This is a genomic window from Flavobacterium piscinae, assembly GCF_004122145.1.
Taxonomy (GTDB): domain Bacteria; phylum Bacteroidota; class Bacteroidia; order Flavobacteriales; family Flavobacteriaceae; genus Flavobacterium; species Flavobacterium piscinae.
In genome coordinates this window covers 57,672-115,342 of record NZ_SBKQ01000008.1, presented here as the reverse complement: position 1 = coordinate 115,342, position 57,671 = coordinate 57,672, and the positions used below count along the sequence as shown (strand labels likewise).

Genomic DNA, 57,671 nt, shown 5'->3' with positions numbered 1-57,671 from the left:
AAATGGTTACTTGATTTCTATTGTAGAAGAAACATTAGGCGGTTTAAAAGTCGTGAAAAGTTACAATGCTGAACGCACATTTACTGCAAAATTTAATGATTCTATTCAACGGCTTTACAGAATTACAAACAGCATAGGAAAAAAGAATAACTTATCATCTCCCCTGAGTGAATTCATGGGGATTTTAGTAATTGCCATTTTACTTTGGTACGGTGGAAATATGGTTTTAGTTGACAAATTAGCTGACGGAACTCCCTTATTGGAAGGGTCTAAGTTCTTGGCATACATGGGTTTAGCCTATAACATTTTAACTCCTGCCAAAGCGATTTCAAAAGCTTCCTACCAAGTTAAAACCGGCTTAGCGGCTGCAGAACGGGTTTTTGATGTTTTAGAGGTAGAAAACACAATAACTGATCAATCTAATGCAATTCAAAAATCTTCTTTCGATGATAGCATTTCTATTGAAAATATTAGCTTTAAATATGAAGATGAAATTGTACTTAAAAATTTCTCTTTACAAATTCCTAAAGGAAAAACGGTCGCTTTAGTGGGTCAATCCGGTAGTGGAAAAAGCACGATTGCCAATTTATTGACTCGTTTTTATGATGTGAATGAGGGTTCAATTAAAATTGACAACACAGACATCAAAGACTTATCGATGAATTCTTTACGCAGTCTAATGGGATTGGTAACTCAAGATTCCATTTTATTTAACGATACCATCAAAAACAATATTCTATTAGGAAAGCAAAATGCGACCGACGAGGAAATCATTGCAGCGTTAAAAGTTGCCAATGCGTATGAATTTGTGAAAGATTTACCCAACGGAATCGATACAAACATCGGTGATTCGGGTGGAAAACTATCCGGTGGACAAAAACAACGTCTTTCAATTGCACGTGCTGTTTTGAAAAACCCTCCGATTATGATTTTGGATGAAGCCACTTCTGCGTTGGATACCGAAAGTGAAAAATTTGTACAAATTGCATTGGAAAACATGATGCAAAACAGAACATCCATTGTCATTGCTCACCGCCTTTCTACCATTCAAAAAGCAGATGTGATTGTAGTAATGCAAAAAGGTGAAATTGTAGAACAAGGAACACACGAAGAATTATTAGCCAAAAACGGAATGTATTCTAAATTGGTGATGATGCAGTCGTTTGAATAAATAGTACTGAATTAAATCATTCAAAAATGACAAGATCTACTTTTACAATTCTATTTATGATTACAGCTTTTGTTTTCCTCTATGCAATGGCTTATTTTGAAAAATTAGATAGCGTGGCAACATTTAGTTTTATATTAGTTTTAGTGGCTTATACTGCAGGACAATATTCAACTAAATTCCCAAAAGAAAAAAAATAATGTTTGTACATAATCCAACAATCAAACTTCCTGAAGATCCGGACACCATCGTTTGGAAATACTTGGATTTGTCAAAGTTTTTGGATTTATTGCTTTCTAAAAAAATGTTCATGTCAAGGTCGGATAAATTTGAAGACCAATACGAAGGAACATTTAGTGAACCTACCTACGAAGAAATCCGAAAAATTGCCGAAAACAATCCGAAGTTTTTAGATTACTACAAATCACATCGCGAAAAAATTGTCATCAGTAGTTGGCACATCAATGAATATGAATCGTTTGCCATGTGGCAAATTTTTACCAAAAACAATGAAGGTTTGGCCATTCAATCTACAGTAAAACGACTCCAAGAAGCCTTAAAACCGGAACGAAAAACCGAACAATTTATTGGTGAAGTCAATTACATCGATTACAAAAAAGAATACATTCCGTTTGAGGATACTTTTTTTCCATTTCTATTCAAACGAAAAAGCTTTCAATACGAAAGAGAAATACGCATTATTTCAGATGTTACACAAAATAATATCATTGTGAATGACGGTGTAAAAATTGATGTGGACATTCATCAATTAATCGAAAAAATATACATTCACCCCAAATCGGAAAATTGGTATAAAAACTTGGTTATTCAGTTGATGGAACAACTCGGATTTAATTTTACGATAGAAAAATCAGATTTAGAAAGTGATATTTTGATTTAATTGAACGGTTTGTATTCGTTTAATTTCCACTCTTCATCCATCAAATCTATAAAATAGTAGAAAACCGCATCGTCTTTATCGAAATCACCGTTTTTATTCGAATCTTGAATGGTTCTAACGTACAAACGGTTTTGTACTTCCATTAAATTCCAATCAATTAACTCTTGGTAATCAGGTGTTATTTTGGTGAATTTCTCACCGGAAATATCACTAATATAAAGCGATCTAATGTCATTTGAATCTAATTTCCCGTCTTTATTTGTATCCATGTCTGAAATAGAATACACCAAAACTTCTTTTTTAGATTTTTGAGCTAACGTATTCAAATAAGTAGCGGTTTGAATAACCAATGTTTTATCTGTCAAGGGTTTAGAATTGACAGAATCAATATGTTGAATGTAAATATTCTGTAAAAAACCGGTAATTTCAAACCGATTGTAATTTGAAACCGCATAACTCAAACGACTTGTACTGGAAGTACCATAACTCATTTTAGATTTGGTGTCATAAACTCTGACCTCACCCACCGGATGAAGCAAGTAGGAAGTACCTTCCATATGTACCGGAAGATCGGCTATTTTTATTTGAGTCGTATCTACTTTAGCCTCCACCTTAGCGGCCGATTCTTCATAAATAACTTTTGGCTTTTCTTCCTCTTGCTCTTTGCAACTGAATAAAACCAAAACCGCCAAAAAACTATATTTGAAAATGAAACGCATACTAAAAAAGTTATGTTTCAAAGATATAAAATATAATCAGATTATAACCTTGCTGTTAACTTCAAATTAAATACTCGTGTTGTCATATAATTGGGTACACCGTATTGGGTTTTAGTATAAACATCACGTACCCAAGTATTTGTAATTGCATTTTGATTATTAAACAAATTAAATATCTCTAAACCTACTGATAAGTCTTTAAATCGCTTTAACCAATGACCGTCTGGTCTAAGCTCATTCTTTTCAGTTAAAACATATTGAAATCCAACATCAGCTCTTCGGTAATCTCGCAAACGCAATTGATAATCATATGGATCAGCATAGGACGGTGAACCACCGGGTAAACCGGTGTTGTATACCAAATTCAAATACATTTTTAAACTTGGAATATTCGGTACATAATCCTGAAACAAAACGCCAAATTTTAAACGTTGATCGGTTGGTCGGGCAATAAAACCTCTGTCTTGATAATTTTCTTCCGTTTTCAAATAACCAAAACTAAACCATGATTCGGTTCCGGGAACAAATTCGCCGTTTAAACGCATATCAAAACCATAAACATATGCTTCTGCTTCATTATCAGCTATATAGCGAATACGAACATTATCTAAGGTGTATGTGTTTACATCAGACAAATCTTTATAATACAACTCACTTACCAATTTGAACGGTCTGTCCCACATTTTAAAACTGAAGTCATTACCTAACACAAAATGAATGGATTGCTGAGCTTTCACGTTGGGTCGCACCTGACCGTCAAATCCGCGAAGTTCTCGATAGAATGGTGGTTGATGGTAAAGCCCTCCTGAGGCTCTGAAAACCATGTCTTTTTTCCATTTTGGCTTGATGGCAAATTGTGCTCTTGGACTAAAGACCAGTTGACTTTTCCCATCTAAATCATCACCGGAAACTTGCCATTGATGCATCCGTACGCCGGCATTGTACCAAACTTCACTAGAACCTAAATTCGATTTTCTACTCCATTGTGCATAACCCGAAAAACGATCTATTGTTGTAAAATTGGTAGCTCGAACACTTTGAAAAGGAACCAAAGGGCCAACATACGGATTATAAGGTTGGTCGTTTACAGGAAAATCACGTGGGGGATTGATTGAAAATCCGGCAGAATCAATTACTTCCCACTCCACTAAACGATCGCGAATGTCTTCTTTGGTATATTTTATGCCCCATTCGACAGTGTTTTCTCCTAATTTATGAAAACCTTTTACTTCTGTGTTGATAATTAAGGCGTCTAAATCATTTCGTCCGTGATTCAATTGCGTTCCAATGCCACGATTAAAACGAACATCGCCAAATGTTTCCGAACCAATGTTACTATCCACTTCTCCTAAAAAATAAGCAGCAAAAATATCAAAATACTCTTGTTCTTGGGTGTGATAAACCGACCCTATAAACTTTAAAGTATTGTTATCATTGATGTTATAGGATGTTTTAAACGCTCCAAACAAGGTTTGGTATTGGTCTTTTTCCTGACCTTCATAAAAAATCTGTAGGGCAATCGGTTCATCAATGGTTCCAAAATTGGTTTGACGCGTCAAGGGTTCAAAATTATAGTTGTTTTGAGAAATATTTCCTAAAAATCCAAATTGCCATTTGGTGTTGGGTGTAAACGTTAAATAGGTTTGCACATCGGTAAACGTTGGTCGAAAATTTGACTGCGTTTCTTGACTATTCACTAATAAACTGTTATCTCGGTAGCGAACACCTGTGATATTGGCCCATTTCTGGTTTTTGCTCACGCCTTCCACTGTTAAACTTCCTCCTAAAAAACTGGCTTCTAAAGCGGCTGCGTAGCGAGTGGGAATGCGGTAGGTGATATCTAAAACAGAAGACAATTTATCGCCATATTTGGCTTGAAATCCACCGGCAGAGAAGTCAACATTTTGCACCATATCGGTGTTCGTAAAACTCAACCCTTCTTGCTGACCGGAACGAATTAAAAACGGACGGTAGATTTCAATTTCATTGACATAAACGAGATTTTCATCATAATTTCCACCTCGTACGGAATATTGTGTGCTTAATTCGTTGTTAGAATTCACACCTGGCAATGACTTTAAAATATTTTCAACACCGGCATTTGCTCCCGGAATTGTTCTGATGACAGCGGGTTCAATTGTAGTGATCCCTTCTACCCTCTTTCTATTTCCTGCAGTAACGATTACTTCTCCCAATAAATCTTCAGAATCGCTCATCTGAAAATTATACTCATAATCTTCATTGGTTTTTAATTCTAATTTAAGCGTAGCTTTTTTTAGAGAAACATGTGTAAAAACTAACGTGATTTTTTGGTTGGCCGGAATCGTTAACGCATAAAAACCATTCACATTTGTGGTAGTTCCTTTATCTTGATAATTGATATTGACACCTTCAACCGGATTATTATTTTTATCTAAAATGATTCCTTTTATTCTGGCTGTTTGTGCCTTGGCTAAAAATCCGATGCAAAAAAGCACGAAAGCCACTATAAATTGTTTTGTTTTCAAAAGATGAATTTAAGGTTTTTGACTTCTAAAAAAATGTGATTCAAATATAGTAGAATTTCCGACATTATCCATAATCACAATCTTTAATTCGTTTCGTCCTTCTATAACGAGGTTATCCGAAAAATCGTGTACAATCTTATTACTTTTATAATCATAGTCAAATAAAATCCATTTGCCATTCAAATAGCCGTTGTAGGATTTGATACCGGAAAGATCATCCGTAATTGTAAACTGAAGATTATTTTGCTTACTCAACCACTTCCCTTCTTGAAAATTAATTGATTTAATTTTAGGTGCCACGTTATCTTTTACTAATTGAAACTGACCTAAATTTCTGGTCCAAGTACTAAAAACATGCTCTTTAATTTTGGTAGTATTATAAGTTATTTTTCCACCTTTTAGAGTAGCAATGAAATACTTTTCACGTTCCTCTGCCGAAATGGAATCATTTTGAAACGTAATATTTAAATTCGAATGAACCGGAGTAGCATCATCTTGTAAAGTCAAAACATTATCTTTTACTTCAAAATTCAAATAAAAATCTTCGTAAAAAGTGTTTTCAGGGATAAAGACAGAAATATTGTCTTTCGTAAAATTATAATCGTTGGAAGATTTTACAAAATAGTTTGTCTTTTGTTCTTTATTTAGAATTTTAATCGGCTGATTTGAATATTGAATCGGGATTGTTACAGATGTTTTATTACCATGATAATCGGAAACTTCCAATTTATAGATGTGAGAAAGATTATTCTCAACTTTAATAATTCCATTATTTTGATTGGAAGAAACTAAACTCAGTGGATATTTTTTGGCTAAGAATAATTTCTGCACCCGTTGATTCATTTTTTTGTATCGATGGTAATCAATATAAGCATTGATATAACGAGTTTCATCATAACTAAAGGTATCAAATGTGATCTCAAACGATGGTTTTCCGTCTAAGGTTGAACTAATTTTATATACACCATTTTTACCATAATTATTATCCGATTGATCGTATGTGTTTACGCCGATGCCAATTTCACCTTTTGCTAAAACTTTTGTAGCCAGATAACTTCCGTCTTTTTGCTGCGAAATCGGAATTTGAATTGGAATTTGCGACTGATTGACCAAACCGTCTTCGCTGAGCGGATATACTACAATTTCATTGATAACCGGAATTCGTGTGTCTTTTACTTTTGTATCCAACCCAAAAAAGAAGGGGTTGATAATCTTTTCCGTCTTCGTATCTCGGTACTCAAAATGCAAATGTGGTCCGCCGGAACCACCTGTATTTCCCGATAAAGCGATAATTTCTCCTTGTTTTACAATTAAATCTTCGGGTTTAGGAAAAATATCAATTTCAAAACTTTCCAAGGCATAATGTTGCTTTTTCAAGTAGGCATCAATTTTTGGTGATGTTTTCAATAAATGTCCATAAACAGAAGTATATCCATTCGGATGAGTAATGTAAATCGCTTTACCGTAACCAAATGTGGAAATTTTTATACGAGAAACAAAGCCATCGGCTACAGCAATAACATTCAATCCTTCTTTTTGTTGGGTTCGAAAATCGATACCGGAATGAAAATGATTGGAACGCAATTCGCCAAACGTTCCGGAAAGTGATAATGGAATATCTAATGGCGGGATAAAATCTTCTTTGGGATATTGATTTTGAGAAAACACCATCATTGGGGCTAAAAAAAGGAAGTAAAATAGATATTTCATGGCTTAGAATTTTTGCTAATTTAAAAAAAGTAGTACAAAATTCAAACCAAATTTAAAAAAAGTCAATATTTTACTGATTTACTTGACTTTATCACAAAAAACAAATTGAAAACAAAATTTATTTTTTTTATTTGCGTTAATCATTTAGGAATGCTAACTTTGTAATTCGTGTAATGAATACATGCTCCTATGAGTGAAATGGTAGAAATTGTTGATTCTCTTGAAAGTAGGCTCTCCAAACTGATAAGCAAATTGCAAAGTTTAGAGACAACTGTTCAAGATTTAAAGCAGGAATTGAAGAATTCTACTCAAACCATACAAAAACAAGCAAATGAAATGGAAAGCTTGAAAAAACAGTATGAAACACTCAAAATAGCCAATTCATTATTAGGCAGTGACGAAAATAAAAGAGATACGAAGCTTAAAATAAATTCATTAATTCGTGAAATTGATTACTGTATTGCACAGTTATCTGATTAATACAGCATGAACGAAAAGCTTAAAATTAAACTATCAATTGCAGACCGAGTTTATCCGTTAACGGTAGACCCCATGCAAGAAGAAGGACTTCGAAGTGCTTCCAAAAAAATTGATATCATGATTAAGCAATTTGAAGAAAATTATGCTGTGCGAGACAAACAAGATGTGTTAGCCATGTGTGCTTTGCAGTTTGCCTCTCAGTTGGAGCAAAAAAAAATCGAAACCACGGAAGACAATCAGGAATCGTTAGAAAGACTGAAAAAAATAAATGATTTATTAGCTAATTATCTGGAAAAATAAATACGTTCTTATACATTAATTAAGATACTGCCTACATTAGTTTCTATTTGATAAACTCAACACTAACAATTTAGAATGAGCGAATCTTCATTACTATAGCATGCCCACCTTGTAGTGGGATCCTTGAACAATGAGTTAGCTCAAAACTTGTCATAACGAGTTTATACAATCACCTAATGTAGGCTTTTTTTATATATAAACCTTACACAAACAAATGGACAGTACATTACTACTTATTATCGCCGGAATTGTTGGTCTTGCAGCGGGTTTTGCAATTGCAAAAGTCATTGAAAAAAGCAACGTTTCCAACCTTATAAAAAATGCAAAAAAAGAAGCTGCTTCCATCCTAAAGGATGCAAAAGTAGAAGCAGAAAACATCAAAAAAGACAAACTACTTCAAGCAAAAGAAAAGTTTTTAGAATTAAAATCGGAACACGAAAAAGAGATTTTATCAAAAGATAAAAAAATTGCTGAAGTTGAAAAAAGAGTACGTGACAAGGAATCACAAGTGTCGAGTGAATTAGCAAAAGCAAAGAAATCAGCAGACGATTTTGAAGCTAAAATTGCAGATTACAATAATAGACTTGAAGTACTTGATAAAAAACAAATTGAAGTTGAAAAACTCCACAAAAGTCAAGTTGAACAATTAGAAGTTATCTCCGGTTTATCGGCTGAAGATGCCAAAGAACAATTGATAGAAAGCTTGAAAGCCGAAGCAAAAACCAAAGCGATGGCTCATATTCAAGATACGTTAGAAGAAGCAAAATTAACCGCTCAACAAGAAGCTAAAAAAGTTATAATCAACACCATTCAACGTGTTGGAACGGAAGAAGCTGTTGAGAATTGTGTTTCTGTTTTTAACATTGAATCGGATGATGTAAAAGGTAGAATCATTGGTCGTGAAGGAAGAAATATCCGTGCCTTAGAAGCGGCAACCGGTGTTGAAATTATTGTGGACGATACTCCGGAAGCGATAATTCTTTCCTGCTTTGATCCGGTTAGAAGAGAAATTGCCCGTTTAGCGTTACACAAATTAGTGACCGATGGACGTATTCACCCGGCCAGAATTGAAGAAGTGGTTGCTAAAACGACCAAACAAATTGATGATGAAATCATTGAAGTGGGTAAAAGAACCGTTATCGATTTAGGAATTCACGGTTTACATCCGGAATTGATTAAAGTAGTAGGTAGAATGAAATACCGTTCTTCCTACGGACAAAATTTATTACAACACTCCAGAGAAGTAGCCAAACTATGCGGAATCATGGCGGCTGAATTAGGTTTAAATGTGAAATTAGCCAAACGTGCCGGACTTTTACACGATATCGGTAAAGTGCCTGACACAGAAAGTGAATTACCTCACGCTATTTTGGGTATGCAATGGGCCGAAAAATATGGTGAAAAAGAAGAAGTTTGCAATGCCATTGGTGCTCACCATGATGAAATTGAAATGAAATATTTGATTTCTCCAATTATTCAAGTATGTGATGCGATATCTGGTGCAAGACCGGGAGCAAGACGTCAAGTGTTAGATTCCTACATTCAACGTTTGAAAGATTTAGAAGCGATTGCTTTTGGATTTAATGGTGTGAAAAGTGCATATGCCATTCAAGCCGGACGTGAATTACGTGTGATTGTGGAAAGCGAAAAAGTATCAGACGAACAAGCAGCTAAACTTTCGTTTGAAGTATCTCAGAAAATTCAAACTGAAATGACTTATCCGGGACAAGTGAAGATTACGGTTATTCGTGAAACGAGAGCGGTGAATATTGCTAAATAATTTCGTTGTCTGTTGTCTGTTTTCCGTTAAAAAAAAAGATAATAATTTTACAGAATGACTTGAAGAAATGCAGGTCATTTTTTTTTAATACAAAGATAAAAACAGACAACAAAAAAACTATAACAGATAACAGACAACAGACAACTGACAACAGACAACTGACAACCGATAACAGAAATCACTTCCTCGGGTGAAACTGATTTACAACCTGTGTTAAATATTTTCGATCTAAATGAACATAAACCTCTGTTGTAGTTATCGATTCATGTCCCAACATTAATTGAATGGAACGTAAATCGGCTCCGTTTTCAAGTAAATGCGTTGCAAAAGAATGACGAAACGTGTGCGGACTAATCGCTTTGTTTAAATTTATTTTAACCGCTAAGTCTTTTATAATCGTAAAAATCATTGCTCGGGTAAGTTGCCTTCCTCTACGGTTAAGGAATAACGTATCTTCATGTCCTTTTTGGATATTTAACTTTATGCGGACATGGTTTTTATACAGCTCAATAAACATTTGTGTTGTACTTCCGATGGGAACAAAACGCTGTTTGTTACCTTTTCCTGTAATTTTAATAAATCCTTCCTCAAAAAATAAATCAGAAATTTTAAGGGTGATTAATTCAGAAACACGCAATCCACAACCATATAAAGTTTCCAACATGGCTTTGTTGCGTTCGCCTTCTTCTTTCGATAAATCGATAGCGGCAATCAAAGCATCAATGTCTTGAACGGAAAGTGTATCAGGTAGTTTTCTGCCGATTTTGGGTGTTTCAATTAATTCCATTGGATTATCTGAACGGTAATCCTCAAAAATTAAATAAGAAAAAAAGCTTTTTAAGCCGGAAATAATTCTGGCTTGCGAACGCGGATTAACTTCTTTAGAAATAGCATAAATAAATTGCTGAATTTCTTCCTCACCAATAGTAATTGGATTTTTTTGAATCGAATTTTTATCCAAAAATTGGGTCAAACGAAACAAATCAAACGAATAATTATCAATTGTGTTTTTTGATAAACCTCGTTCAATTTTTAAATACGATTGAAAACTTTTTATATACGTTTGCCAATTCATGTTTCAAAGTTCGACAATTTAAGGAAATAAAAAAACCACGCACAAGGCGTGGTTTGAAATATTATTTTTAATTATTAGAAAAATAATGAGAATCCAACATTTACTTGGAAAACACCTTTATCTGTATAATTATCATTTAAAGAATGATTGTAACGAATCCCTGGTTCAATAGCAACATTTTTTCCTAAAAATAAAGCGTATCCTCCTTGAATTCCTAACCAAAGTGGGTTCTCATCAGCATCCTTAATTGAAGCACCTGTTAAATCTAAACCTACAGGAAATTTACTCATCACATAGTATTTAGCTCCAATTTTGTATGATAAGGTATTAGAATCAAAATCATCATTTTTGAAACCACCATATCCTAAACCAACTTTTAAAGCTAAATCATCCATTATGAAATAACCTCCATCAACTCCAAAGTTGTAAGAAGAGTTACCGTCTTGACTAGCAAAATAAATACCTGTACTTCCGGTTTCTGCAAAACCAGTGTTTGCTTCAATTAATAAATTACCTTTAGCTGTTTGTCCTCCATTATCTGAAGTAGCCTCTTGTGCATTAGCAAATCCAAAAGCGAATACTGCTGCAACTGTTAAAATAATTTTTTTCATGTTTTACTTGTTTTAAAGTTATGCTACAAAATTAGTAACTCTTTTTGTAAGTAATTATTGGTCATTTTTGACTTATTAACAATCTTATCAACAAAAGTTTATTGTTTTTCACGATTCGTTAAACAATAAAATTGTAGTAAATTTGTTTTCAAATAAATCAACTAAATAATTGAAACATGAAAAAGCTAATTTTAATTTTTGCGTTTTTGGTTTTAGGACTAACACAATCAAACGCTCAAATGCTTAAGTTTGGTGTAAAAGCCGGAGCCAATTTTGCCAGTTTGGATGGAGATGGATTAGAAGGTTTAGAAACCTATACTAGTTTTCATTTTGGTGCTCTATTGGAATTGAAAGTTTTTGAAAACTTTTCCCTTCAACCGGAATTATTGTATTCCTCACAAGGGGCTAAAGTGAACAGTGAAGCTGTGGATGATATTAACTTTAATTATGTAACTGTTCCAGTATTAGCAAAATTCTACTTGATATCGAACAGATTGAGTGTAGAAGCAGGTCCGCAATTCTCCTTTTTAATTAATGATAATGTCGGCGATCAATTTGAATCAGAATCGTTCGATTTTGCAGCGGTCGGCGGTTTAGGTTTAAACATTACAGATAATATTTTTGTCCAAGCCAGGTATGTAGCCGGTTTAACGGAAGCTTCTAAAGATGCCGAAGTGAAAAACAGAGTAATTCAAGTTTCACTGGGTTATCGATTCTAACCAATAAAAATTTTAAACCATATGAGTCATATAAGTTTTCAGACACTCTAAACTTACATGACTTATATGGTTAATTTTTTTCTATTTTACTTTATCAGAAACAAAACCTCCTTTGGCACTGGAAACCTCAACGGTTGCTCCGCTTGTGTTTCCAGAAACAATCCAACGAACTTTCACGCTTCCCATACCACGTATATTTTCGATATGAATGGTTTGCGGACTGTGTTTTTGCTCGGTAAACAAATTCAAGTCTTCGTTTTCAACGGTCATTCCGGCCACAACATTGGCTCCTTTTAAAGCAATATAATCCGGTCGTTCAATTTTATTTTTGACATCGATTGATGAATGGGTTGGAATAATTCGTGTATTCATGATTGTAGCAGTAATTGCTGTTAATCCGTTAGAAAGTTTTTCTGTTTTTATATCAATTATTTCCAATTTAGGGGTTTGAAACGCATGATATAACGTAAAAGCCATATTCCGATGAGCATCTTCCTGCAGCATAAAGCCCGGATGGTTACGGATATAATTCTTCTTGGCTCCTCCTATTTCAATTTCACCAAACTGAGGATGATTAAATGGTTTCCATTCTACATATCCATCGCCAAATAACAAATATTTATCAAACTCATTAAACTCATCATTGTCCCAACGACTTCGTGTATTCTTTTGATTAAATAATTTATAAGACGTCATTAATTCATTACTAAACGTAAAAATGCCTCGTGTTAGTGAAAGAAAATCAATTTCTCCACCATAAACCGTATATAAATCTTTGTGTAATACAAAATAATTATAACCCGGTATCATTTTCTCCCCTAATTTACCGATGTTATCATACACTTCAATATCTTGTCTGCTGAACAACGGATCATCCTCGGCCGCACCCGGACCACGCAGAAACATCCCCCCATAATTATGATAACTTTGTGCACCGGCAATATTGGGGTGATTGATTATAAAATTTTTCACGGCTCGTGTTTCCGGTAAAGTTCCGGGATAAAAAAGAGCACCGCGTTGCACATAATCAGGTTGCCAATTCCATCCCCAATCACGATTGGGATCATAGGTACCCAATTGGTCTTCGTTTACCAATCCGTCTCCATCAGCATCAAGTCCTTCGTAACCTAATAATTCATAGTCTCCCATTTCATCCCCTCGCACTTGATACATTCGGCTAGGGTATTTCGGATCAATTTTATAACGGCCTGTTTTAGATTTTCTCCGCATCATCACAATATTTCCATCACCATCTAAATCGTTGTATTTGTCTTCATTCACCAATCCATCACCATCGTTATCAAAAGGACGCATTCCGGAACGGGAAGAATTGGCCGTGTTTTCTTTATGAATAAAATTTTCCCGAGCATCCGGGCTAATCGTCAAAGCAATGTAAAATACTTTCTCCTTGAGCAAAGTATTGATGAATTTGACCGTCTGAAAACTTTCTGCCAAATACCAAGCCGTGTACATTGAAATTTCAACCCCTTGTAATTCGTTGGCATGTATACCACCATCAATATAAAATCCGGGTTTGTTTTCTATTTTATCAGTTTTAAAATCGGACACTGTCAACACCCAAATATCTCTTCCTTCAAAAGATTTTCCGATGGATTCCATTTTCACTAAATTGGGATACGCTTTTACCAAATCTTTACAAAACTGTGTAATTTGAGCATAATCATGATACCGATCCCATGACATTCGCACTTTTGGATTGGCCGGTGAACCAATCGCACGCATTCCGTTTAAATCTTGCGGAGCAATATCATTTTTTTGAGCATTTATTGTTGTGATTAACAAACATAAAATGGAAGTCAATATATATTTTTTCATGTGTATCTTATTTCAATTCAACCTTAATTTCTTTGATTCCCGTTGTGGCACAGCCAGTTGTAATTGTTGCCGTTCCGGACCCGGAAATTAGCCATGAATATTCTTCTGATTCATCCGGTTGGAGAGCATTTCGCAAAAAATACTTTCTTCCGGAAACCATTTTCTGATTTTCATTTAACTTAATCTCGGTTTTTATACGGGAAACAAAACGGACTTTATCACCAATTTCAGCATACGTTGGCAACATTCCTTTGTTGACTATTTTAACTGTAATGCGGAATAAATTAGCATCTAATTTTTCAACTACAGGAACTGAAGTTTCAATTGTTGGCATGGCATTCAAAAGTTCTTCCAAAAAAAGTTTGTGTTTTGACACTGACTCATCCAAGAATTTGGAGGGAGGATTATTCATACTATACGGAAGAAATCCGCCAACTTCAGCTTTTTGAATCGGAAAATCGGGGTGTTTTATTGTTGTCCAATTCACAAATACATTGTTCAATTGATTTCTCTCTGACCATTTTAAAAATTCAATTTCGGGGTTTACTTCTGATTTTTCACCTTTTTTAGGTTTTTCAGTTTTTGCCTCGGTGGAATCTTTTTTTACTTCTTCTTTTTCCATCCACCATCCCGGTGTTGAAAAACTAAATTTTCCCGCATGGTAATAGGCCGTTTGTGCAAAATTACCTTTTGTCATTGGTAATTTAGGTCCGTCTTTTATCGCTGCTTTTTCGGTATATAATTTGGAAACATGTTCAGCCGCTTTCACATCATTTTCTAACCATCCTTTTATTATTCGGTTGTTTGCCGATTTACTGTCAAATTTTGGAGCTTCGGATAAATTATTATTCATTCCGAATGTTAGTACGCCATAAATGTTTTGATTGAGGTATAAAAAATCCAACAAAGCTCTGGTTTCGGGTTCTGAAGCCACATAAACACCGGCACTTTTTTCAAAAACAGGATGGTCAAAAGTGAAATTTTTATCGATATTAACTCCTTCTGAAGCATCTTCATTGAATTTTCCGTCTTTATCATTATCAACTCCTTCAGTAATCAAAATATATTTTCCTACCTGATTTTTAGACGGATCGGCTTTGATTAAAATTCGGGCATCTTCTGGACTTTCAATGTAACTTCCCGAGACATCTTCAATACGAACTTGTGTGATAAAACCATCTTGATTCAAATCTTCAAATCCATCTTCGCCAATTTTTCCATCACGATCGTCATCAGTTTGAGTGGCATTTCCGCTTTTTTCAAATTTTAATTTATTGAAATAAGCTGCCTTCGCATCCGGATTTACAGACGGTACAAAATACAAAGTTTTTTCTGCTAACAATTTTGAAAGACTGACATCGTTCAACAACTGGTCTATCAATTTCACGGCAATTTGTGTTCCGGCTTGGTGTTTTCCGTCAATTCCTGCAGTAATCAAAAGTGCCGGTTTTGGCTTTTCTGATGACGATAGTGTCACTAGCCAAATGTCTTTCCCACCACTACTTTTACCGATGGATTTTAACGAACATAACTTACTTTTCGACTCAAATTCTTTGAGCCTTTTAGATAGATTTTCATACGTAAGGTAATCTTCCTGAGCTTGTAAAAAACCAAACATCAGGATAAAAAAGAGAAGTAAATGTTTTCTCATAAAAAAGAATTTAGTTAGAAGCATAAAAATAGTTGTTTCAAACCGACTAAAATGTTAATTTTAATCTAATCTTTGTTTGGCAAAGAATGAAACAATACTATTTTTGATAATTTTACTAAAAATCATACAAAATGAAAATCATCATCATCAATGGTCCAAATTTGAATTTATTGGGAAAAAGAGAACCTGATGTGTATGGCAATCAATCGTTTGAATTGTATTTTGCCTCTTTACAAAAGAAATATACTGACATTGAACTTTCTTATTTTCAGAGTAATATTGAAGGTGAGTTGATTTCAAAAATTCAAGAAAGCGGATTTTCATTTGATGGAATTATTCTGAATGCCGCTGCTTATACGCATACTTCCGTGGGAATTGGCGATGCAGTAAAAGCCATTCAAACACCGGTGGTTGAAGTACACATTTCCAACACTTTTGCACGGGAAGAATTCAGACATTATTCTCACATTGCTGCTAATGCAAAGGGAATTATTGTTGGATTTGGTTTACAAAGTTATGAATTAGCTTTACACTCTTTTTTAATTCAATAAATCCCATACAACCAATCACTTTTAAAAAACGTCTATACCAAAAAAACTACATGAAAAAACTAATCCTTTTGTTGAGTTGTTTGTACTCATTTTATTGTTTCTCACAAATTAGAGGGACTGTTACAGATGAAGGAGGACTACCACTTCCGTTTGTGAATATTTATATTGAAAACACCTATATTGGAACTACTTCAAACGAAAAAGGACAGTATGAATTGAATATTCAAAACAGAGAGCAAGTTGCGGTGATCTATCAATATTTAGGGTATAAAACGCAAAAGCACATTCTACAAATTAATCAATTTCCACATTATTTTGATGTACGCTTAAAAGAAGAAAATTATAATCTACAAGAAGTGGTATTGAGTTCCACTGAAAATCCTGCTAACGGAATCATCAGAAATGCTATTGCCAATCGCAAGCAAAACAGTATGAAAACAGCTCGTTTTACAGCTGATTTTTATTCGAGAGGAATTTTCAGGTTGAAAAATGCACCAAAAAAAATACTGGGACAGGAAATTGGTGATTTTGATGGAGCATTAGATTCAACCGGAACAGGAATTTTATATTTATCTGAAACCGTTTCAAAAATTATTTTTGAAAAACCGAATAATCTCAACGAAAAAATAATTGCTTCTAAAATCAGCGGAAGAGATAATGGTTTTAGCTACAATACCGCCAGAGCAACGATTTATGATTTTTATGACAACACCATTCAATTCAGCATTAGCATGATTTCGCCTATTGCTGAAAATGCGTTTAGCTATTATAAATACAGTCTGGATGGAACTTTCTATGACGAACGAAATAACCTCATCAACAAAATAAAAGTAATTCCCAGAAGAGATACCGAACCCGTATTTGAAGGTTATATCTACATTATTGAAGACAGTTGGGCAATTTATGGGATCGATTTAGACATCAAAGGATACCGTATGAAGGAAGAATTTCTTGATGTCATGAAGCTCAAACAAAATTTTAGTTATAACGAAACCAATCAGATTTGGGCAAAAAATTCACAAAGTTTAGAATTTGAAGCTGGTGCGTTTGGTATAAAATTTACCGGAAAATTTACGCATGTTTACAGTAATTACGATTTTAAACAGGATTTTGATAAAAAAACCTTTTCAAAAGAAGTGTTGAGTTTTGAAGAAAATGCCAACAAAAAAGATTCTACCTATTGGAATGTAATGAGGCCCGTTCCTTTGACGGAAGAAGAAAATTCAGATTACATTCGAAAAGACAGTATTCAGTTGGTGAGAAAATCAAAACCCTATTTAGATTCGATTGACAAAAAAAACAATCGCTTCAAAATTGTTAAAATTCTAACAGGTTACAGTTATCAAAATTCTGAAAAAAATTGGCGTTTGAATTATGGTGGATTTCTCAAAATGCCTAATTTCAATACCGTTCAGGGTTGGAATCTTTCTACTGATTTGTCCTATACAAAACGAAATGATGACGATAGAAAATATACCACTTTTGGCACACGATTTAATTATGGATTTGCAGAAGAAAAACTGCGTGTTACCGGATTTTTCTCATCAAGACTTAATGCTAAAACCAACAGTTTTTTAAACTTCTCGGGAGGAAGTCAGGTCGTTCAATTTAATCAAAACCAACCCATTAGTCCATTTTTAAATTCAATGGCGACCTTATTTTTCAAAGAAAATTATATGAAACTTTTTGAAAAAAACTACGTCAGTGCGAGTTATAGTCAGGAGGTTATTAATGGTTTATATGCCAGTGCATCGCTGGAATATGCCGAACGTAAACCTCTTTTTAATAATACGGATTATGTTTTGATAAAAAACAACAAAGAATATCTATCCAATAATCCCCTTGATCCTACAGATTTTGTTAATGCCGGAATTGAAAAACACAATTTGATGAAATTCAATTTGAACACACGCATTAATTTTGGTCAGAAATACATCTCAAGACCGGATGGAAAAATTAATATTGCCAACAATGATTATCCAACACTTTTTTTGGGATATGAAAAAGGGTTTGCAGGAAATGAATCGAATTATAACTACGATTTTGTCGCCGGAAGAATTTCTTATGAAAAATCACTAGGCAACAAAGGAACTTTTGCTATTAATTTAAAAGGAGGTAAGTTTTTTAATGCCGAAGAGATTTCATTTGTGGATTACAGACACTTTAATGGAAATCAAATCAATGTGAGTGCAGAAAATAGGTATTTAAATAACTTTAATTTGCTCCCCTATTATTCTCGCAGCACGAATGACAGTTATATGGAAACGCACATCGAACACAATTTTGATGGTTTTATCATGAACAAAATTCCACTTTTCAATAAATTAAAATCTACTTTGATTATAGGTTATCACCAATTAGCTATTCCCGATGTTAAGCCGTATCAGGAGTTTAGTGTTGGTTTAGATAAATTAGGTTTTGGAAAGTTTAAACTACTTCGATTGGACTATGTACGTTCCTATAACGGAAGTCAATTTGTAGGCGACGGATTTATGTTTGGCTTACAACTATTAAGTATTTTTGACTAAAAAAAGAGCGAAGAAAATTAAAATTCTTCGCTCTTTTTTTGAAACTTATAATTGGTAAGTTATACGCGAACAATATTTGCTCCAATGGCTCGTAAACGTTCATCAATTCGTTCATATCCTCGATCGATTTGTTCTATGTTTTGAATGGTGCTCGTTCCTTTGGCTGACAAAGCTGCAATCAATAACGAAATTCCGGCTCGGATATCAGGTGATGACATAGTAGTTGCTTTCAATTGTGACTGAAAATTATGTCCGATAACAATAGCACGATGCGGATCACAAAGAATGATTTTCGCTCCCATATCGATTAGTTTATCCACGAAGAACAAACGACTTTCAAACATTTTTTGATGAATTAACACCTCTCCTTTGGCTTGTGTTGCCACCACAAGAACAATGCTCAACAAGTCAGGCGTAAATCCCGGCCAAGGTGCATCGGCAACTGTTAGAATGGAACCGTCAATGTCTTTTTTAATTTCATAACCATCTTTGTGTTCCGGAATGTAAATATCATCTCCACGTCGCTCAATGGTAATTCCTAATTTTCTAAAAACCGATGGAATAACGCCTAAATTCTCCCAGCTTACATTTTTGATGGTAATTTCGCTACGTGTCATGGCTGCTAATCCTATCCAACTTCCGATTTCAATCATATCCGGGAGAATGCGGTGCGAACAACCCCCTAGACTTTCGACACCCTCAATCGTTAATAAATTTGAACCTACTCCCGTAATCTTTGCTCCCATCGAATTAAGCATCCCGCACAATTGTTGTAAATACGGTTCGCAAGCTGCATTATAAATGGTTGTGGTTCCTTCTGCCAAAACAGAAGCCATCACGATATTCGCTGTTCCGGTAACAGAGGCCTCATCCAAAAGCATATAAGCTCCTTTTAATCTTCCTTCAATTTCAACACCATAAAAGTGATCTTCTCTGTTGTAACGGAACTTTGCCCCAAGGTTAATAAATCCTTCAAAATGAGTATCCAATCTTCTTCTTCCAATTTTATCACCGCCCGGTTTAGGAATATATCCTCTACCAAAACGAGCCAAAAGTGGACCAACAATCATAATCGAACCACGTAATGAACCACCTTCTTTTTTGAAAGCTTCGGTTTCCAAATAGCCTACATTTACCTCATCGGCTTGAAAGGTAATGGAACCCGGTCCGTTTTTTTGCATTTTTACACCTAAGTTCCCTAAAAGGGTAATTAATTTATTGACATCCAAAATATCCGGAATGTTATTAATAGTAACTTTCTCCGGTGTCAGCAATACCGTACATAAAATTTGTAATGCTTCATTTTTTGCTCCTTGCGGATGAATTTCTCCTTTAAGACGATGCCCGCCTTCTATTTTGAATGTTCCCATATTCGTTGACAGCGATTATTTCTGATTGTTATTTTTATACGGTTTTGATTTTGCGTTTTTATTGTTTTTTTTAATCATCGGATTCTTTTGAATAGCCGGCATATTTTTGTTGGAAACTTTTTTATTAGTTCGCATCAAATCAGATGTGTTGAGCAATTCTTCTGTGCTTTGGTGCAAATCAATTCTTCCGCCGGAAAGTTCATATAGATGATCAAAAATGGCCTTGTCGTCCACAGTATCTTTATTCCAACTTAAATACGATTTTTTCATGTGGTTGGCAATTACTTTGATGAGAGCTGATTTTAACTCACTTTCTTCCCAACTGTTAGCCACATCAATCATGTATTTGATGTTATTTCCATAAAAACGATATTTTGGATTTTTCTGTGGATAATCCAATCGTTCCGGTTTGAGATTAATAACATCTCGGGTTGGTATTGGATAAGGACTGTCTACATCCAATTTAAAATCAGACATAATGAATAATTGATCCCAAAGTTTATGTTGAAAATCCAACACATCTCGCAAATGTGGATTCAAACTTCCCATTACTTTAATGATGTAACGAGCAGCTTTGTTTCGCTCATCTCTATCTTCAATAATTGTTGCCTGATCGATTAATTTCTGCAGATGACGTCCGTACTCAGGAATCATCAAATGTGGACGTTCGGCATTATATTCTAAAACATGCACCACATTGTGTGCTTTTTCATTGTGCGTCATTTTCGTATTTTTAAAGCGAAATTATACCTTCAATAGTAGAAACTTCCTGGTATTTTTCTACCACGTGTTCGGGACTTTCCATATTTACATTCACTGAAACACTGGTAAACTTTCCTGTTTTAGATTGAACGGTGTTAATCACAGCCCCCATGTTGTTAAACGCTTCTTCCACGGCAATTATTTTTGAAGTATCAGTTGGAACAATAAATTTATAAAGGTAAATGGAAGGCCAATTTGAAGTAGTTCGCAATTCTTCTTTCAATCGTTCATAAAAATCTTCGGTATTCTTATCCATAACAAATTTAATATAGGCAAATATACAGTATTGATTTTAGATTTTAGAATATTGAAATTGAATTTTGATGATTTACAGCTTTACTTAAACAGTGATACACCATAGATTGTTAATTAGAAACTAAATTTTCTTAACAAAATCTTATAAAACTACTTAAAATAAAGTCAAAAGTTTGTTTACAAGTTGAGTATTTTTCTAAATTTACCCCCTTATTGAATACATGTGAATAAAGAACTCATTGTTATTACCGGTGGTCCAGGAACCGGAAAGACAACAATTATTAACGGATTACTTGAAAAAGGATATACTTGTTTTCCTGAAATTTCCAGAGAAATTATTAATGATGCCCGAAAACAGGGAATTGAACAATTGTTTCTGGAAAAACCCTTGTTATTTAGTGAATTGCTGTTAGAAGGAAGAAAAAAACAACATCATCAAGCAAAAGAACATTCAGAAAATTTAATTTTTTTAGATCGCGGCATACCTGATATTTTGGCTTATATGCATTATATTGGTGACAGTTATCCATCTTTCTTTGACGAAGAGTGTAAAAATAACCAATACACTAAAGTATTTCTTTTACCACCTTGGAAAGAAATCTATCAATCAGATGAAGAACGTTATGAAAATTTTGAACAAGCCAAACTTATCTATAATCATCTCAAAGAAACTTATGAAAAATATGGTTATCACCTAATTGAAGTTCCTTTGGATCATGTAGATAAAAGAATTATTTTTATCTTAGAGGCCATATCCGGATAAGTAAAATGGTACAAGCCGAAGAAATTTTAAAAAAATATTGGGGTTACAATGAATTTCGAACGCCTCAAAAAGAAATTATTACTGCCGTATTATCCGGGAAAGATTCGTTTGGGTTGATGCCTACCGGCGGCGGAAAATCAATTTGTTTTCAAGTGCCCGGTTTAATGAAAGAGGGAATTTGCCTCGTTGTTTCTCCTTTAATTGCTTTGATGAAAGACCAAGTTGAAAACCTTTCAAAAAGAGACATTAAAGCATTGGCTCTCACCGGTGGAATTTCTTCCGACGAAACCATTACGTTGTTAGATAATTGCCTTTACGGAAACTATAAATTTTTATACCTGTCCCCCGAACGCTTGGAACAAGATTGGGTTTTAGAGAAAATAAAAAACCTCCCTTTGAATTTAATTGCCATTGATGAAGCTCATTGCGTTTCACAATGGGGACATGATTTTCGTCCATCTTACTTAAAAATAAGTCAATTAAAACGTTTTTTTCCTGCAGTTCCTTTTTTGGCATTAACGGCCTCAGCAACAGAACGGGTAAAAAAAGATATTATTGAGCAATTGAAATTGGATAACCCAACTGTTTTTCAAAAATCATTTGCCAGAGAAAATATAGCTTATATGGTGATTGAAACCGAAGATAAGTTGCACAAAATGGAGCAAATGTTAAAGAAAAATTCGGAATCGTCAATTATCTATGTACGGAATCGAAAAGCATGTTTTGATGTTAGCAATCAATTGCAACAATTAGGGTTTAAAACTACTTATTATCATGGTGGATTGTCTTTGAAAGAAAAGACAAAAAACATGGGGCTTTGGATGACCGAAAAAGTGCAAGTAATGGTGGCAACCAATGCTTTTGGAATGGGAATTGACAAAGCCAATGTCAAAACAATCATCCATATTCAACTTCCCGAAAACATTGAAAATTATTATCAGGAAGCTGGTCGAGCCGGAAGAAACGGAGAAAAGTCATACGCAGTTTTGTTAATTGGTCCGGCTGATGTTGTTGCCGCCAAGTCACAATTTATTTTAGGTTTACCGGATAAAGATTTTCTAAAAACAGTTTACATCAAATTGTGTAATTATTTTCAAATTGCCTATGGCGAAGGAATAAATGAGCAATTTTCATTCAATCTGAATCATTTCTGTTCACATTATTCGTTTCCCGTTATAAAAACATATGCAACACTACAATTTTTAGATCGTCAGGGTGTCATTAGCTTTACACAGGAATATTCAGAAAAAATTAATTTACAATTTTGTATTGAAAGCAAGGAAGTCATTCGCTACATTAGCTTGAATCCTTCGGAGGAGGAAATTATTTTAGCTTTTTTGCGAACCTATCCGGGCATCTATGAATACCAAACCGCCGTAAATCTTTCACTTATTGCAAGAAAAAGTAACAGTTCCGAAGAGCAAGTTGAATCTGTTTTAAACCGATTAAAAGAAAAAGGAATTGTTGATTATATTTCTAAAAATAACGATGCAATCATTACATTTAATGAAGTTAGAGAAGACGAACACACGATCAACCGCGTTTCAAAATATTTAGAAAAGCAAAACGATTTAAATAAGGAGCAAATAGAAGAAGTTATTCAGTACGTCACCAATCATGAAATTTGCAAAAGTCGATTTATACTCAATTATTTTGGCGAAAAAAACACATCCAATTGTGGCATCTGTTCTTACTGTATTTCGAAAAAAGAAAAAAGCATCAACACGATTCAGCTAAATGAACTGATTTTAAACTTGATTGCAGAAAAACCAATTTCCTCTCGCGAATTAGTAAAAATAACGGATTGTAAAGAACAGGAACTTATCTTTGCCTTACAAGAACTGTTGGACGAAGAAAAAATTATCATTCTCCCCAATAATAAATACACAAAAGCTTAGCATGGAAAAATTACGCATTGTTTTTATGGGAACACCTGATTTTGCAGTGGGAATTTTAGATACCATAGTAAAAAACAATTATACGGTATTGGGAGTAATTACCGCTCCTGACAAACCCGCAGGAAGAGGTCAAAAAATAAATACTTCGGCTGTAAAAGAGTATGCATTAGAAAAAGGTTTACACATTCTCCAACCAACTAATTTAAAAGAGGAGACATTTTTAAGCGAATTAAAAAGTCTTAATGCCAATTGTCAAGTGGTTGTCGCTTTTAGAATGTTGCCGGAAGTGGTTTGGAAAATGCCAAAATTTGGTACTTTCAACTTACATGCTTCCCTCCTGCCTAACTACAGAGGAGCAGCTCCTATTAATTGGGCTATCATTAATGGTGAAACAAAAACCGGAGTAACAACTTTCTTTATTGATGATAAAATTGATACCGGAGCCATTATCCTTTCAGCCGAAACGCCAATTGAACCCACAGAAAATGTTGGCCAATTGCATGACAGACTGATGGTTTTAGGAAGTCAGATTGTAATTGAAACATTGGAAACTATAGAAAACGGAACGGTGCAAACTACTTTACAAACTGATTCTCCTGAAATTAAAACTGCCTATAAACTCAACCGAGACAATTGCAAAATTGATTGGACAAAATCCGGTGAGGAAATTTTTAATCTTATTAGGGGTTTGAGTCCTTATCCGGTAGCATGGTGTCGTATTCAAGATGAAGGTCAAGAATGGAATGTAAAAATTTATGAAGCAACTTTTGAAAAAGAAGATCATTATTTGACTGTGGGATCGATTATATCTAACAAAAAAGAAATGAAAATAGCAGTATCTGATGGTTTTATTCATATCCAAAGCATACAATTCCCCGGAAAAAAGAAAATGGTGACTCAGGAATTGCTCAACGGAATGAAATTTTCTACTACAGCAATGGCTCTTTAAGTACTGAAAACACTCAAAAAAGAGTAAATACCCGACGAATAACACGGCTTTATCAACAATACTGCTCAAGTTATCAACAAAAATGACGAAAACTCACGAAAACACTTGTGCAATAAGGAAATCCTACTAAATTTGTTTTAATTAACTTTATGTTTAACCAACAATTAATAACTATTATTATGAACAAATCAGAATTAATCGATGCTATTGCTGCTGACGCAGGTATCACTAAAGCAGCTGCTAAATTAGCTTTAGAATCATTTTTAGGAAACGTAGGTAAAACTTTGAAAAAAGGTGGAAGAGTTTCTTTAGTAGGTTTCGGATCATGGTCAGTTTCTAAAAGAGCTGCAAGAGACGGTAGAAATCCACAAACAGGAAAAACTATCAAAATTGCTGCTAAGAATGTTGTTAAATTCAAAGCTGGAGCTGAATTAGAAGGTACAGTAAACTAGTCTAATTGATTTGATATAAAGAAAAGTCTTCCAATTCGGAAGACTTTTTTTTATACTTTTTGTGAGAATGTTTGGTAGTTTTAAAATAATTTAGTTAAATTTAACTAAAAATTGCAAGGATATGATTTCAGAAAAACTTCAAAAGGGTCATTTACTCATTGCAGAGCCTTCCATTTTGGGTGATTTGTCATTCAATCGTTCTGTTATTTTATTAGCTGATCATACTAACGAAGGATCGGTTGGATTTATTTTAAACAAACCACTTGACTACACCTTAATGGATTTAGTTCCCGAAATTGAATCATCCTTTACTATCTATAATGGAGGCCCGGTTGAACAGGATAACCTTTATTTTATTCATAGCATACCGGATTTAATTCCGGATAGTGTTGAAATTTCTAACGGGATATATTGGGGAGGCGATTTTGAAAAAACCCGTGACTTAATTAATAGTGGTGAAATTAATAAAGATTCTATTCGTTTCTTTTTAGGATATACCGGCTGGGATGCGAATCAATTGGAAACAGAAATGAATTCTAATTCATGGATTTTAATTGAGAACAGCTATAAACATAAGATTCTTCAAAAATCATCTTCCAATTTTTGGAAAGAAAAAATCATTGAACTGGGCGGAGAATACTTAATATGGTCAAATGCACCTGAAAATCCTATGTTAAATTAACTGATTTCTATCTGCTGATTAACCTTTTCCAGTAAAATTTTTGCCCATTTTATTGTAAAATCTTTTTTGCGGTATTTTGTGATTGGTTGAATACCTTGAATTACATTGGTAATAAAAAGTTCGTCCGATTTTTGTAAATCAAATGGTGAAATAGGTTCTTCAAACACTTCCAAACCTTCCGTTTTATTTGCAAGTGCCAAAACCTGCTTACGCATAATTCCGTTTAAACATCCCTCTGAAAGCGGCGGTGTAATTAAACGATTTCCTGAAATCATAAATAAATTACCATTCAACGCTTCCACAACATTTTTTTCCTCATTAAGTAGCAAACAATTTTGATACCCATTTTCGTCCGCAAAAATACTTCCAACCGTATTGATTAATTTGTTTGTCGATTTAATTGTAGAAAGTAATTGTTTGGTTAGGTAAAAATCTTTAAATAACTCAACTTCATAGGATTCCTCATTGAATTGGTATGCTTTACTATCTAATTTAGTTGTTGAAATTAGAAAAGAGACCTTTCTATCTGTAGGTAAATAATATCCACCATCGTTTCGATAAACCGTGAAACGAACTCGGCAAGAATCTGAACAAGAATTTTGAACAGCTAAATCTAAAATATACTGTTCTAAATTTTCTAACGTAAAATTCATTGGAATTTGCATTCGAACAATTCGCATAGATGCCATTAAACGAAAATAATGATCTTCAATAAAGAGCACTTTTCCATTCACTACTTTAAGTGTTTCAAACACAGCATCACCATAAAGAAAAGCCCTGTTTAGACTTAATACTGACTCTTGTTCTATTATATTTCCATTGAGATTAACCATAAAAAAAGCCCTGATTTTACAGGGCAAATATACGTTTATTCCATCTAATTACACAGAACCAATAACATGCTTTAAATCAGAGATTTGATTTTCCCACAACAATTTAGACTCGCTTAATTCGTCTTCATAAGCGAAATCAACCACTACTAAAGAGACATCTTTAGTGATTTCATCTTCCATGATTTTAAGCTCAAAAAAATAATCTGTGTCTTTATCCTGCTCATCTAACCACTTGAATTTTATTCTTTCATTTGTTTTTTTGGAAGCCAAACGAGCCTTTTCTAAAGTATCATCCCAAATAAAAGTAAAAAATTCACCTCTTGAATTGACATTGTCTGCAAACCACTCCGATAATCCCGATGGGGTTGAAATATATTGATAAAGTAATTGTGGTGATGAGTTCAAGGGAAACTCTATTTCGTAGCGTACTTTTGTATCCATTCTTACTATTTTTGGGGCAATATATTGATTATTACTTCAAAAAAAAAGCGTTTTTTAAAATAAAAATATTTTCTTATTTAATGTTTGCAAGGTCTACTATTATTTATATATTTGCACCCGCATTACCGACGAGGTAATGACCGAATTTGGCGAGGTAGCTCAGTTGGTTAGAGCGTTGGATTCATAACCCAAAGGTCACGGGTTCAACTCCCGTCTTCGCTACTAGATTATTACATTGAAATTAAACGGATTATGGTTCATAATCCGTTTTTTTTATGTCTTCAATTACTTATTTCTATTCTTTCAAAAAAACTAAGCTCTTTAAATTTTAGCTTTTAATCTAGTTTTATTGATTTAATAACTCTCAAACTTATTTTAAACTCGTCATAATAGGAAAATAAATTATCATATGCATTTAGCTACTGTGTCAATTAAATTTCAAAAGAGTTGAATTTTGCAAATATATTTTGTAAGATATTTATATATCATATTTCATTATTTATGCATTTCATCGATATTTTAATACATTTTATCGATTATTTGATTTTTGTTTTTACTTTTGAATCGTCAAAAATCTAGAATCAATTTAACCTCATAAACGATGAAAAAGGTTGCTTTAATAAAACATGCCTTTATAGTATTGTTGTTGTACTCTTCTAATTGGCAGTGCTATTCAACATGTTTAAAAAAGAATGTCGATAAGACTGAAAACAGACAAAGTGATAATCAATCGACTGTAAATGTTAATCAAAAGTCTTATCTTTTTTTTAATGGAAATAATAGCTACGGAACAACATCGGGTTTCTTAGAAAATTATGAAAAAATAACCCTAATGGGATGGATAAGTTTATCGTCTCAGTTTCAGAATGACGGATTCATTATGGGTGAATATAAATTTAACATTAGCTGTGATGCTTCTAAAAGAGTAAAAGTAACTTATAATAACAGTTCATTAGTAAGTTCAGTTATACTCGAAAAAGCTCGTTGGTATCATATCGCAGCCACCTTGGAAGGAAATAGAGTAAAACTCTATATAAATGGTGAGTATGTAAATCAACTAACCGTGAACAATGTTTTATCTCAAACAAATGATTCTGCTTTTACACTAGGAAAAAAACCATTAAACGATAGCGATTATTTCTTAGGTAAAATGGATGAGATTAGGGTGTTTAATAAATGCTTAACGAGTAGTCAAATCCAACAAATGGTTTACCAAGAAATTGTAAATAATAATGGAATGATTAAAGGTTCTGTGGATTCAAAAAACATGGGTGGGTTAGTTTTTGCCGATTTAATCCGTTATTACAAAATGGATGTAATTCAAAATAATGTTGCTCAAAATCAAACCCAATCTAACTTTAATACAGCTGAAGGAATTCAACTTTATAACATAAACATTGTTGAAAATCAAGAAGCACCGATGCCTTTTATTACTCAGCGAGACGGGGATTTAACAACCGCAATAAATGATGTACAAAAAGATATCTTCGGAAAAGATGCTGAAACTTATCCATGGTCAATCATTCAAATTAAACATACTATTACTCAGTCAGCCAACTTAGTAAACTATGGTTTAATTGTTGATCATGAGAAAAGAATTACAATGTTAAATCACACAAAATTGGAAAACCGTGGTTATTTGAAAATTAATGGTGTGATTGATTTAGAAGGTAAATCACAGCTAATTCAAACGGAAAAAAGTGAATTAGATCCAACCAGCTCCGGAAGAATCGAACGCGATCAGCAAGGACAAAGCAATAAGTTCAACTATAACTATTGGTCTTCTCCGGTGAGCTCTATCAATAATTCAACCATAAATCACGGCTATACCGTTGCCGGAGTAATGAAAGACGGAACTAATCCGAATAACCCTGTAAACATCGCTTGGGTAAACGGAACGAATAATCCGACAACGAGCAACCCAATTACATTGAGCAGCTACTGGATTTACAAATTCCAAAACGTAACTCCAATTTATGCCAACTGGGCAACTGTGGGTCAAAACGGAGCGTTATTAGCCGGTCAAGGTTATACGTTAAAAGGAAGCGGAGCCGCAAGTCCAACTCAAAACTTCACCTTCGTTGGAAAGCCTAACAATGGCGAAATTACCGGTTTTGTGTCGGCTAACAATTTGAATTTATCAGGTAATCCCTACCCTTCTGCCTTAGATGCGAATGAATTCATCAAACAAAACTTAAGTGCTATTAACGGAACATTATATTTCTGGGAACATTTTACAACCAACAACACACACAACCTAGCCGGTTACCAAGGTGGTTATGCTACCCGTAATTTAGTAGGCGGAACAGCTCCTGTTTCTCCAACCGGCGTGAGTGGTTTAGGTTCAAGTACCAGAACGCCCGGAAGATTTATTCCGGTGGGACAAGGTTTCTTTGTCCGTGGAAATGCTACCGGCGGAAGCTTTATGTTTAATAATAGCCAACGTTTGTTCATCAAAGAAAATAATACCGATTCGAATGTACTTTTCCGTGCTGCCAATCAAAACGCAGTAACAAGTGAAGAGGAAGTTCAATACGGAACAGACAACAACCAAGAAGATGCGTATACCGAAGATGAATTCATGAAAATCAGAATTGGTTTTAATTCGTATAACAATTACCACAGACAATTGTTGATTGGTTTTATGAATGAATTAGCCACGGAAGAAATCGATTTAGGCTATGATGCTATTCACATCGACAACCAACAAAATGACATGTACTTTTTGCATAATGGTGTAAAACTGATTATTCAAGGTGCTTCGTATTTTGATATTAATAAAGTCTATCCGTTAGGTATCAAAACGTTTGCGGCCGGAAATGTACAATTTACCTTAGACGGAACCGAAAATGTTCCCGAGGACACCGACATTTTTATCCACGATAAAACTACCGGATTATACCATTCGATTAAAAATGAACACTTTAACATCGAATTGCCACAAGGAGAAATTCACAACCGCTTTGAATTAACGTTCAACAACGGAACTTTATCTACAGGTGATTATAATTTGAATAATGAAATTACGGTTGCCTTTACCAATGCCCAAAATCTACTCATAATAAAAAATAACTTAACCGATGTCACAGTGGAAACCGTGAGCATCTTTACGATCCTGGGTCAGACCCTTGCCACTTGGAATGTTGAAAACGAAACCCAAAACAACATTACACTACCGGTGAGCAACGTGAGTACTGGCACCTATATTGTTCGTGTGCAAACAACTGCCGGAACAATTAGCAAAAAAATCATTATTAAATAGGGTTTTGATAATTGATTTTTGACACCGAAAGGCCCCTCGACGTGAGGGGCTTTTCATTTTTATTTTTTTTTAATAAAAAATTATTTGAATAATGTTAACATATCATAAAATGAAAATAAATAATGGATCAATTTTTGACACCGAGGAAAAATTAATCATTAAAACATCTGGAAAATTTTTGATACATCTATATTTTTTAAAGGGATTGGTATAATTAAAGTAGGATTCAAGAACGATAACAAATTTCAATAATAGATAAACAATAAAAAAGGATTGCTTTATCTAAAAAAACAATCCTAATTTATTGGTGTGTCTATTTATATTTATTTCACCTCCATCAACTCCACATCAAAAATCAAGGTAGCATCGGGAGGAATTACGCCACCGGCTCCACGTGAACCATAGCCTAAGTAAGAAGGTATCACAAAACGTGCTTTATCGCCTACTTGCAATAATTGAATTCCTTCGTCCCAGCCTTCAATCACATGACCTTTTCCAAGTGGGAAATCGATTGGTTGTTTTCTTTTGTAAGAGGAATCGAAAACCATTCCGTTTTCTAATGACCCGGTATAATGTACCGAAACTGTTTTACCCTTTTCCGCTTGTTTTCCGTTACCTTTTTGGATGATTTTATAACGTAAACCACTTTCGGTTTTTTCAAAACCGGCTGCTAATTTTTCAAGAGCTTCTTCTGCTTTTTGTTTTTCTTCTGCAATTCTTTTCTCACGGGAACCTTCGAATGTTCTAAACGCTTCGATGGCATTCCATTGTTGAGCTTCGTCACCTACTCTTACAATTTCCAGTGATTCTATCACATCGCCTTGAGCAATGGTATCTACTACCTCTTGTCCTTCTACTACATTTCCAAAAACCGAGTGTTTTTTATCTAACCAAGGTGTTGCCACGTGTGTGATAAAAAACTGTGAACCATTAGAACCCGGTCCGGCATTTGCCATAGACAATACACCTGGTCCATCGTGACGTAAATCCGGGTGAAACTCGTCGTCAAATTGATAACCCGGTCCACCTGTTCCTTGTCCTTGCGGACAACCACCTTGGATCATAAAATCAGAAATAACGCGGTGGAATTTTAATCCGTCATAATACGGTTTTCCCATTGGTTTGGCATCGTTTTCTAATTGTCCTTCGGCTAAGCCAACAAAGTTTCCAACTGTTCCCGGTGTTTTATCATGTGTTAATTTTACTAAAATGGTACCTTTTGTGGTATTGAATTTAGCGTATATTCCGTTTTCCATGGTTTGATTTATTTTAATTGAGGTGCAAATTTAAGATAATATTGTTGATTAACCTTATTTTTATGAAAGCGGATGGTTGAAAATGAAATTCCTTTGAAAGCAGAATCCCCTAGCCCGGATTGCAACGGAAAGCTTTTTTTGAAAAAACAAATTAGTTTTGTTGACTTGGCAAAGCGACCTTGGGAGCTCTTGCCGAGGCTTACAAAACTTTTGTTTTGAAAAAAAACTTGTAGTGAAAAGCCGGAATAGCTTCTGAAAAATAAGTATTTTTGCCAAAAATTAGTTGTATGCGAATTGATATTATCACGGTTTTACCTGAACTTTTACGAAGTCCGTTTGAGGCATCAATTTTGAAACGTGCCATTGATAAGGGTTTGGTGGAAGTGCACGTGCATAATTTGCGTGATTATACGACCAACAAGCAGAAAAGTGTGGACGATTATCAGTTTGGCGGTGGTGCCGGAATGGTGATGTCCATTCAACCAATTGACGATTGTATATCCAAATTGAAGAGCGAACGTAACTATGACGAAGTGATTTATATGTCGCCCGATGGGGAAACGCTGAACCAGAAAATGGCGAATTCGATGTCGATGTTGAACAATATCATTATTCTTTGCGGACATTACAAAGGAGTTGATCAACGGGTTCGCGATCATTTTATCACAAAAGAAATTTCGATTGGTGATTATGTGCTTTCGGGTGGCGAATTGGGTGCGGCTGTTTTGAGTGATGCGATTATTCGGTTAATTCCGGGAGTTTTGAGTAATGAAACGTCGGCTTTAACGGATAGTTTTCAGGATAATTTGCTGTCGGGACCGATTTATACGCGTCCGGCAGAATACAAAGGTTGGAAAGTGCCCGCTGTTTTGTTAAGCGGCAATTTTGCCGAAATTGATAAATGGCGTGAGCATCAAGCATATGAGCATACGAAGAATAGACGGCCGGATTTGTTAAATGAATAAATATGCCTCCCATCAAAACAGCCCTTTTAGCCTACGGACTTTCCGGTAAATTTTTTCATGCTCCTTTTTTGGCGGCTAATGAAGGATTTGAATTGTATGCTGTTTTGGAACGAAATAATCAAAAAGCAAAGCATGATTTTCCGGATGTGAAAAGTTTTGCTTCGTTAGAAGAACTTTTGGTTGATGAATCCATTGAATTAGTCGTTGTCAACACACCAAATAACACGCATTTTGAATTAGCTAAACAATGTTTGTTAGCTAAGAAACATATCTTATTAGAAAAACCGGCGACAGCAACACCGGAAGAATTTTTGGAATTGATTGAACTAGCCAAATCGGTGAACAAGCAACTTTTAGTCTATCAAAACCGCCGATGGAGCAGCGATATTTGTGCGGCAAAAGAAATCATCAAATCAGGAAAATTAGGCGAAATTATTGAAGTTCACTTACGTTTTGATCGTTATCGACCGACAATCAGTGCAAAAGGATTTAAAGAAAATGAATTGCCCGGAAGCGGAATATTGTATGATTTAGGGTCGCATTTAATTGATCAAGCCATCTCCATTTTTGGTAAACCGAAAAAGTATTCTATACAAAAAGGAATGTATCGCAATGGCACGATGGTGGATGACTATGCATTTGTGCATCTTTTATTTGAAAATCAGGTGAATGCTTTTATAACTGTGAGTATGCATGTATTGGATATTCAACCCGGCATTGTGATTCACGGCACAAAAGGAAGTTTTATCAAAGAATTTTGTGACGAACAAGAAAATCAATTGATGGCCGGAATGCCTCCAAATCATCCCGATTTTGGATTGGAATTGAAAAACAAAGAGGGAAAATTGACATACATTGATAAAAACAACCATACAATTGTAGAACGAATTCCTTCCCAAAAAGGAAATTTCAATGGTTTGTTTAAAGATGTATATGAATGTATTAGGAATGACAAACCGTTTTCAGTTTGTCATGAGGAGATTTTGGAGCAGTTGACTATTCTCAACACAAAATAAAAATCCACCAATTTAATTGTCATTTCAAAATAAATTGTAAATTTGCACCCACATTTGGACCAACCTCTGACGAAGTGCGTGTATGTTGCTCTGATAATCACTATTTTAACTTAATTGTTATGGCAGATTTAATGAAATTCGTTCAAGACGAATTTGTAACAAAAAAAGACTTTCCGGAATTCGGAGCAGGTGATACCATCACTGTGTATTATGAAATTAAAGAGGGTGAAAAAACCAGAACACAGTTCTTCAAAGGAGTTGTAATCCAACGAAGAGGAACCGGAGCAACTGAAACCTTCACCATCCGCAAAATGTCTGGTTCTGTTGGTGTAGAAAGAATTTTCCCTATCAACATGCCGGCTTTACAAAAAATTGAATTGAACCAAAGAGGTAAAGTAAGAAGAGCTCGTATTTTCTACTTCAGAGACCTTACCGGTAAAAAAGCAAAAATCAAAGAAAGAAGAAGATAATCAACTTTCTACTCATAAAGAATCCCGTTTTGAAATTCAGAACGGGATTTTTTATTTGCTCTAATTTTAACAACTTACTCAATTTTTAATTTGTTTTTTGACAAATTCATAATTTTTAAAGTTCAGATTGTCATATCCATAATTCAATCGTTTTCGTTGTCTGAATCTAATTAAATTCACCTTCTTTTTTGTATCTTTGGCATCCTGTTTTTCAGGAAATAAACAAACAAAAACAACTTTATTTTTATGTCAAAATCCAAAATTATTTATACAATTACGGATGAAGCTCCTATGCTTGCTACTCATTCGTTTTTACCCATTGTCAAAGCTTTTACTTCTCCATCAAATATTTCCGTTGAAACCAGAGACATTTCTTTAGCCGGACGAATTATTGCTAACTTTTCTGAGTATTTAAAAGAAGACCAACGTATCAATAACGATTTAGCCGAATTAGGTCAGTTAGCCACAACACCTGAAGCAAACATTATCAAGTTACCCAATATATCCGCTTCTGTTCCTCAACTAAAAGAAGCCATTGCAGAATTACAAAAATTAGGCTATGCCATTCCCGAATTTGTTGAGAATCCACAAACGGAAGAAGAAAAAGTAATCAAAGCTAAATTTGCTAAAGTATTAGGTTCTGCCGTAAATCCGGTGTTGCGTGAAGGAAATTCCGATCGTCGTGCCCCGAAAGCGGTAAAAAATTACGCACGAAAACACCCGCACAGTATGGGTGCTTGGCTTGCCGATTCTAAAACGCACGTTGCTCACATGACCGGAGGCGATTTTTATGGCAGTGAACAATCTATCTCAATTCCGGAAGCAACTACTTTCCAAATTGTTTTTGAAGCAAAAGATGGTACTACAAAAATTTTAAAAGATACAACGCCTTTAAAAGCGGGTGAAATTATTGATAGTTCGGTGATGAACATAAAATCGTTAAAACAATTCATCGCCAACGAAATTGAAGATGCGAAAGCGAAGAATGTTTTATTTTCTGTTCATTTGAAAGCGACCATGATGAAGGTTTCCGACCCGATTATTTTTGGAGCTATTGTGGATGTTTTCTTTGCCGATGTTTTTGAAAAATATGCCGATTTGTTTAAAGAATTAGGTGTAAATACCAAAAATGGGTTAGGTGATGTGTATGATAAAATTTCCGGTCACGCTAAACAAGCCGAAGTAGAAGCTGCTTTAGCCGAAGCCATGGCAAAAGGACCTTCCATTGCAATGGTGAATTCTGATAAAGGAATTACCAATCTTCATGTTCCTTCGGATGTGATTGTCGATGCTTCGATGCCGGCCATGATTCGAACTTCCGGTCAAATGTGGAATGCAGAAGGAAAACAACAAGACACCAAAGCCATTATTCCGGACAGATGTTATGCCGGAGTATATACGGCAACGATTGATTTTTGTAAGAAACACGGAGCATTCGACCCAAAAACGATGGGAAGTGTACCCAATGTTGGTTTAATGGCTCAAGCAGCGGAAGAATACGGTTCGCACGACAAAACCTTCCAAATCGATGATTATGGTACAGTGAAAGTAATCAATGGTGATGGAGCTGTGTTGATGCAACAAGCCGTTGAAAAAGGTGACATTTTCAGAATGTGTCAAGTGAAAGATGCTCCTATTCAGGATTGGGTTAAATTAGCCGTAAACCGTGCACGATTATCCAACACACCGGCTGTTTTTTGGTTAGATGAAAACCGAGCTCACGACAGACAAATTATTGATAGAGTCAATTTATATTTAAAAAATCACGATACAAACGGATTAGATATTCGTATTCTTAATCCAATTGATGCGACTACTTTTACGTTAGAAAGAATTATCAAAGGTTTAGATACGATTTCTGTAACTGGAAACGTGTTACGTGATTACTTAACCGATTTATTCCCGATTTTAGAGTTAGGAACATCAGCTAAAATGTTGTCCATTGTTCCGTTAATGAACGGCGGTGGATTATTTGAAACCGGTGCCGGTGGTTCTGCTCCAAAACATATAGAACAATTTATTGAAGAAGGTTATTTACGTTGGGATTCTTTGGGTGAATTTTTAGCTCTTGGTGTTTCATTAGAACATTTAGGTCAAACACAAAATAATGCCAAGGCTTTAGTTTTATCAGAAACTTTAGATACTGCAACTGAAAAATTCTTAGAAACCGATAAATCACCTGCTCGAAAAGTAGGCCAGATTGACAACAGAGGTTCGCATTTTTACTTGGCTTTCTATTGGGCACAGGCTTTAGCAGAACAAAATAAAGATGTTGAATTAAAAGCACTCTTCACTCCTATCGCTCAAGAGTTAACCGAAAATGAAGCTAAAATTAATGACGAATTGATAGGTTCGCAAGGCAAAAAACAAGAAATCGGTGGTTATTTCAAACCTGATTTTAAATTGTTAGAAAAAGCGATGCGACCGAGTGAGACGTTGAATGCTGTTTTGGCGAAGTTGAATTAAAAATATATTTTCTTATTTTAAAAAGACAATCCTAACCGATTGTCTTTTTTTGTTTCATTTTAAACCCTAAATTTATAAAATCGAAAAAAGTTTTAGGTTCTTCCCAACCTTTTGCCAACTATTGTGCTCTTTATAAGAAAGCAAACCAATTGTGATGGAAAAAAATATCATTCAAGCCTGCAGAAAAATGCACCGAGACGCCCAACGGAAGGTGTATGAGCACATGGGACCCAAATTGTATCACCTATGCAAACGGTATCTCAAAAAAGAGGAAGAAATAGAAGAAGCTTTGGCCGATGCATTCTATACTATTTTCACCAAAATTGATCAATTAAAAGAAGACCACGCATTTGAAGCCTGGGCCCGAAAAATCACAGTCAATCAGTGTTTACTGACGTTGCGGAAAAATGTGAATTTTAATTTGTATTTGGATGATGTCAAATTAGCCTCGCAACCCACAACGGACGAAATTACTGATTTAGAAGAGGAAGATTTACTCAACTTACTTCAACTGATTCCTGACGGATGCAAAACCATTTTTAATCTGTTTGTCATCGAAGGGTATTCACACAAAGAAATTGCATTGCAATTAGGCATCTCAGAAGGTACTTCAAAATCACAATTGAACGCTTCCAAAACCAAATTGAAAGAGTTAGTGAACAATTTTTATTATCAAAAGGCAAAATAGCTATGGAAAATCAAGATAAATTATACGATAAAATGAAACAAGCGGCAAAAAATGCCGAAGCCAATTCATTTCCTGGAATGGAAAAAGTCTGGGCACGAGTGGAAGAAAAATTAGATAAAAAAGAAGATAAAAAAGTTATCATTCTTTGGAAAAAATGGGCAATTGCTGCTTCTCTCCTATTGTTTGTTTCAATTGGTTATCAATTTTTTAAATCGGATAAAGAAGTAATTAAAAATGATAATCCGATTGTGATTGAAAACAAAGATACCATTCAAAATGTTTCTCCTTTACAAATTGAAAAACCAAAAGAAGAAGTTGTTGTTTCTACTGATGTTGAAGCTGAAAAAAAATCAAATACAAAACCAATTTCAAAAGAATCAATCCTAAAAAATTCTATTAAAAAAGATCAACAACTTGTATCTGTTTTTAATGACAGTTTAATGAAATTGAATGATTTAATTGCTTTAGATGAAGAAAAAAACAAACTCGTTTCCAAAGAAATTCCAACCGTAAAAATTTCCAGCGAAGAAATAGACAAATTAACCGGAGAAAGGTTGGTTACCGGGATTGTGATGGATAATTTTAATCTTCCACTTCCCGGTGCAACGGTAGTCATAAAAGGTACATCTAAAGGTACACAAACAGATTTTGATGGTAAATTCTCAATTAAAGCCAAAAAAGGGGAAACATTGGAGTTTAGTTATGTTGGAATGTTAACACAAACAGCCAAAATTGATAACTCTACAAACTTGAGTATTGCGTTAGCTGATGATGGAAATACATTAAGCGAAGTTGTAGTTGTTGGTTACAAAACAACAGCCAGAGTTGCTTACACAAATGCTGTTTCATCAGTTAGTGTTGACGAAATCAGAAACAATAAAAGAAATAATAAAACAAAAACTTTTTCTCCAGACCAAATTTTGGCTGGACAAACTATGGGTCTCAAAATAAAATCAGGTTCAGGTCAACCAGGTTCTACTAAAAGTATAAGAATTCGCGGAACATCATCATTAAATTCAAAAAATGAACCTCTTGTCATCCTAGACGGCAAACCCATTTCTAAAAAACAATTGCAAGTGCTTAATCCAAATGATATCAAAGATATTACGGTTTTAAAAGATGCATCAGCCACATCAATTTACGGCAGCCGAGGAAAAAACGGTGTAATCGTCATCACCTCCAAAAGCGGAAAAGTGGAAAAATTGTCTAGAAGACAACTTAGAAAAAAATTAAAAGAATTAGAAAAAGCTCAACAACAAGCACCCATTCAATGGCCGGAAAAGGATCCAACACAAGACGAATCGTATGAATCCTTTGAAGAAAACGCTTTTGAGAGTCCGAGTACCGCACCACTTTCTACGTTTTCGATTGATGTGGATAATGCTTCGTACACCAACATTCGTCGTTTTATCAACAACGGACAAGTTGTGCCCAAAGATGCTGTTCGAGTGGAGGAAATGGTGAATTTTTTCAAATATAAGTATGCTGAACCAACTAACGAACATCCGTTTTCCATTCACACCGAATACAGCGATTGTGGTTGGAACAGCAATCATAAAGTATTAAAAGTTGGTTTACAAGGAAAAAACATTCCAACGGATAATTTACCTGCTTCTAATTTGGTTTTTCTAATTGATGTTTCGGGTTCGATGAACGATCAAAATAAATTGCCATTGCTCAAACAATCGATGAAAATTTTGGTAGAGCAACTTCGAAAAAAAGACAAAGTTTCCATTGTGGTGTATGCCGGAGCTGCCGGATTGGTTTTGCCACCCACTTCCGGTGAGGATAAAAAGAGCATCATCGATGCATTGGAAAAATTGCAAGCCGGCGGGAGCACAGCCGGTGGAGCCGGAATTGAATTAGCCTACAAAACCGCTGAAGAAAACTTTGTCAAAAACGGAAACAACCGTGTGATTTTGGCTACTGACGGCGATTTTAATGTAGGAGCTTCTTCTAATACAGACATGCAAACCTTAATTGAAGAAAAGAGAAAAAGTGGTGTTTTCCTCACTTGTTTGGGCTATGGAATGGGCAATTACAAAGACAGCAAAATGGAAACCATTGCCAACAAAGGAAACGGAAATTATGCTTACATCGACAACATTCAAGAAGCCAATCGTTTTTTAGGAAAAGAATTCAAAGGGTCGATGTTTGCCATTGCGAAAGATGTGAAAATTCAAATTGAATTCAATCCGCAACACGTGCAAGCCTATCGTTTGATTGGCTATGAAAACCGAAAATTGAAAGACGAAGATTTTGTGAATGATGCTATTGATGCCGGCGAATTAGGAAGCGGTCACACGGTTACAGCTTTGTATGAAATTATTCCGACCAATGTGAAAAGCGACCATTTTAAAGAACCGATTGACTTGAAATATTCTAAAACAGAAAGTTCTTCAACTGCTTTCGGAAATGAATTGGCAACAATCAAATTACGATACAAAAAACCGGATGGTGATAAGAGTATTGAAACGGTTCAGGTAGTTGAAAATAAATCGATCCCAATAGTAAATTCATCCGATGATTTTAAATTTTCATCAGCCGTAGCTTGGTTTGGATTGAAATTGAGAGATTCAAAATTGGTTCAAAACAAAGACAGTGAAGCTATTAAGACCTTAGCAAAAAAAGGCCTTTCCAATGATGAAGATGGATATAAATCCGAATTTATCCGATTGGTTGAAACCGTGAAGTAAAAAATTGGTTATACTGAAAACCTGACAATTAACCCAAATTGTCAGGTTTTTTATTAACCCTACTTTAACAAATGATGTATAAAACTTCTGAAAAAAAATCATCAATTTTGTTAAAAAAATTACTCATGTCGTTAAACAAAATTTTATTGACAACTTTGATGACTATTGGACTAGTATTTTCATCAACTGCTCAAGAGAAATTCACAATTAGTGGAACCATTTCCGACCAAAACAGTAACGAAACACTTTACGGTGTAAATATCATTGCCACTGACACTAGATCCGGTACCACAACCAATGAATATGGTTTCTACTCGATTTCATTACCAAAAGGAACTTATACAATTCAAATTAGTTATGTAGGTTATCAAACTATTGAGGAAACGATTGTACTTGATAAAAACATTCGAAAAAACTTCTCATTGTTTGAATCGAGTCAGCAATTAAAAGAAGTTATTCTTACCGAACGAAAAGCCAAAGCCGAAATTCGGAAACCCGAAATGAGTGTGAACAAACTTTCTATACAAGAAATTAAAGAAATGCCGGTTTTGTTAGGGGAAGTTGACATTGTGAAATCCTTGCTCACATTACCCGGTGTCACCAGTGCCGGCGAAGGTCAGTCCGGATTCAACGTTCGTGGTGGTGGAGCCGATCAAAATTTGATTTTGTTAGACGAAGCAACCATATACAACTCATCCCATTTATTTGGATTATTTTCCGTTTTTAATCCCGATGCCATTAAAGATTTAAAATTGTATAAAGGCGGAATTCCTGCACGTTATGGCGGGAGATTGTCTTCTGTGTTGGATATTTATCAAAAAGAGGGAAACAGCAAAGATTATCATGTAAATGGTGGAATCGGAATCATTTCGAGTCGATTATTGGCGGAAGGTCCAATTGTAAAAGACCGAGGTTCATTTTTGGTAGCCGGTAGAGGTTCGTATGCTCATTTATTTTTAAAGCTAACTGATAATGATAACTCTGCCTATTTTTATGATTTGAATACCAAATTGAGTTATAAAATAAATGAAAACAACAACGTTTATTTTTCAGGTTATTTTGGTCGTGATGTTTTTAGTTTGAATAATACGTTTGTCAATACCTATGGAAATGCGGTGTTAAATCTACGTTGGAATCATCTATTTTCAGATAAATTATTCAGCAATATGTCGTTCATTTATTCGGATTATTATTATGGTTTGGAATTGGATTTTGTTGGATTTGAATGGAATAGCGGCATCAAAAATTATAATTTTCGCTATGATTTCAAACATTACTTAAGTGACAAACTGAAATTAACTTATGGTTTAAATACCATCTACTATAATTTTAATCCCGGTAAAATTGAACCAAGCCGACCGGATTCCGGTATCAACGAAGATCAATTGGATAAAAAATATGCTTTAGAATCAGCTATTTATGTGGATGCTGAACACCAATTATCAGAAAAAATAACGGTTTCTTATGGTTTTCGATTCAGTAACTTTTTACGTTTAGGTGAGCAAACCTTGAATGTATACGAAAACAATCAAGCTGTAAACTTTAATGCAGACTTTCAAGTGTATGAAAGTGCCACTCCGATTGGAACCGTATCGTATGGAAAAAATGAAACCATCGCCAGTTTCAACAATTTAGAACCCCGTTTTTCGATTTCGTATGCGTTGAATGACAATCAATCCATCAAAGCCAGCTATAATCGAATGAGTCAGTATTTACATCTGATTTCAAATACACAATCGCCTACTCCATTGGATGTTTGGGCTCCGAGTGATAACTTTTTAAAACCGCAATTGTTGGATCAATATGCCATTGGTTATTTTCAAAATTTTAAAGATGACGAATATTCCATCGAAGTGGAAACCTACTATAAAGACATCAAAGACCGCGTAGATTATATTGATGGTGCCAATTTAATTGCCAACGAAGCCATTGAACGAGTGGTTTTAAACGGTCGTGGACGAGCTTACGGAATGGAAGTATTATTTAGAAAAAATGCCGGTCGCTTTAATGGTTGGCTATCCTACACTTTAGCCAGAACCGAACAGCAAGTAGTCGGAAGAACGCCTGAAGAAACCGGTATAAACAACGGAAACTGGTACAAAACAGGTTTCGACAAACTGAATGACATTTCAATAGTTGGAAATTACAAATTAAATGAAAAATGGCGTTTTGGAGCTAATTTTTCTTTGCAAACCGGTCAGCCTGTGACCTATCCAAACGGACAGTATGAATATTTAGGAATCACCGTTCCAAGTTTTAATAACCGTAACGAAGACCGTTTACCAACCTACCATCGTTTGGATGTATCCGCCACTTTAACACCTTCTAAAAACAAAGGCAGAAAGTGGCAAGCGGAATGGGTTTTTGGTTTTTATAATATTTACAATCGTCAAAATGCGGCTTCGATTACGTTTCGACAAAACGATGAAACGGCCAGAAATGAAGCAGTTCGCTTATCTATTTTCGGAATTGTTCCGAGTGTAACGTATAATTTTAAATTCTAAAAAATGAAACATTTTAAATATAGCTTATTCGTTCTTTTTGCGTTTGTAACCTTTGGTTGCGAAGAAGTTGTGGATGTTGATTTGAATACAGCACCACCTCGTTTAGTAATAGAAGCTTCCATTAATTGGTTGCGAGATACTCCGGGCAATATCCAAGCTGTAAAATTATCAACGACAACCGATTATTTTTCGCAGGAAATTCCACCTGTCACCGATGCGTTGGTCTCCGTTACCAATAGTGAAGGAACAACATTTACTTTTACTCAAATTGAAGAACCGGGATTATATATTTGCACAGACTTTGTTCCGGTTTTAAATGAAAGTTACACGTTGACTGTGGTTTATGATGGTGAAACGTATACATCAACCGAACGATTATTAGCTACTCCCGAAGTCAAACGTGTTGAACAACGCAATGATGGCGGTGTTTTAGGGGATGAAGTAGAAGTGAAATTCTTTTTTGATGATATTCAAAATGAAACAAATTTTTACTTTTTGGGAATTTTTGATCCCTACAAAGTTATACCGGAATACGGTGTTTTGGAAGATCGCTTTTTTGAAAACAATGAAATGTTTGGTTTGTATTTTAGCGAAGAGTTAAAAACCGGCGATACGTTGACTTTCACAATGAATGGTGTTTCTCAAAATTATTTCAATTACCTCAACATACTTTTGGCACAAGCCGGAAATAATGCGGGTCCGTTTAGCACACCGACTTCTACGGTACGTGGAAATATTATCAATCAAACCAATTTTGATAATTTTGCTTTGGGTTATTTTCGATTGAGTCAGACGGAAGTGAATGAGTATATTATTGAGTGATTTCTTTCTTTATTTTAGTTCTCACAGAATACACAGAAAACAAGGAAATAGATTATATTTATACCTGATAGGTTTTTTTAAACCTGTCAGGTATAATTCATAAACAATAGAAAAAAACCATGTCATCACACCACATCGTAAAAGACGATCAAGAACCCGCATTAATCATTGCCAATGGTGCTGCTTGTAGCGAAGAATTACTTGGACAATTATTAGAATGGTCGCCTATTGTTATAGTATTAGATTCGGCAATTAGTCGTGTGATGGAATTAGGGATTAAAATTGATGTCTTGCTAGGCGATTTTGATCGAAATTTTGATGCTGATTATTATAAAGAAATTCAATATCCGCTTGAAATCATTCCAACTCCCGACCAAGACAAAACAGATTTAGAAAAAGCTTTTGATTATTTAGTAGAACGAAATATTCCGGCCGTCAACGTAGTTTGGGCCACCGGAAAAAGAGCCGATCATACGATTACGAACATTACTTCCATTGTAAAGTTTAGAGATAAATTGAAAATCGTTTTGTTTGATGATCATTCCAAAATATTTCTGCTTCCCAACAAATATGAAAAATGGTATCCCAAAAATACTGTTATTTCATTGATTCCGATTGGAGCTGTTCACGGCATTCATTCAAAAAATTTATTTTATCCGTTAGAAAATGATTCACTTACAATTGGCTACCGAACCGGAAGCAGTAATCATGTAGCAGAAGATGGAATCGTTCGTATTGATCACGAGGAAGGTGATTTAATTCTAATGGAATGTTGGGATTAAAAAAAATGCCCGTCCTAGAACGAGCATTTTACTTATAATTTTATGATATTTTATTACTTACATTCATTAAATTCCTTTACAATCGTAATCAAATTGTCTTGAATTTTCAAATCAAATGCTCCACTTGTAATTTCATCTGACAAATGTTTACAAGAACTTAAGTACTCGGCTAATTCTTTAGACAAATTTTTATTGTTTCTTTTGTCAATCATTTGACCCACATTTTGGTCTTTTAATTTGATAACAAAAACATCATCTTCTACCGGGTCAATGTAAACAGAATTTCCGTTTTCAGTAAACACTTCTTTGTAAAAATAAGCGTTGTTAAAGCCCAAAGACATGGCATTTGATAATTTTTTGGCCGCATCACCTTTCACTTTCATTCCTTTATAACCGGTTTCTGTACCATCACTATTTTTTACAAAAAAAGTAACATTATCTTTGGCAGAAAGTGTAATAATGCGTTCTTTACCTTTTTCATTTAAATATTTTATGGTCACATTTTTACCATAATTATCAATCGCATCCACTACTTCAGTATTTCCGGTTTGATGAACATCTAATTTTTCAAATTGAGCGGTTAAAGTTCCATCATATTTCACTCCTTTTTCATCGATTGCATAACCACGAACGTTGTAAACATTTACACTACGCTCTTTGGCTAATTTTACTTTTTCTTTCAACAGGTCCTGTTTGTATTGCTTTGCCTGACGACCTAAGGTAATATCTCTGTAAACTAATTCTCCCATTAATTCCACAAAAAAACTGGTATTATCCGAACCACTGTATCTTTTTTGTGCGGAATAAGTAAACTTACTGTCGTTAAATAATGTTACTTCCACTTCATTGTTCATATTTCCGGTGATTTTTGCAGTAGCCACTTTGATGTTATCCAAATCATAGACATCGGCAAAATTGTTATTTCCAAAAGCGGTATAGGGACTTCCGATTACTTTTCCAACAATATTAGTTCCGGCTGTCCCACCAAACATTACCGTTCCATCTGTTTTAACATGAGGGCGATATTTTGCAATCTTAGCTTCTTTTTCTTTTTTAGAAGCAATCACGTCAATTTTTGCTTGTAATGATTTGTCGCCAATACTTTCTCTTTCAGTGGCAAAAAAAGCATCAATTTTTTCTTGATTAAACCCGTTTATATCGAATAACTCATACTTTACAGACAATAAATGCATGATTATACGCGAAGAATTAAACGAAGTAATCAAAACTTCATAAGGAATTTCAGTTTTCTTTGTCCCATCAGCATTGGTAACCACTAACCATTGATTGATAATGGTCTGCCCTTCCATTAGCGATTTGTATTCGGCTGTAAATTGTTTGGTATTGTTTAAATCAAAAAATACACATTGGTCACGTACTTTATCATTAAAAATAGCAACCTCTTTTTCGTCAATTAAAACTCTGTCTTTTTTGGTCTTAATTTTCTGAGCAAAAGAGAAAAAAGGGATAAGTAATAAAAGGTAAATAATATTTTTCATAGTGTTTTTTTTATGCAAATATACAATTTGTCAATAGTGGATATAATTTTTGATTTTTTTTAATAGTTAATTAACAAATAGATTGGTAGTTTTAATCCTTATCAATTCATTATTATTTTTACTTTTCATACCTTAGCGACTCAGAACCTCAGCCGCTCAGCCCCTAAAAATGAAATTCCAAGTCATCTCAGAATACCAACCCACCGGCGATCAACCGCAAGCCATTGACAAACTAGCCAACGGAATCCTGAATGGCGAAAAATACCAAACCCTTTTAGGAGTCACCGGTTCCGGAAAAACATTTACTGTTGCTAACGTCATCGAAAAAGTAGAAAAACCGACGTTAGTGTTGGCTCACAACAAAACACTTGCCGCTCAATTGTATTCCGAATTCAAGCAATTTTTTCCGAATAATTCCGTGCAGTATTTTGTTTCGTATTATGATTATTATCAACCCGAAGCCTATATTCCGGTGACGGGAACCTATATCGAAAAAGATTTATCCATCAATGATGAACTCGAAAAACTGCGACTCAGCACCACCTCTGCCCTACTTTCCGGTCGCAGAGATGTGTTGGTCGTGGCGTCCGTTTCGTGTTTGTATGGTATCGGAAATCCGGTGGAATTCCAAAAAAATGTGATCTCCATTGACCGTGGACAAATCATTTCCCGAACCAAATTATTACACCGTTTAGTACAAAGTTTGTATTCGCGAACCGAAGCCGAATTCACTCCTGGAACGTTCCGAATTAAAGGTGATACGGTCGAAATTTTCCCGAGTTATGCCGATGATCCGTTTCGTGTTCATTTTTTTGGCGATGAAATCGAAGAAATTGAAGCGTTTGATGCGAAAACCTCAAAGGTCATCGAACGCTATTCCAAACTGAATATTTATCCCGCCAATATGTTTGTGACTTCCCCCGATGTGTTGCAAAATGCCATTTGGGAAATCCAACAAGATTTAGTCAAACAAGTCGATTATTTCAAAGAAATCGGCAAACATTTAGAAGCCAAACGGTTGGAAGAACGCACCAATTTCGATTTAGAAATGATTCGCGAGTTAGGCTATTGTTCCGGTATCGAAAACTATTCCCGTTATTTAGATGGTCGCCAACCCGGCACTCGACCGTTCTGTTTGTTGGATTATTTTCCGGATGATTTTTTAATGGTGGTGGATGAAAGTCACGTGACCATTTCGCAAGTGCATGCCATGTACGGTGGCGACCGCAGTCGAAAAGAAAACCTCGTTGAATTCGGATTCCGACTTCCGGCGGCAATGGACAACCGTCCGTTAAAGTTTGAGGAATTTGAAAGCCTTCAAAACCAAGTCATTTACGTTTCCGCCACGCCGGCCGATTATGAATTGCAAAAAAGCGAAGGCATTTATGTCGAACAAGTCATTCGCCCCACCGGATTATTGGACCCGATTATTGAAATTCGTCCGAGTTTGAACCAAATTGACGATTTAATCGAAGAAATTCAAGTTCGTTGCGAAGCCGACGAACGTGTTTTGGTCACCACCTTAACCAAACGCATGGCGGAAGAACTCACCAAATATTTAACCAAAGTGTCCATTCGTTGCCGTTACATTCACTCCGATGTCGATACGTTGGAACGAGTAGAAATCATGCAAGATTTACGCAAAGGCTTGTTTGATGTGTTGATTGGCGTGAACTTACTCCGTGAAGGATTGGATTTACCCGAAGTTTCGCTCGTAGCCATTCTCGATGCCGACAAAGAAGGTTTCCTCCGCAGTCATCGTTCGTTGACCCAAACGGTGGGAAGAGCCGCACGAAACGTAAACGGAAAAGCCATTATGTATGCCGATAAAATTACGGCTTCCATGCAAAAAACCATTGATGAAACCACCTATCGAAGAGAAAAACAAATTGCGTACAACACCCAACACGGATTGCAACCCAAAGCCTTGAATAAGAGTTTGAATAATGCGTTGAGCAACAATTCCGTTTCTACGCAATACTACGAAGACAAAGTCTTAAAAGCCGCCGAACCCGAAAGTTTATACCTCACCAAACCCGAAATCGAAAAGAAAATCCGTGACCTTCGAAAAGTGATGGAAAAAGCCGCCAAAGAACTCAACTTTATTGAGGCTGCCAAACTGCGTGATGAAATCAAAAGTTGGCAGGAGAAGATGTAATTTTTTTAAAGCTATTCCCGCTTTTCTCTACAAGCTTTTGCTCAAAAACCTTTTTTTCTAAGGCCCGGCAGGAGCTTCTAAGGTCGCTCTGCCAAACCAAGAAAAAATAGGTTTTTTTCACCAAAGGCTTTTCGCTTCAATCGGGGCTATGGGATTGTGCAAGAAAGAGATTATTTAGAAAATTCGATGTTTTAGGAAATTTATTAAAGTGTAATCTTTTTTGTAATTTAGTAAACTAATTATATGTTATACTGAGATTACGATCCCTGTTTTGATTGAATTCACGCAAGTTTATAACAAATATATACAAGTTGGCAGTAATTATTCCCAAATAAAACGGAAAATCAATGAATAAAAGATATCAAGTTTTTGTAAGTTCAACCTATGCTGATTTAAAGGAAGAAAGAGCAAAGGTTATCCAAACTATAATGGAATTGGATTGCATTCCAGCTGGCATGGAAATATTTCCTGCAATAGATGAAGAACAATTTGAATTCATAAAAAAAGTTATTGACGATTGTGATTATTATCTTTTAATAATTGGTGGAAGATATGGTTCATTATCCGAAGAAGGAATAAGTTATACTGAAATGGAATATGATTATGCAATTCAAAAAAATATAAAAATAATTGCATTTATTCATTCAAATCCGGACAATATTCCGTTTGGTAAATCAGAAAAAGATGCTGAATTAAGGCAAAAACTACAAGAATTCAGAGATAAAGTTGCAACGAATAGATTAGTAAAATTTTGGAGTAAAGCAGATGAGTTACCTGGCCTTGTGGCTTTAAGTTTATCTAAAACTATCAAAACATATCCTGCAATTGGTTGGATAAGAGCTAATGAAACTGCTAATCCTGAGTTATATATAGAAATAAATGATCTAAGAAAAGAAAATCAAGAATTAAAAGAAGGAATTGATTTAAATAAAGTAACAACAAATAGTTTAGAAAACTTAGCGGATTATAACGATGTTATAGAAATTACTGGAAAACACAGATTTTGGCATTCTGGTTATAAAAGAGATGTCGATTAAGTGTGGAAAACCAAAATATCTTGGAATCAAATTTTCAGTCTTATTTCACCATATCTTCTAGACAAACCAACAGATTCTAAAGCAAAAGAACTTTTAAGTAAAGTTATATATGAAGTAACTCCAAATTTTATTGATAAAGGAATAGCTAAATTAATTGACCAAGATTTTCAAACAATTAAGATTCAGTTAAAAGCACTTGGATTGATTGATTTAAACTATACAAAAACAAATGCTGGAGGTATGGATTTGTTTTGGCACATAACCGAAAAAGGAGAACAGTTAATGCTTCATTTAAGAAGTGTAAAAAAATAATTACTGCCACTCTACTCTCCTTAGTCTACTTTGATAGCACGTTGCTCTGCGAACGTCTGTGACTTCGCAGCGTCTTAATTCATCTAATTATTGTTATATTTGAATATCAAATTAGTACAGAGCTTTTACGTTTATTTATTTTATTACACCCAAAATATATGAAGAAATTAATTTTTACTTTTCTATTTATTTCAATCGCTGCTTTAGGACAAGAGTTTAACCTTGAAATTCATAAAACTTCTTTATTTGATTACATAAAAATTGAGGAAAAATTAGGAAGCATACGATTAGAAAATGAATCACGATATTATTCCGGCGAAGGAATAGCACAACCTATTCGATTTCTAAGAAAGGAAGAAGGAATTCCAAATTGTATTGTAAGTTATCAGTTTTATGAAAAGGATAGTGCGTTAACTCAGATTGAATATGAATGGGATGTTTATAACTTTGAAAAACAAGATAATAATCAAAAGTCTGAGGAATTCGAAAAAGAATTAATCTCTAAATATGAAAATCTTAAAAAAGAAATTTCAAAAAAACTCGGTCAACCTACAACAAAAAATAATTACTCAAATTTAGCAAAATACAAACAAGAATTATTCTTTGAAGAAAATGCTACTTGGAAACCTAACGATACTACAAAAGTTGAATTATATATCACTGTTTCCAATTATTATGAAAAAAGAGGTATGGTAACTATTAATCCTGTTCATCGGATAAGGCTTTACATAATGAAAATATAACTACTTCAACAACAATCTTTTACTTTTAAAATAAACTTATATGCCTTATATGGTTTAAAATAAATAAAAATGAAAACCTCCCACCAACTCGCCACCCGCATCCGTGAAGTCATTTTAAACGGCACATGGATTGCCAATACCAATTTTAAAGCCCAGTTGGAAAATACAAATTGGGAAATGGTCACCCAAAAAGTTAGTAACCTCAACACCATTGCCGTTTTGGCTCAACACGTTCATTACTACATCAACGGCATCAATCAAGTATTTGCCGGTGGCACGTTGGACATCAAAGATAAATACAGTTTCGATTTTCCGCCCATTACTTCACAAGCTCAATGGGAAACCTTTTTACACCAATTCTGGAAAGACGCAGAAACCTTTGCTCACCATGTCGAACAACTCACCGAAGAACAACTCAATACTGATTTTACCAATCCTAATTATGGCAGTTACTATCGCAATATTGATGGCATGATTGAGCACAGTTATTATCATTTGGGACAAATTGTATTAATCAAAAAACTCAGCACATCACACGAATAAACATAAAAAAAGCACCCCGAAAGGTGCTTTTCTCATTTTACTTTATGATTAACCAATTTCAATTAATCGTTTTGGTTTAGGTAAGGCTTCTTCGCGTTTGGGAAGTGTAATGTGCAACACCCCATTTTCATACGAAGCATTGATATCCGACTCGTTTACAATTTCCGGAAGTGTAAACGCTCTTTTGAAAGAAGAATAACTGAATTCTTTACGGGTATATTTACCGTCGCTGTCTTTTTCTTCTTTTTCGTGTTTGGATTCAGAAGAAATGGTTAACACGTTGTCATCCAATTCGATGTTAAAATCTTCTTTGCGTTTGCCGGGAGCGGCCAATTCTACCACAAAAGTGGTTTCGGTTTCTTTAATATTTACAGGTGGAACGGTGTTGTTCATGCGTTCCATTCCTCCCATCCAATCGGGTTTGAAAAATTCATCAAAAACAGCAGGAAATGGGAAACGGTTGGTTGTTTTTACAAGTGTCATAACTTTTTATTTTATAGGTTAAACATTTTCTTTTGACTTGTAAAAGACAAAGTTTATACCAATTGAAAATAAAAGTCAAATTGACATTTTTTCAACTTTAAAACAGACAAATTTTCAGATTTAAAGCTTGATTAACAAGGTTTTAACAGACATTTTTTCAGTCGTTGTTGATTAAAGAATTTCTGTTTTTAGGTTAGCTAAAGAAAGTGATGCCTCTTTTGGTCAACATGACAAGAGGATGAACTATTCCGTAAAATTTCCTTCGTCCAATTGCTAATATGCTAAATCAATTATGTTGCTCTGTAAAAATACTTAATAACAAATCAGGTTCAATCATTCCCGTGGGTGATTTTTCCATTTCAGCCAAAACCCTTTTGATGGAAAACGGATTGAGACCTAATTTTAAACCCAACTGATGCATAAATTCATGCTCGCGTTCATGGTGATGATGATCACAATGCGTAAGCAAAGCCAAACGATAGAAATGTTCGATGCGTTTAAACTCTGACTTAAATACCAAAAGTTCATTGGGAAGTGAAAATAATTCTTCAAAATCGGTTTCGCGAACATTCAATTCTTCTGCCACCATTTTGATAAATTCATATTCACGGTCATGTACTTTACCATCAACCCTTGACAATTCAATCATATCGCCTAATAGACTTAATTTTTCTTTATATGTAATCATAAAACCCTATTTTTGGCTAATTTAGTTTTTCCATTTAATTTATCAAAAAATGAAGTTAATTTTTTCGATACTTATTCTTTTCGGGATACTAGTTTTTGTTAGTCAAAACGTTTGGAGTCAAAAACGTTATACTACTTTCGAGATAGACGCTCCGCAATTGCAAACTACTAAGAAAATATGGGTTTATTTGCCGTTGAATTATGAAAAATCAACCCAAAAATATCCAGTATTGTATATGCACGATGCTCAAAATTTGTTTGATGCCAAAACTTCGTATGCCGGCGAGTGGAAGGTTGATGAAACGTTAGACAGTTTAAAAATGAATGTCATTGTTATTGGTATCGAACACGGTAACGAAAAACGTTTGGAGGAATTAACTCCGTTTAAACACGAAAAACACGGTGGTGGTAATGCCGATGCGTATTTGGAATTTATTGTAAATACTTTAAAACCACATATTGACAAAACTTTTCGAACCAAAATAAAAGCCAAACATACCACTATTTTCGGGAGTTCGTTAGGTGGATTGGTTTCGTATTATGCAGTATTAAAGTATCCGAAAACGTTCGGAAAAGCAGGTGTCTTCTCCCCTTCTTTCTGGTACACCAATGACATCTATACCTTAACGGAAAAAACAGAAAAAATAAACGCAAAACTCTATTTCTTATGCGGAGACAGCGAAAGCGAAGACATGGTTAGCGATTTTACAAAAATGACCACTTTGGTTGAAAAACGCATCTGTAAAAAATCGAACTTCAAACAAGTCATCATTAAAGGCGGAAAACATAATGAAAAGTTATGGAGAGAGAATTTTGGTGAGGCGGTTAAATGGATATTGGAATAATTGTTGGCTATCTGTTTATGAAAAAATAAAAATTCATTTCATTAGTTTAACTCTTATCTTTGCAAATTAATATAATAAACTGAGTAACTCAGCAACTCTAAAAACATGAACAACAACGATATCTTCAAAAAACTCCGTGTCGCCTTGCAACTTCGGGATGACCAAATTGTAGACATTTTACAATTGGTTGATTTTCGTATTTCGAAAGCGGAATTAGGAGCATTTTTTCGCAATGCTGACCATCCGAATTATATGGAATGTGGTGATCAGGTGTTGCGTAATTTTTTAAACGGATTGGTGATTCATTTAAGAGGAACTAAAGAAAATCCAAAAAATCCAATGGAAGTGATTCAAAGTCACAAACCAACTTCTCCTTCCACAGAAAAGCCAAAAAGCAAACCAATAGGTGATAAAAAACCTGTACAAAAATCAACTCTACGACCAACAGGAAAACCAACCGGAAAACCTGGTTTTAAAAAGAAACCAGAGGCAAAACCTGAAATCGTAGAGAAAGTAAAGTTTAATAACGGTAAGAAAAAATAGTTCCTACAAATACCTTTCTGCAATTATCCGTTGATGATGCTTTAGATGACCTATCGCAATAAAACCCATAGCTCTTACGGTAAAAGAATTATTTGAAGCGATTCCGGTGTACATTAATTCTTCGTCTGTAAATGACTTAAACAAATACAACGTTGCTAAACGAACTGCTTTGTATTCTTGTAGTAAATCGGATAGCGTTCTACTATTAGCTGCTGTAGCTTCAACATACTCATTTTCATCAAAACCGGGAAGTGGCGTTTGATCTTTTCGGGCAAACCGCAAGGATCGATAGGCAAAAACTCGTTCAGCATCAACAAGGTGTTGCACAATATCTTTGATGGCCCATTTTCCTTCCGCATAACGATATTCGTGCTTTTCAGATGGAATTTGAATTAGAAATTCTTCAAAATTTTGCATTGAATTTTCTAATTCTTCGATCAAATTTACATTACCTAATGCATTGATGTATGGTGAATAATACGATGCGTATTCTGTTGATTGTAAAGAGGATGAGTTCATTTTTTTTTACTTTTTTAAGCCGAATTTCTACTCGCATTAATATTTCCGAACAACGAACGGGTTACAATTTTTTCATACACCGCAATTTGCTTTTCGTCCGGATTGGGTTGTTTTTTTAATTCACTGATTTTTAACAACGCATATTGCTGAATCGTCAACAAGGGCAACACAATTTGTTCTCGAATTTCAATGGATGCTTTTCCGTCGGGATAATTTTCCATCAATTCGGTGAAACCGGATAATTTGAGTAGTAAGCGTTTGGTTTCCAAGTATTCATCATAAATAATCTGCCAAAACTCGCCAAATTCTTCATCCTTTTGCATATAGGCCGTTAGCGGAAAAAATGATTTAGATAACGACATCATGCTGTTTTCAATCAATGTTTTAAAAAACAAAGAATTTTGATACAACTGGGTTACTTTTTCCCATTGATTGGTTGCTTCAAACTGTTTCAAAGCGGTTCCAACTCCAAAAAAACCGGGTACATTTTGCTTGAGTTGACTCCAAGAACCCACAAACGGAATGGCACGCAAATCGTTAAAATCCAATTGATCGCTTTTATTTCGCTTGGACGGTCGACTACCGATATTGGTTTTGGCATAATAATTCAGTGTACTCATTTTTTCCAAATAAGGGATGAATTTCGGATGTTGTTTGAATTTCAAATATTTATCATAACTCAACCGTGACAATTCATCAAAAATTTGATTATCAGTTTCAGTTAACACATTTTCATCTTTGTTAAAAAGTTGATTGGTAGCACCGGCACTCAACAAATTCTCTAAATTATAACGACACGAATCCAAAGTACCAAAATTAGAACTAATCGTTTGACCCTGCACCGTCACTTGAATCTGCTGATTTTCGATGGTTGGTCCCATTGAAGCATAAAACTTGTGTGTTTTTCCTCCACCTCTTGCCGGCGGACCACCTCTACCGTCAAAAAACAGCACTTTTACGCCATATTTTCTTGAAATAGCTGTTAGTGTTTGTTTAGCTTTATAAATGCTCCAATTCGCCATTAAATAACCCCCGTCTTTAGTGCCGTCGGAAAAACCAAGCATCACAGTTTGAACGTTGTTTCTATTTTCAAGGTGCTTTTTGTATGCGGAATTGGTATATAATTGCTCCATAATTTTGTCGGCTGCTTGTAAATCATCCACCGATTCAAAAAGCGGAATGATGTCTACCGAAGGATTTTTCCAACCACAAAGGCTAAACATTGCAAAGGTTTCCATCACATTCAACGCACTTTCGTTGTTGCTGATAATGTAGCGATTGCACCCCAATTCGCCATTTTTCTCCTGAATGGTTTTCATGGCGTGAATAGAACTTATGGTGGATTTGGTGATATCGTTTTCAAAATCAGCTTCTGTTAATGAACTACTTATTGTAGCTAAAACTTCGATTTTTTCTTGTTCACTTAATTGAGAATAATTTGCCGGAAAAAGAGACTTTTCTGTGTCCACAATTTCTTGAAAAACCGCTTTGTGAATACGACTATTTTGACGAATGTCCAAGGTTGCGAAATGAAAACCGAACAAATTGAGTTTGTTTAATAACAAGTCAATTTCATCTAAATATAGCGATTGATGTTCGTCTTTAATAATATTTTTAATTTTATTCAATACTAATTTGAATTCATCAAAAGAAATATAAATCTCCCCTCTTGAATAAAAAACGGAACGATACAACTTACTTTCCACATCGGCAATTAACGTATCAACACCTTTAAACGTAAGCTTTCGCTTTAATTTACGAATATCTGAGTAATATGATTTTAAGATAGAAGTTCGAAGCCTTTCGGCAACTTTCAATGTAATTTCGGTCGTCACAAACGGATTTCCATCCCGATCGCCTCCCGGCCAAAATCCTAAATTAAAAATAGAATTGTGAATTTCTTCACCATCAAAAATATTTTTTTGAAGGTATTGAATCATTTCTCCGGCAGTTGGATAAAACACATTTTCCAAATACCAAATCAAACTTACCGCTTCATCAAATGGCGTAGGTTTTTCTTTTTTAATAAAAGGAGTTTTTCCTAATTGAGCCAGTAATTCTTTAATTACAACCAAGTTATTTACTTTTACAGCTTCGGTTAAATCGGTGATAATTCCCAACACAGCACCGGGATAAAATTGAGTAGGATGAGCGGTTAACACAGTCCGGACTTGGAAATTTTCAAGAAACTCTTTTAATTCTTTTCGTTTAGAACGTTGGTCGGCTTTTTCTTTCATATCACGAAGTGAACCTCGCCCTTCCATATTATTTACAATGGGAAAAGCCGCATCTTCAATAGCATCAAACAAAACAATTTGCCGTTCGATATATTGAATGAAACGAAACATTAATTCAATTTTCTGCTCTTCGGTTGGGTTTTCTAAATATTTGGCGGAGAAATAGTTAAAAATTTCCTCCGGATTTTGTTCGTTCTTAAAACCACTTTCACAGACTTCTGTAAAAAGAGGCAAAAGTACGCCGGTGTTATCAATCGCATCAAAAGGAAGCGTGATAAAAACACTATTGTAAATTTGATATTTAGATATTACATTTTGGTGAAATCGTTCAATTTTGGGAAGCGTGTACATAGACTCTTTTTTTGCTCACTAAATTAGTGAATTATTTAGGGGAAAGAAAACCGAAAGGCATAAAAAAACCCTCACCGAATAATGGAGAGGGTTTTTGAAGTTGAATATAAACTTACATATTTTTGAAAATCGTGTGCATCAAACGTTTTTTGTCGTTGATGCTTTCCTCTAATGAAATCATCGTTTCTGTGCGATAAACTCCATCAATGTCATCAATCATAAAAATCACGTCTTTGGCATGTTTGGTATCTTTTGCTCTAATTTTACAGAAAATATTGAATTTTCCGGTTGTCACGTGAGCAACGGTTACATAAGGTATTTCGTTGATACGCTCCAAAACAAATTTAGTTTGAGAGGTATTATTCAAGAAAACGCCAACATAGGCAATGAAAGAATAACCTAACTTTTCATAATCCAACGTTAAAGACGATCCCATGATAATTCCGGCATCTTCCATTTTTTTTACTCTTACGTGAACGGTACCGGCAGAAATTAATAGTTTTTTTGCGATATCCGTAAAAGGAACTCTCGTATTGTCAATTAACATGTCAAGAATTTGGTGATCTACTTCATCTAAACGAAACTTACTCATGGTTTTTTGTATGTATTTATTGTTGTTTATTTAATGCTACAAAAGAAGTACAATTTATTCAATAAAAAAACGATATTGTTATTTTTTTAGCAAACCATTAACAAATATTTTGTTATTTCCTAACATAAAGTCAGCTTTTTCATTAATTTTAGGAAAATTACCTTCATCATCTTGAAACAATTCTTGTAGAGCATCAAATTCGGTGTGACCATAAAATCCATTTAAATCCCCTACACTCGAAATATACGCCTTGAAAACCAATTGATTTTCGATAATTTCCTCCTTAAATTGTGCTGCAAAATTCGTTATTAAATTTGAATTATCATAATTTATTTTGACATTTCTGTAAACAATATCGAAAAAACAAGGATTATTTTGCGGAATTTTCAAATAATCATCAATTTTGTTATTAACTATATCGTTTTCGTAAAGCAGTTGGAAGGCACTCAACAAGCTGATGAAAATAAATTTTCGCGTTTCTTCTCGGTTATAATCGTTTTGAAAATGTCCGGCTTCAAACAAAACAGTTGGCACACCCAATTGTTGAAAAGTGTCTCCTACACAATTTCGGTTAAACCCATCGTCAAATCGCCCCACTTGATTAGAAATAAACTGTTGAAGTTCTTCATTTATTCCTGCTATTAAATTAATAGCCTTTAAACGCACTGCATTGATTTCTCTTTCTTCATTATAAGAAGGAGCCAAAAACGAAACAGTTGCCGGATTTTTTGTTTGTCCGGCACCAAATACAGTTCGTTGATCGTGCAAATTAAAACAAAAATCAGGTTTAAAATCCTTAAAAACATTCATCAACAATTGACTTTCAGGCTGAGATAGATGAATAAAATCACGATTTAAGTCTATTTGGTTTGCATTTTCTCTTGAATACATTTCCGCACCATCCGGATTGAGCATCGGAATAAAATAGAAACTAAATCTTTCTTTCCAATTTTTTACTTGCTCCACATCGGAGTCTAGAAAATTAAAAAGGTCAAAAAGTGCTTTTGTGGTTGTACTTTCATTTCCATGCATTTGAGACCAAAGTAAAATTTTAAAATTTCCGGTTCCAACTTGATAAGCATAAATTGATTTTCCCTTTACTGATTTACCTATAACTTGAATTTCGTTTTTAGAAAAATGTTTCCCTAAAACAGGTTCAATGTTTTGGAGTGTGATGTAGCGTCCTTTCAAATCAGTTTCTTTATTTTTTTGGTAAATAGAAAGGTAGTTCATTTTGGTAAATTTAAGCCAAAC

At 34.6% G+C, this 57,671-nt stretch carries 51 protein-coding genes, 1 tRNA gene and 1 other RNA gene (1 of these 53 only partly in view); 33 read left to right on the top strand and 20 right to left on the bottom strand.

Annotated elements, in window-relative coordinates; translation table 11 throughout:
- The 3 genes in view from EQG68_RS09055 to EQG68_RS09050 are tightly spaced (at most 26 nt apart) and all read left to right on the top strand, a layout consistent with a single transcriptional unit that may run on beyond the window.
- Positions 1-1,171: the 3' portion of an ABC transporter ATP-binding protein gene (locus EQG68_RS09055; RefSeq protein ID WP_129464503.1), read on the top strand. The gene continues 677 nt to the left of window position 1, outside the view; the window shows 1,171 of its 1,848 coding nt (coding positions 678-1,848); its start codon lies off the left edge, out of view; it ends in the stop codon at positions 1,169-1,171.
- A 26-nt stretch (positions 1,172-1,197) separates the two neighbouring features.
- Positions 1,198-1,368, top strand: coding sequence for a hypothetical protein (locus EQG68_RS15040; RefSeq protein ID WP_164975420.1), 171 nt, complete (start codon positions 1,198-1,200; stop codon positions 1,366-1,368).
- Positions 1,368-2,069, top strand: a complete 702-nt coding sequence (locus EQG68_RS09050; RefSeq protein ID WP_129464501.1) for a DUF2971 domain-containing protein — start codon at positions 1,368-1,370, stop codon at positions 2,067-2,069. The genes EQG68_RS15040 and EQG68_RS09050 overlap by 1 nt, the downstream gene beginning before the upstream one ends.
- Here the strand turns inward: EQG68_RS09050 and EQG68_RS09045 are convergent.
- The 3 genes from EQG68_RS09045 to EQG68_RS09035 are packed head-to-tail and all read right to left on the bottom strand — an operon-like array spanning position 2,066 to position 7,005.
- Entirely contained in the window at positions 2,066-2,788 is a 723-nt protein-coding gene (locus tag EQG68_RS09045) for a hypothetical protein (RefSeq protein ID WP_129464499.1), read from the bottom strand. The two genes, EQG68_RS09050 and EQG68_RS09045, sit on opposite strands and share 4 nt — an antisense overlap.
- A 41-nt stretch (positions 2,789-2,829) precedes the next feature.
- Positions 2,830-5,295, bottom strand: coding sequence for a TonB-dependent receptor (locus tag EQG68_RS09040; RefSeq protein WP_129464498.1), 2,466 nt, complete (start codon positions 5,293-5,295; stop codon positions 2,830-2,832).
- A 9-nt stretch (positions 5,296-5,304) separates the two neighbouring features.
- A complete protein-coding gene (locus EQG68_RS09035) occupies positions 5,305-7,005 on the bottom strand; it encodes a M23 family metallopeptidase (RefSeq protein WP_129464497.1) in 1,701 nt (566 codons plus the stop codon).
- A 189-nt stretch (positions 7,006-7,194) separates the two neighbouring features.
- Between EQG68_RS09035 and EQG68_RS09030 the strand changes: the two genes are divergently transcribed.
- From EQG68_RS09030 to rny, 4 genes are all read left to right on the top strand, one after another.
- Complete coding sequence (locus EQG68_RS09030) at positions 7,195-7,485, top strand: hypothetical protein (RefSeq protein WP_129464496.1); 291 nt, start codon at positions 7,195-7,197, stop codon at positions 7,483-7,485.
- 6 nt (positions 7,486-7,491) lie between these two features.
- Positions 7,492-7,785, top strand: a complete 294-nt coding sequence (locus EQG68_RS09025) for a cell division protein ZapA (RefSeq protein WP_129464495.1) — start codon at positions 7,492-7,494, stop codon at positions 7,783-7,785.
- A gap of 54 nt (positions 7,786-7,839) precedes the next feature.
- Positions 7,840-7,948, top strand: a non-coding RNA gene (gene ssrS / locus EQG68_RS09020) — 6S RNA.
- Between the two features lie 51 nt (positions 7,949-7,999).
- Positions 8,000-9,565 carry a ribonuclease Y gene (gene rny / locus EQG68_RS09015; protein ID WP_129464493.1) on the top strand — a complete coding sequence of 522 codons (1,566 nt, stop codon included), beginning with the start codon at positions 8,000-8,002 and terminating at the stop codon, positions 9,563-9,565.
- Between the two features lie 178 nt (positions 9,566-9,743).
- Here the strand turns inward: rny and xerD are convergent, their stop codons facing one another.
- Complete coding sequence (gene xerD, locus EQG68_RS09010; protein WP_129464491.1) at positions 9,744-10,640, bottom strand: site-specific tyrosine recombinase XerD; 897 nt, start codon at positions 10,638-10,640, stop codon at positions 9,744-9,746.
- 74 nt (positions 10,641-10,714) lie between these two features.
- Positions 10,715-11,251, bottom strand: a complete 537-nt coding sequence (locus EQG68_RS09005) for a hypothetical protein (RefSeq protein ID WP_129464490.1) — start codon at positions 11,249-11,251, stop codon at positions 10,715-10,717.
- A 176-nt stretch (positions 11,252-11,427) separates the two neighbouring features.
- On the opposite strand from EQG68_RS09005, the gene EQG68_RS09000 reads away from it, so the two are divergent.
- Complete coding sequence (locus EQG68_RS09000) at positions 11,428-11,970, top strand: porin family protein (protein WP_129464488.1); 543 nt, start codon at positions 11,428-11,430, stop codon at positions 11,968-11,970.
- Between the two features lie 81 nt (positions 11,971-12,051).
- Here EQG68_RS09000 and EQG68_RS08995 read toward each other — a convergent pair whose 3' ends face one another.
- Both EQG68_RS08995 and EQG68_RS08990 read right to left on the bottom strand, forming a co-directional pair.
- Positions 12,052-13,806 (bottom strand): M14 family metallopeptidase, encoded by a 1,755-nt coding sequence (locus EQG68_RS08995; RefSeq protein ID WP_129464486.1) that lies wholly within the window; start codon positions 13,804-13,806, stop codon positions 12,052-12,054.
- 7 nt (positions 13,807-13,813) lie between these two features.
- Positions 13,814-15,457, bottom strand: a complete 1,644-nt coding sequence (locus tag EQG68_RS08990) for a M14 family metallopeptidase (RefSeq protein WP_129464484.1) — start codon at positions 15,455-15,457, stop codon at positions 13,814-13,816.
- A 131-nt stretch (positions 15,458-15,588) separates the two neighbouring features.
- On the opposite strand from EQG68_RS08990, the gene aroQ reads away from it, so the two are divergent.
- Positions 15,589-16,008 (top strand): type II 3-dehydroquinate dehydratase, encoded by a 420-nt coding sequence (aroQ, locus tag EQG68_RS08985; RefSeq protein ID WP_129464483.1) that lies wholly within the window; start codon positions 15,589-15,591, stop codon positions 16,006-16,008.
- A gap of 50 nt (positions 16,009-16,058) precedes the next feature.
- The gene (locus tag EQG68_RS08980; protein ID WP_129464481.1) at positions 16,059-18,536 is read left to right on the top strand and encodes a DUF5686 and carboxypeptidase regulatory-like domain-containing protein; all 2,478 of its coding nucleotides are present in this window, start codon (positions 16,059-16,061) and stop codon (positions 18,534-18,536) included.
- 59 nt (positions 18,537-18,595) lie between these two features.
- Here EQG68_RS08980 and murA read toward each other — a convergent pair whose 3' ends face one another.
- Genes murA through EQG68_RS08965 form a run of 3 tightly spaced genes read right to left on the bottom strand, consistent with a single transcriptional unit; the run spans position 18,596 to position 20,924 of the window.
- Positions 18,596-19,906, bottom strand: coding sequence for a UDP-N-acetylglucosamine 1-carboxyvinyltransferase (murA, locus tag EQG68_RS08975; RefSeq protein ID WP_129464478.1), 1,311 nt, complete (start codon positions 19,904-19,906; stop codon positions 18,596-18,598).
- Between the two features lie 15 nt (positions 19,907-19,921).
- Positions 19,922-20,629 carry a DUF4290 domain-containing protein gene (locus tag EQG68_RS08970; RefSeq protein WP_129464476.1) on the bottom strand — a complete coding sequence of 236 codons (708 nt, stop codon included), beginning with the start codon at positions 20,627-20,629 and terminating at the stop codon, positions 19,922-19,924.
- 10 nt (positions 20,630-20,639) lie between these two features.
- A complete protein-coding gene (locus EQG68_RS08965; RefSeq protein ID WP_129464474.1) occupies positions 20,640-20,924 on the bottom strand; it encodes a DUF493 family protein in 285 nt (94 codons plus the stop codon).
- A 222-nt stretch (positions 20,925-21,146) separates the two neighbouring features.
- Between EQG68_RS08965 and EQG68_RS08960 the strand changes: the two genes are divergently transcribed.
- The 5 genes from EQG68_RS08960 to EQG68_RS08940 all read left to right on the top strand — a co-directional run bounded on the left by EQG68_RS08960 (position 21,147) and on the right by EQG68_RS08940 (position 25,667).
- On the top strand, positions 21,147-21,686 hold the full coding sequence (locus EQG68_RS08960; protein WP_129464472.1) for an AAA family ATPase: 540 nt from the start codon (positions 21,147-21,149) through the stop codon (positions 21,684-21,686).
- A 5-nt stretch (positions 21,687-21,691) separates the two neighbouring features.
- Positions 21,692-23,584, top strand: a complete 1,893-nt coding sequence (locus EQG68_RS08955; RefSeq protein WP_129464471.1) for a RecQ family ATP-dependent DNA helicase — start codon at positions 21,692-21,694, stop codon at positions 23,582-23,584.
- 1 nt (position 23,585) lies between these two features.
- A complete protein-coding gene (gene fmt / locus EQG68_RS08950) occupies positions 23,586-24,533 on the top strand; it encodes a methionyl-tRNA formyltransferase (RefSeq protein WP_129464470.1) in 948 nt (315 codons plus the stop codon).
- A gap of 179 nt (positions 24,534-24,712) precedes the next feature.
- Complete coding sequence (locus tag EQG68_RS08945; RefSeq protein WP_129464469.1) at positions 24,713-24,985, top strand: HU family DNA-binding protein; 273 nt, start codon at positions 24,713-24,715, stop codon at positions 24,983-24,985.
- Between the two features lie 121 nt (positions 24,986-25,106).
- Positions 25,107-25,667 carry a YqgE/AlgH family protein gene (locus EQG68_RS08940; protein ID WP_129464468.1) on the top strand — a complete coding sequence of 187 codons (561 nt, stop codon included), beginning with the start codon at positions 25,107-25,109 and terminating at the stop codon, positions 25,665-25,667.
- Here EQG68_RS08940 and EQG68_RS08935 read toward each other — a convergent pair.
- Together EQG68_RS08935 and EQG68_RS08930 are read right to left on the bottom strand one after the other, a co-directional pair.
- Complete coding sequence (locus tag EQG68_RS08935) at positions 25,664-26,500, bottom strand: aminotransferase class IV (protein WP_129464467.1); 837 nt, start codon at positions 26,498-26,500, stop codon at positions 25,664-25,666. The genes EQG68_RS08940 and EQG68_RS08935 overlap by 4 nt on opposite strands.
- A 48-nt stretch (positions 26,501-26,548) precedes the next feature.
- A complete protein-coding gene (locus tag EQG68_RS08930) occupies positions 26,549-26,941 on the bottom strand; it encodes an START-like domain-containing protein (RefSeq protein WP_129464466.1) in 393 nt (130 codons plus the stop codon).
- A 148-nt stretch (positions 26,942-27,089) separates the two neighbouring features.
- Between EQG68_RS08930 and EQG68_RS08925 the strand changes: the two genes are divergently transcribed.
- Both EQG68_RS08925 and EQG68_RS08920 read left to right on the top strand, forming a co-directional pair.
- A tRNA-Met gene (locus EQG68_RS08925) sits at positions 27,090-27,163 on the top strand.
- Between the two features lie 379 nt (positions 27,164-27,542).
- Positions 27,543-30,203 (top strand): LamG-like jellyroll fold domain-containing protein, encoded by a 2,661-nt coding sequence (locus EQG68_RS08920; RefSeq protein WP_129464465.1) that lies wholly within the window; start codon positions 27,543-27,545, stop codon positions 30,201-30,203.
- A gap of 323 nt (positions 30,204-30,526) precedes the next feature.
- Here the strand turns inward: EQG68_RS08920 and EQG68_RS08915 are convergent, their stop codons facing one another.
- On the bottom strand, positions 30,527-31,459 hold the full coding sequence (locus EQG68_RS08915) for a peptidylprolyl isomerase (protein WP_129464464.1): 933 nt from the start codon (positions 31,457-31,459) through the stop codon (positions 30,527-30,529).
- Between the two features lie 287 nt (positions 31,460-31,746).
- Between EQG68_RS08915 and trmD the strand changes: the two genes are divergently transcribed.
- From trmD to EQG68_RS08870, 9 genes are all read left to right on the top strand, one after another.
- Positions 31,747-32,424: a tRNA (guanosine(37)-N1)-methyltransferase TrmD gene (gene trmD / locus EQG68_RS08910; RefSeq protein ID WP_129464463.1), complete on the top strand. Its 678-nt coding sequence runs from the start codon at positions 31,747-31,749 to the stop codon at positions 32,422-32,424.
- 2 nt (positions 32,425-32,426) lie between these two features.
- On the top strand, positions 32,427-33,440 hold the full coding sequence (locus EQG68_RS08905) for a Gfo/Idh/MocA family protein (RefSeq protein ID WP_129464462.1): 1,014 nt from the start codon (positions 32,427-32,429) through the stop codon (positions 33,438-33,440).
- 119 nt (positions 33,441-33,559) lie between these two features.
- Positions 33,560-33,910 carry a 50S ribosomal protein L19 gene (gene rplS, locus EQG68_RS08900; protein ID WP_129464461.1) on the top strand — a complete coding sequence of 117 codons (351 nt, stop codon included), beginning with the start codon at positions 33,560-33,562 and terminating at the stop codon, positions 33,908-33,910.
- Between the two features lie 246 nt (positions 33,911-34,156).
- Complete coding sequence (locus tag EQG68_RS08895) at positions 34,157-36,376, top strand: NADP-dependent isocitrate dehydrogenase (RefSeq protein WP_129464460.1); 2,220 nt, start codon at positions 34,157-34,159, stop codon at positions 36,374-36,376.
- Positions 36,377-36,563: 187 nt separating this feature from the next.
- The gene (locus EQG68_RS08890; RefSeq protein WP_129464615.1) at positions 36,564-37,064 is read left to right on the top strand and encodes an RNA polymerase sigma factor; all 501 of its coding nucleotides are present in this window, start codon (positions 36,564-36,566) and stop codon (positions 37,062-37,064) included.
- Between the two features lie 2 nt (positions 37,065-37,066).
- The gene (locus EQG68_RS08885; RefSeq protein WP_246011696.1) at positions 37,067-39,760 is read left to right on the top strand and encodes a VWA domain-containing protein; all 2,694 of its coding nucleotides are present in this window, start codon (positions 37,067-37,069) and stop codon (positions 39,758-39,760) included.
- Between the two features lie 125 nt (positions 39,761-39,885).
- The gene (locus EQG68_RS08880; protein WP_129464459.1) at positions 39,886-42,264 is read left to right on the top strand and encodes a TonB-dependent receptor; all 2,379 of its coding nucleotides are present in this window, start codon (positions 39,886-39,888) and stop codon (positions 42,262-42,264) included.
- Between the two features lie 3 nt (positions 42,265-42,267).
- Complete coding sequence (locus tag EQG68_RS08875) at positions 42,268-43,086, top strand: DUF4249 domain-containing protein (protein WP_129464458.1); 819 nt, start codon at positions 42,268-42,270, stop codon at positions 43,084-43,086.
- Positions 43,087-43,205: 119 nt separating this feature from the next.
- Positions 43,206-43,868: a thiamine diphosphokinase gene (locus tag EQG68_RS08870; protein ID WP_129464457.1), complete on the top strand. Its 663-nt coding sequence runs from the start codon at positions 43,206-43,208 to the stop codon at positions 43,866-43,868.
- A 53-nt stretch (positions 43,869-43,921) separates the two neighbouring features.
- Here EQG68_RS08870 and EQG68_RS08865 read toward each other — a convergent pair whose 3' ends face one another.
- Positions 43,922-45,367, bottom strand: a complete 1,446-nt coding sequence (locus EQG68_RS08865) for a hypothetical protein (RefSeq protein ID WP_129464456.1) — start codon at positions 45,365-45,367, stop codon at positions 43,922-43,924.
- A gap of 169 nt (positions 45,368-45,536) precedes the next feature.
- On the opposite strand from EQG68_RS08865, the gene uvrB reads away from it, so the two are divergent.
- The 5 genes from uvrB (at position 45,537) to EQG68_RS08845 (ending at position 50,160) form a co-directional block, all read left to right on the top strand.
- Positions 45,537-47,525, top strand: coding sequence for an excinuclease ABC subunit UvrB (uvrB, locus tag EQG68_RS08860; RefSeq protein WP_129464455.1), 1,989 nt, complete (start codon positions 45,537-45,539; stop codon positions 47,523-47,525).
- A 347-nt stretch (positions 47,526-47,872) separates the two neighbouring features.
- The gene (locus EQG68_RS08855) at positions 47,873-48,562 is read left to right on the top strand and encodes a DUF4062 domain-containing protein (protein WP_222845209.1); all 690 of its coding nucleotides are present in this window, start codon (positions 47,873-47,875) and stop codon (positions 48,560-48,562) included.
- Positions 48,563-48,874 carry a hypothetical protein gene (locus tag EQG68_RS15200; protein WP_222845208.1) on the top strand — a complete coding sequence of 104 codons (312 nt, stop codon included), beginning with the start codon at positions 48,563-48,565 and terminating at the stop codon, positions 48,872-48,874.
- 158 nt (positions 48,875-49,032) lie between these two features.
- On the top strand, positions 49,033-49,617 hold the full coding sequence (locus EQG68_RS08850) for a hypothetical protein (protein WP_129464454.1): 585 nt from the start codon (positions 49,033-49,035) through the stop codon (positions 49,615-49,617).
- A gap of 69 nt (positions 49,618-49,686) precedes the next feature.
- Positions 49,687-50,160 carry a DUF1572 domain-containing protein gene (locus EQG68_RS08845; RefSeq protein ID WP_129464453.1) on the top strand — a complete coding sequence of 158 codons (474 nt, stop codon included), beginning with the start codon at positions 49,687-49,689 and terminating at the stop codon, positions 50,158-50,160.
- A 48-nt stretch (positions 50,161-50,208) separates the two neighbouring features.
- Here EQG68_RS08845 and EQG68_RS08840 read toward each other — a convergent pair whose 3' ends face one another.
- Both EQG68_RS08840 and EQG68_RS08835 read right to left on the bottom strand, forming a co-directional pair.
- A complete protein-coding gene (locus tag EQG68_RS08840) occupies positions 50,209-50,643 on the bottom strand; it encodes an Hsp20/alpha crystallin family protein (protein WP_129464452.1) in 435 nt (144 codons plus the stop codon).
- 286 nt (positions 50,644-50,929) lie between these two features.
- Positions 50,930-51,331 carry a TerB family tellurite resistance protein gene (locus EQG68_RS08835; RefSeq protein ID WP_129464451.1) on the bottom strand — a complete coding sequence of 134 codons (402 nt, stop codon included), beginning with the start codon at positions 51,329-51,331 and terminating at the stop codon, positions 50,930-50,932.
- Between the two features lie 49 nt (positions 51,332-51,380).
- Between EQG68_RS08835 and EQG68_RS08830 the strand changes: the two genes are divergently transcribed.
- Positions 51,381-52,175 carry an alpha/beta hydrolase gene (locus tag EQG68_RS08830; protein WP_129464450.1) on the top strand — a complete coding sequence of 265 codons (795 nt, stop codon included), beginning with the start codon at positions 51,381-51,383 and terminating at the stop codon, positions 52,173-52,175.
- 105 nt (positions 52,176-52,280) lie between these two features.
- Positions 52,281-52,718 carry a DUF1456 family protein gene (locus tag EQG68_RS08825; RefSeq protein ID WP_129464449.1) on the top strand — a complete coding sequence of 146 codons (438 nt, stop codon included), beginning with the start codon at positions 52,281-52,283 and terminating at the stop codon, positions 52,716-52,718.
- A 3-nt stretch (positions 52,719-52,721) separates the two neighbouring features.
- Here the strand turns inward: EQG68_RS08825 and EQG68_RS08820 are convergent, their stop codons facing one another.
- The 4 genes from EQG68_RS08820 to EQG68_RS08805 all read right to left on the bottom strand — a co-directional run bounded on the left by EQG68_RS08820 (position 52,722) and on the right by EQG68_RS08805 (position 57,650).
- Positions 52,722-53,237: a DinB family protein gene (locus EQG68_RS08820; RefSeq protein ID WP_129464448.1), complete on the bottom strand. Its 516-nt coding sequence runs from the start codon at positions 53,235-53,237 to the stop codon at positions 52,722-52,724.
- Between the two features lie 14 nt (positions 53,238-53,251).
- The gene (locus EQG68_RS08815) at positions 53,252-55,825 is read right to left on the bottom strand and encodes a phosphoenolpyruvate carboxylase (RefSeq protein ID WP_129464447.1); all 2,574 of its coding nucleotides are present in this window, start codon (positions 55,823-55,825) and stop codon (positions 53,252-53,254) included.
- 112 nt (positions 55,826-55,937) lie between these two features.
- Positions 55,938-56,417: an Lrp/AsnC family transcriptional regulator gene (locus tag EQG68_RS08810; RefSeq protein WP_129464446.1), complete on the bottom strand. Its 480-nt coding sequence runs from the start codon at positions 56,415-56,417 to the stop codon at positions 55,938-55,940.
- A 78-nt stretch (positions 56,418-56,495) separates the two neighbouring features.
- Complete coding sequence (locus EQG68_RS08805; RefSeq protein WP_129464445.1) at positions 56,496-57,650, bottom strand: M14 family metallopeptidase; 1,155 nt, start codon at positions 57,648-57,650, stop codon at positions 56,496-56,498.
- Positions 57,651-57,671: the final 21 nt, after the last annotated feature.

Bases quoted from the DNA above. Each gene is read 5' to 3' on its own strand.
- EQG68_RS08895 (WP_129464460.1), top strand. From the start codon at position 34,157: ATGTCAAAATCCAAAATTATTTATACAATTACGGATGAAGCTCCTATG.
- EQG68_RS09045 (WP_129464499.1), bottom strand. From the start codon at position 2,788: ATGCGTTTCATTTTCAAATATAGTTTTTTGGCGGTTTTGGTTTTATTC.
- EQG68_RS08805 (WP_129464445.1), bottom strand. From the start codon at position 57,650: ATGAACTACCTTTCTATTTACCAAAAAAATAAAGAAACTGATTTGAAA.
- EQG68_RS08810 (WP_129464446.1), bottom strand. From the start codon at position 56,417: ATGAGTAAGTTTCGTTTAGATGAAGTAGATCACCAAATTCTTGACATG.
- EQG68_RS08865 (WP_129464456.1), bottom strand. From the start codon at position 45,367: ATGAAAAATATTATTTACCTTTTATTACTTATCCCTTTTTTCTCTTTT.
- EQG68_RS08820 (WP_129464448.1), bottom strand. From the start codon at position 53,237: ATGAACTCATCCTCTTTACAATCAACAGAATACGCATCGTATTATTCA.
- EQG68_RS08980 (WP_129464481.1), top strand. From the start codon at position 16,059: ATGAAAAAACTAATCCTTTTGTTGAGTTGTTTGTACTCATTTTATTGT.
- EQG68_RS08890 (WP_129464615.1), top strand. From the start codon at position 36,564: ATGCACCGAGACGCCCAACGGAAGGTGTATGAGCACATGGGACCCAAA.
- EQG68_RS08835 (WP_129464451.1), bottom strand. From the start codon at position 51,331: ATGATTACATATAAAGAAAAATTAAGTCTATTAGGCGATATGATTGAA.
- EQG68_RS09035 (WP_129464497.1), bottom strand. From the start codon at position 7,005: ATGAAATATCTATTTTACTTCCTTTTTTTAGCCCCAATGATGGTGTTT.
- EQG68_RS08965 (WP_129464474.1), bottom strand. From the start codon at position 20,924: ATGGATAAGAATACCGAAGATTTTTATGAACGATTGAAAGAAGAATTG.
- aroQ (WP_129464483.1), top strand. From the start codon at position 15,589: ATGAAAATCATCATCATCAATGGTCCAAATTTGAATTTATTGGGAAAA.
- EQG68_RS08855 (WP_222845209.1), top strand. From the start codon at position 47,873: ATGAATAAAAGATATCAAGTTTTTGTAAGTTCAACCTATGCTGATTTA.
- uvrB (WP_129464455.1), top strand. From the start codon at position 45,537: ATGAAATTCCAAGTCATCTCAGAATACCAACCCACCGGCGATCAACCG.
- EQG68_RS09030 (WP_129464496.1), top strand. From the start codon at position 7,195: ATGAGTGAAATGGTAGAAATTGTTGATTCTCTTGAAAGTAGGCTCTCC.
- EQG68_RS08920 (WP_129464465.1), top strand. From the start codon at position 27,543: ATGAAAAAGGTTGCTTTAATAAAACATGCCTTTATAGTATTGTTGTTG.
- EQG68_RS08995 (WP_129464486.1), bottom strand. From the start codon at position 13,806: ATGAAAAAATATATATTGACTTCCATTTTATGTTTGTTAATCACAACA.
- EQG68_RS08935 (WP_129464467.1), bottom strand. From the start codon at position 26,500: ATGGTTAATCTCAATGGAAATATAATAGAACAAGAGTCAGTATTAAGT.
- EQG68_RS08990 (WP_129464484.1), bottom strand. From the start codon at position 15,457: ATGAGAAAACATTTACTTCTCTTTTTTATCCTGATGTTTGGTTTTTTA.
- EQG68_RS09005 (WP_129464490.1), bottom strand. From the start codon at position 11,251: ATGAAAAAAATTATTTTAACAGTTGCAGCAGTATTCGCTTTTGGATTT.
- EQG68_RS08945 (WP_129464469.1), top strand. From the start codon at position 24,713: ATGAACAAATCAGAATTAATCGATGCTATTGCTGCTGACGCAGGTATC.
- EQG68_RS08880 (WP_129464459.1), top strand. From the start codon at position 39,886: ATGTCGTTAAACAAAATTTTATTGACAACTTTGATGACTATTGGACTA.
- EQG68_RS08970 (WP_129464476.1), bottom strand. From the start codon at position 20,629: ATGACGCACAATGAAAAAGCACACAATGTGGTGCATGTTTTAGAATAT.
- EQG68_RS08930 (WP_129464466.1), bottom strand. From the start codon at position 26,941: ATGGATACAAAAGTACGCTACGAAATAGAGTTTCCCTTGAACTCATCA.
- EQG68_RS09025 (WP_129464495.1), top strand. From the start codon at position 7,492: ATGAACGAAAAGCTTAAAATTAAACTATCAATTGCAGACCGAGTTTAT.
- rplS (WP_129464461.1), top strand. From the start codon at position 33,560: ATGGCAGATTTAATGAAATTCGTTCAAGACGAATTTGTAACAAAAAAA.
- EQG68_RS08850 (WP_129464454.1), top strand. From the start codon at position 49,033: ATGAAGAAATTAATTTTTACTTTTCTATTTATTTCAATCGCTGCTTTA.
- EQG68_RS09000 (WP_129464488.1), top strand. From the start codon at position 11,428: ATGAAAAAGCTAATTTTAATTTTTGCGTTTTTGGTTTTAGGACTAACA.
- EQG68_RS08885 (WP_246011696.1), top strand. From the start codon at position 37,067: ATGGAAAATCAAGATAAATTATACGATAAAATGAAACAAGCGGCAAAA.
- fmt (WP_129464470.1), top strand. From the start codon at position 23,586: ATGGAAAAATTACGCATTGTTTTTATGGGAACACCTGATTTTGCAGTG.
- EQG68_RS08840 (WP_129464452.1), bottom strand. From the start codon at position 50,643: ATGACACTTGTAAAAACAACCAACCGTTTCCCATTTCCTGCTGTTTTT.
- rny (WP_129464493.1), top strand. From the start codon at position 8,000: ATGGACAGTACATTACTACTTATTATCGCCGGAATTGTTGGTCTTGCA.
- EQG68_RS09050 (WP_129464501.1), top strand. From the start codon at position 1,368: ATGTTTGTACATAATCCAACAATCAAACTTCCTGAAGATCCGGACACC.
- EQG68_RS08955 (WP_129464471.1), top strand. From the start codon at position 21,692: ATGGTACAAGCCGAAGAAATTTTAAAAAAATATTGGGGTTACAATGAA.
- EQG68_RS08845 (WP_129464453.1), top strand. From the start codon at position 49,687: ATGAAAACCTCCCACCAACTCGCCACCCGCATCCGTGAAGTCATTTTA.
- EQG68_RS08905 (WP_129464462.1), top strand. From the start codon at position 32,427: ATGCCTCCCATCAAAACAGCCCTTTTAGCCTACGGACTTTCCGGTAAA.
- xerD (WP_129464491.1), bottom strand. From the start codon at position 10,640: ATGAATTGGCAAACGTATATAAAAAGTTTTCAATCGTATTTAAAAATT.
- EQG68_RS08940 (WP_129464468.1), top strand. From the start codon at position 25,107: ATGATTTCAGAAAAACTTCAAAAGGGTCATTTACTCATTGCAGAGCCT.
- EQG68_RS15040 (WP_164975420.1), top strand. From the start codon at position 1,198: ATGACAAGATCTACTTTTACAATTCTATTTATGATTACAGCTTTTGTT.
- EQG68_RS08870 (WP_129464457.1), top strand. From the start codon at position 43,206: ATGTCATCACACCACATCGTAAAAGACGATCAAGAACCCGCATTAATC.
- EQG68_RS08830 (WP_129464450.1), top strand. From the start codon at position 51,381: ATGAAGTTAATTTTTTCGATACTTATTCTTTTCGGGATACTAGTTTTT.
- EQG68_RS08875 (WP_129464458.1), top strand. From the start codon at position 42,268: ATGAAACATTTTAAATATAGCTTATTCGTTCTTTTTGCGTTTGTAACC.
- EQG68_RS08815 (WP_129464447.1), bottom strand. From the start codon at position 55,825: ATGTACACGCTTCCCAAAATTGAACGATTTCACCAAAATGTAATATCT.
- trmD (WP_129464463.1), top strand. From the start codon at position 31,747: ATGCGAATTGATATTATCACGGTTTTACCTGAACTTTTACGAAGTCCG.
- EQG68_RS08915 (WP_129464464.1), bottom strand. From the start codon at position 31,459: ATGGAAAACGGAATATACGCTAAATTCAATACCACAAAAGGTACCATT.
- EQG68_RS08825 (WP_129464449.1), top strand. From the start codon at position 52,281: ATGAACAACAACGATATCTTCAAAAAACTCCGTGTCGCCTTGCAACTT.
- murA (WP_129464478.1), bottom strand. From the start codon at position 19,906: ATGGGAACATTCAAAATAGAAGGCGGGCATCGTCTTAAAGGAGAAATT.